Origin of the sequence: Acidovorax sp., assembly GCF_046314175.1 — a bacterium.
Lineage (GTDB): Bacteria > Pseudomonadota > Gammaproteobacteria > Burkholderiales > Burkholderiaceae_C > Acidovorax.
On record NZ_JBKBXG010000004.1, the window covers coordinates 1 to 57,671 of the forward strand.

A 57,671-nucleotide genomic window follows, 5' to 3' on the forward strand; every position below is an offset into this window, starting at 1 on the left:
CAGACAATCGCGAGCCCTTATCGCTGGCCGCTGCGCTCCTCGGCGCATCCTGAAGGGAACCCGGGGATCGGACATCCACACGGGCCATTGCTTCGCTGCGCTGCGCTCGGCCCCGAACGCGCAGGCGCTTAGCGCCGCGACTGCCAAGCCGAGCGAAGCAAAGGCCCGTGTGGCTGTTCGGCTGCTCGGCTGTCCCACCCCCTGCTGGCTGCGCCTGCGGCGGGGCGGTTGCGGGGTGAGCGGATGTGCCGAAGGACACGTCAGCATCGTGGTCTAGCTCGCCGCAGTTGTTTGAACGAAGCGCTAAAGGCGCGAAGTGAGTTCTGCGGCGCACCCCGCAACCGCCCCGACGCAGGTTGCCCCGTAGCGCAGCGAAGGGGTCGCAGACTGGGGGTCGCCTTTCTTTTGGGTACTTTTCTTTGGCGAAGCAAAGAACAAGTACCTCGCCCGCCGGGGCGAGTCCCGGCCTCCGCCCTAAAAAAAGTCCCCACCCAAACCAGCGCACCGCTCAGCAAAAAAGACCGACCCACCTCAAACCACAGCCCGCCCCGACCTCACCCGCACAGGCCCGCTACGCTCCTCCATCGCCTTCTGTACCTCTTTGCGCAACCCCACCACGAACCCTAGTTCTGCCACCACAAACAGCGGCCCCACGATGAGCCCCATCAAGTCATCCACAAACGCCGGTTTGCGCCCTTCGTAGTAGTGCCCCACAAACTGGATCACCCAGCCCACCACAAACAACCCTACGCCCGACGCCAGCCACAGCGCGGTGGTCTGCACCGCCAGCCACTGGCCGCCCACCAGCATGGCCGACAGCAGCGCGGCCATCGTCACACCGTAGCGAAAGTCGAGCCGGAAGTAGAAGAAACAACTCGCCAGGGCCGCCAGCAGCGCAGGGCTCATGGGCAGGTCGCCCATCTGCCACGTGGGGCGCGACAGCAGCACCACCACGGCAAACATGATCATGGGCACGCCCACAAAATGGGTGTGGATGTTGCGCGGGTCGCGGTGGTAGGCGGCGTACTGGGCCAGGTGGTCGATCAGGGTTTTCATGGGTGTCTCCTGGTATTGTTTTGAGCAGCATCAATACTCGCTCTGCCGCGGCGCCAACGTCTGTCGTGCACACGACAAAACACCACGCCCCGCTCACTCAGCACACACCTACAACCGCCCCCTGCATGACCGACGCCTCCGCCTATCTGCCTGTTCTCCAGTCCGGCCGCTGGTTTGCCCACCTGCCACCCGACTTTGCCCAGCCCCTGTTGGCGATGGCGCAGGTGCGGCATCTGCAGACGGGAGAGGTGCTTTTTCTGCGCGGCGATGCGCCTTGCGGGCTGTATGCAGTGGTGCGTGGCGCAGTCAGCATCTCGGGCACCGGGGGGCGGGCTGACGAGGCGCGAGCGGCGCTGCTCATCCGGCTGGAGCCGCCGCACTGGTTTGGCGAGATCTCGGTGTTCGACAACTCCGCGCGCACACACGACGCCCACGCCACCGAGCCCACCACGCTGCTGCAGGTGCCGCACGAGCGGCTGCAGGCATGGCTGCAGGCCCACCCCGAGCACTGGCACGCGCTGGCGCTGCTGCTGACGGACAAGCTGCGATCAGCCTTTGTGGCGATGGAAGAGCTGGCCCTGCTGCCCGCGCCGCAGCGCCTGGCACGCCGCCTGGTGATGATGGCCGAGGGCTACGGCCAGTGGACGGCCGAGGGCCAGTCGCGCCGTGTCCTGTCCATCTCACAGGAGCAGCTTTCGCTGATGCTGGCCATCTCGCGCCAGACAACCAATCAGATCCTGAAGGACCTGGAGTCTCGCCACCTGGTGCGTGTGCAGCGCGGCGAGGTGGAGATTCTGGACCTGGCCGCGCTGCGGGCCACCTGCCATTGAATCACTATCAAATGTGTAGCTACTAGCGCTCTATCCATAAGCGCTAGCGGCACTTTTATCTTAAATACTAAGAACACATTCCATTTCCGGGCAAAATGACGACCATGCAACTGAACTACATCGCCAACGCCTCGATGCCATCGTCATCGGGCCGCACGATCCCTGTGATCGACCCGTCCGACGGCCAGACCTTCGACGAGATCCAGCGCAGCAACGCCGACGACATCGATGCGGCGGTGCACGCGGCTCGTCAGTGCTACAACGCCGTGTGGCAAAAGCTGGCTCCGGTGGAGCGTGGCCGGTTGCTGCAAAAGCTGTCGGCCAAGATCCTGGAGCATGCCGACGAGCTGACCGCGCTGGAACAGCGCGACTGCGGCAAGCCCACCAAACAGGCGAGGGCCGATGCAATTGCGCTGGCGCGCTACTTCGAGTTCTACGCCGGTGCGTGCGACAAGTTCCACGGCGAGACCATTCCCTACCCCGACGGCTACAGCGTGCTGACCTGGCGCGAGCCCCACGGCGTCACGGGCCATGTGATCCCCTGGAACTACCCCATGCAGATCTTTGGCCGCAGCGTGGGCGGCGCCCTGGCGGCGGGCAACGTCTGCGTGGTCAAGCCGGCCGAAGACGCCTGCCTGTCGCTGATCCGCGTGGCACAACTGGCGGCCGAGGTGGGCTTCCCATCGGGCGCTTTGAACATCGTCACCGGCTATGGCCACGAGGTGGGCGACGCGCTGGCGCGCCACCCCGGCATCGACCACATCAGCTTCACCGGCAGCCCCAAGATCGGCACGCTGATCCAGCAGGTGGCCGCAGAGCGCCATTGCCCCGTGACGCTGGAGCTGGGTGGCAAGAGCCCGCAGATCATCTTTGCCGATGCGGACCTCGATGCCGCCATCCCCGTGGTCATCAACGCCATCGTGCAGAACGCCGGGCAGACCTGCTCGGCGGGCTCGCGCGTGCTGATTGATTCGTTGATTTATGAACCGCTGCTCGAACGCCTGGGCAAGGCCTTTGACAAGTTGCGCGTCGGCCCCGCCGCCATGGACCTGGACGTGGGCCCGCTGATCCGCCAGACGCAGCAGCAGCGCGTGTGGGACTTTTTGTCGGACGCGCAGGTTGCTGGCATCCCTATGGTGGGCCAGGGCGTGGTGGTGGATGAAGCGCCCGAGACCGGCTACTACCAGGCGCCCACCTTGCTGCGCGATGTGCCGGTGAACCACCGCCTGGCACAGGAAGAAGTCTTTGGCCCCGTGCTGTGCGCCATGGCGTTTCAGGACGAGGACCACGCGGTGGAGCTGGCCAACGCCACGCAGTTCGGCCTGGTGGCTGGCATCTGGACGCGCGACGGCGCCCGCCAGTTCCGCATGGCCAAACGCGTGCACAGCGGCCAGGTGTTCATCAACAACTACGGTGCGGCGGGCGGTGTGGAGCTGCCGTTTGGCGGCGTCAAGTCGAGCGGCTACGGGCGCGAAAAGGGCTTTGAAGCGCTGTACGGCTTTACCACCTTGAAAACCGTCGCCATCAAGTACGGCTGATTGCGCCCCGGTGGTCCCGGTGGTGTCACGCCCGCGCGCGACGGCACGGCCTTGCACCGCTAACCTCTGGTCCTTCTGTACGACGCCTGTAATTTTCTCCATGCCCCTGAGCCCCCCCGCCCCCCGCACCCTGAAACATGTCCGCCGGGTGAACTACCAGGGCTTTGAACGCGACGATGGCCTGTGGGACATCGAAGGCGAGCTGCACGACAGCAAGGCCTACGACGCCACATCCTTCCGCGACGCCAACAAACAGCGACTGGCGGGCGAACCCATCCACCACATGTGGCTGCGCGTCACGGTCAACCGCCAGCTGGTCGTGCAGGCCATTGATGTGGCCATGGATTCGCACCCGCTCAAAGGCTGCACCGAGGCCCAGGCCGCGCTGCAACAGATGGTGGGCTGCAGCATGGCGCGCGGCTGGCGCCAGGCGATCCAGAAGCACCTGGGCGGCGTCGCCAGCTGCACGCATCTGCGTGAGCTGCTGTTCAACCTGGCCACGGCCGCGTTTCAGTCGGTGCCCGCCGTTTTTTCGTCGAGCAACCCCGACGAGCCGCCCCGCCACCTGGGCCAGTGCACCGGCTGGGACTTCAATGGCAATGGCGTGAAGGAATTCTTTCCGCAGTTTTATGGCCGGGTGCCGCAAGCGCCTGCAGTCGGCACCGGCGCCTCGGGCAGTGCCCCGCAGCCGCCCACCCCAGAAATTTCAGTCAAATTGGCCTCTAGCGCTTGATACATAAGCGCTAGCAGCTATCAAATTTGATTTCCCCAATACATCCATCGGAGACCCTATGCGCGCACAGAACAAATCCATCATCGTCACCGGCGCCGGCAACGGCATTGGCGAGGGCATCGCCAAGCGCCTGGCGGCCGAGGGCGGCAAGGTCATCGTCAACGACATCAATGAAGCCGGTGGCCAGCGCGTGGTGGCCGAGATCACGGCAGCCGGTGGCACCGCAGCCTTCTTCAAGGCCGACGTGACGAAGTCCGCCGAAGTCAAGGCCATGGTCGATGAAGCCGTGCGCCGGTATGGCCAGCTGGACGTGGTGGTGAACAACGCAGGCTGGACGCACCGCAACCGCCCCATGCTGGAGGTGAGCGAGGACGAGTTCGACAAGGTATATGCCATCAACATGAAGAGCATCTACCTGTCGGCCATCCACGCTGTGCCCGCGCTGCGCCAGTCCGGGGGCGGCAGCATCATCAACATCGCGTCCACCGCCGGGCTGCGCCCACGCCCGGGCCTGACCTGGTACAACGGCTCCAAGGGCGCCGTCATCATCACCAGCAAGTCCATGGCGGCCGAGCTGGGGCCCGACAACATCCGCGTGAACTGCATCAACCCCGTGTTCAACCCCGACACCGGCCTGGCCGCCGAGTTTGCAGGGGGCCCGGTGGACGATGCCCGCCGCGCCAAGTTTCTGGCGACCATACCGCTGGGGCGCTTTTCCACCGCGCTGGATGTGGCCAACGCCGCCTTGTACTTGGCAAGCGACGAAGCCGCTTTCATCAACGGCGTGTGCATTGAAGTGGACGGCGGGCGCTGCGTATAACAAAACTCTGGGCCGGCGCGCCGAGGCCCATCCAAAGGGGTCATTGGCGCCCGCGCCCGCTCTGTCCTGCCAAACCTGACACACTGCGCAGCTCAGGAGGCAAAACATGTTGATACAACTGACTTACGCCAGCCGCGCATCCCGCGTGCTGGGCCCTGCAGACGTCAAAGACATTCTGGCCGCATCGCAGCGCAATAACGCCCGCGCAGGCGTCACCGGCGCGCTGTGCCTCAACCATGGCATCTTCCTGCAGCAGCTGGAGGGCGACCGTGCTGCCGTCAACGCGCTGTACCACCGCCTGCTCAAGGATTCTCGCCACAAAGACACGGCCGTGCTGGACTTTGCTGAGATCCCGCACCGCCGCTTTTCCAGCTGGTCGATGGGACTGCTGGGGTCGGTGGAGGCCAACCGGCAGCTGTTCCTCAAATACTCCAGCAGCGCAGAATTCGACCCGTTCAGCATGAGCACCTTGACGCTGCGCAGCTTCTTCGACGAAGTCCTGCAGAACGTGCGCTGGCTTGAGTGAGAAAATGCGGCGCATGCGCCCCTTCCCTGCCACCGCCCCGCTGACTGAGACCGCCCATGTCTGAACGCGTGATCCCGCTGGTCGATGAACGCCTGGCCTCGCTGGTGGCTCGGGTACCCCAGCACGCGGTGGCGCCCACCGGCCTGCTCACCGACACGCGCGGCCGCCCGTTGCGCGACCTGCGCATCAGCGTCACAGACCGCTGCAACTTCCGCTGCAACTACTGCATGCCCAAGGAAGTGTTCGACAAGGACTACCCCTACCTGCCGCACAGCGCGCTGCTGAGCTTTGAAGAGATCACGCGGCTGGCGCGCCTATTCCTCGCGCATGGCGTGCGCAAGATCCGCCTGACCGGTGGCGAGCCCCTGCTGCGCAAGAACCTGGAAGCGCTGGTGGCGCAACTGGCTGAACTGCGCACGGTGGACAACCTGGCGCCCGACCTCACGCTGACCACCAACGGATCGCTGCTGGCGCGGAAGGCCAAAGCGCTGAAAGACGCGGGTCTGAACCGCGTGACCGTGAGCCTCGATGGCCTGGACGACGCCGTGTTTCGCCGCATGAACGATGTGGACTTTCCGGTGGCCGACGTGCTGGCGGGCATTGAGGCCGCGCACGCGGCAGGCCTGTCGCACATCAAGGTCAACATGGTGGTCAAGCGCGGCACCAACGACCACGAAATCCTGCCCATGGCACGCCACTTTCGCGGCACAGGCACCACGCTGCGCTTCATCGAATACATGGACGTGGGCGCCACCAACGGCTGGCGCATGGACGAAGTGCTGCCCTCGGCCGAGCTGATCAAACGCCTGCGCGCCGAGCTGCCACTGGTGCAGTTAGACCCCAGCAGCCCCGGCGAAACCGCCGAGCGCTGGGGTTATGCCAATGCACAAGGTCAACACGACCCCGCGCTGGGCGAAGTCGGCGTGATCAGCAGCGTGACCCAGGCCTTTTGCCACGACTGCAACCGCGCGCGGCTGTCCACCGAGGGCAAACTCTACCTGTGCCTGTTTGCCAGCCAATGCTACGACCTGCGCACGCTGCTGCGCGGAGGTGCCAGCGACGAAGCCATTGCCTCGGCCATCGCCCCCATCTGGCAGCAGCGCGCCGACCGCTATTCAGAGCTGCGCAGCAGCCTGCCTGCGGACACCACGCAGGGCGGTGGCCGAAGGGTGGAGATGAGCTACATCGGAGGGTAGCCAACGCGCCTTGCCCCTGCCCTCGGGGCGGTGGCATGCGATACCTGCCTTTGTCGGCAATGCTGCCCAGAACTTCTGAGAACAACCCCAATGATCCAAACCCAAGACATCACAGGCCTCGTCCTCGCAGGTGGACGCGGCTCCCGCATGGGCGGCGTGGACAAAGGCCTGCAAAACTTTCGTGGCCTACCGTTGGCGCTGCACACGCTGATGCGGCTGCAGATGCAGACCGGTGCGAGCATGGTTAACGCCAACCGCAATCTGGCAGCCTATGAGGCGTTTGGCGCGCCCGTGTGGCCTGATGTGCTGAGTGACTATGCGGGCCCGCTCGCAGGCTTCCTGACCGGGCTGGAGCGTTGCGAAACGCCCTGGTTGCTGACGGTGCCATGCGACACGCCCCTGTTCCCACTGGACCTGGCCTCGCGCCTGATGGCCGCGGCCGAGCAGCAAAACGCCGACTTGGCCATGGCGGCTGCGCCCGAGGACGATGGTGCAGGCCACATCACCGTGCGGCCGCAGCCCGTGTTCTGTTTGTTGCGCGTGGACCTGCTCGAAAGCCTGGTGGCCTTCACCCAGGCTGGTGGCCGCAAGATCGACGCCTGGACCGGCCAGCACCACTGCGCCATCGTGCCGTTTGACCAGCCGGGCGACGACCCCAAGGCGTTTTTCAACGCCAACACCTTGGCCGAGCTGCACGCGCTGGAAAGCGCGAGCACGCCGCAGGCTTGATAGCACCCTCACTGCGATGACATCGCATACGCCTGCTACGGTCGCCGGTGCGGTGCAAATCCGTCCTTTGGTGGCCGCAGACGCCGTGGCATACAAAACCCTTCGCGACGAAGCGCTGCGCACTTCGCCCGATGCGTTCACATCCGACTACGAATCCTGTGTGGGCCGGGACGCCAGCGAAAATGTAGCGCGCTTTAGCACCTTGGAATCCGGCCAGTTCTTCCTGGGTGCGTTTGACGACGCAGGCCAACTGCTCGGCTGCCTGGGCTGCGAGCGCGAGCAGCGCATCAAACAACGCCACTGTGCCGTGGTGGTGGGCATGATGGTGGCGCCCCGTGCGCAGCGCCAGGGCATCGGTCAGCAACTGGTGACCGACTGCGTAGAGGCTGCCCGCCGCGTACCTGGGCTGACGCAGCTGGTGCTGACGGTGACGGCATCCAACACCCACGTCGTGCGGCTGTACGAGCAGGCTGGGTTCCGCGCCTGGGGCCTGCTGCCCAACGCCATCGTGGTGGACGGTGTGGGCTTCGACAAGCTGCACATGGTGCGCGTGCTGCACGACTGATTAAAAGCAACTGAACCCCATGAAAACCATTGCCCAGATTGCCGCCGAACTGCAAGGCTACGACCCCCAGGCCCTGAGCGCCGCCGATGTGAACACGTTTCTGGAACGGCTGGTCGATCCTGTCACTGCTACCGAAGAGCTCCCCATATTCGACGCTCTGGGCCGCGTGCTGGCACAGGACGTGGTCTCGCCCATCAGCGTGCCGCCGCACGACAACTCGGCCATGGATGGCTATGCGTTTGCAGGCGCTCAACTGGTGGCAGGCCAGCCCGTCACGCTGCGCGTAGTGGGCACAGCGCTGGCGGGCAAGGCCTGGGCGGGCACTGTGGCGGCGGGAGAGTGCGTAAAGATCATGACCGGCGCCATCATGCCGACGGGGCTGGACACTGTGGTGCCCCAGGAGTTCACCACGGCCGCTGCGGCCGAGGGCCACATCACCATCGCGGCCGATGTGCTCAAGACGGGCGACAACCGCCGCTTCAAGGGTGAAGACATCATGGAAGGCCACGTGGCACTGGCCCGTGGCGAGTTGCTGACGCCCGCCGCTCTGGGCCTGGTCGCCAGCCTGGGGTTGCCCACGGTGACGGTGTTCCGCCGCCTGCGCGTGGCGTATTTCTCCACGGGTGACGAGATCCTGAGCCTGGGCGAGCCCCCACGCGAAGGCGCCGTGTACGACAGCAACCGCTACACCGTGTTCGGCTTGCTCACGCGCCTGGGCGTGGAGGTGATCGACATGGGCGTGGTGCGCGACGAGCCACCATTGCTAGAGGCCGCGTTCCGCAACGCGGCGCAGCGCGCGGACGCCATCATCACCAGCGGCGGCGTGAGCGTGGGCGAGGCTGACCACACCCGCACCATGATGAAAAAACTGGGCGACGTGGCCTTCTGGCGCATCGCCATGCGGCCCGGCCGCCCCATGGCCGTGGGGCGCATTGCCGCCCCAGAAAATCAAGCCAAATTGACCTCTAGCGCTTATCCATCAAGCGCTAGCAGCTATCAAAATGATATCAACTCATCCAACAACGGCGCGGTGTTGTTCGGCCTGCCCGGCAACCCCGTGGCCGTGATGGTGACGTTTCTGGCCTTTGTGCGCCCCGCCCTGCTGCGCATGATGGGCAGCACCCAATCCTCCCCGCCGCTGCTGCGCGCCATCAGTACCGAGGCAATGCGCAAAAAGCCGGGCCGTACCGAATACCAGCGCGGCACCGTCACCACTGCGGCCGACGGCACGCTGCAGGTGCGCACCACCGGCAACCAGGGCTCGGGCGTTCTCAGCTCGATGGTGCAGGCCAACGGGCTCATCGTGCTGCACCACGGGCAAGGCAATGTGGCGGTGGGCGACGCGGTGGATGTGATGGTGTTTGACGGCGTGATCTGACACGGCAATGCGCAGCAGGCTGGTGCATGCCGTCTGCCGCAGGAGTAATCTGAAAAACAACCTTGCTCGCCCACAATCACAAGCGATTCACACAATGCCCTACGCTGCCCAACACCTTGCCCAGCCTCCCTCACGCGATGACGTGGACCGCCTGCCCGGCGCCACCGTCGTCGAATTCGGCACCCCTTGGTGCGGGCACTGCCAGCGCGCACAGCCCCTGATCGAGCAGGCGCTGCAGGACCGTAGCGAGGTGGCACACGTCAAGGTGGAAGACGGACCGGGACAGCGCCTGGGGCGAACCTTTGGCGTCAAGCTCTGGCCGACGCTGGTGTTCATGAAAGACGGCAAAGAGGTGGCGCGACTGGTGCGCCCCCAGGCGCAGCAGGAAGTGCTGGATGCCGTGCAGGCCATCACGGCACCCGCCTGAACCTCTTCACGCCAAACCCTGACAAAAAAAGAAGCCCCGATGGGGCTTCTTTTTTTGCAACCGGCCCGCGTGCTGACACGCGCAGAAGCTATTTGGCGACGTACTCGTGCCCCTGCGGGTGCAGCGGATGCTGAAGCTCTTCCACCGCCACGGTGGTGTTGGCACCGGGCACCACTTTGCGCGCAAACAGCGTGTACATGGTGGGCACCACAAAGATGGTGAGCAAGGTACCCAGCGACATGCCACCCACAATCACCCAGCCGATCTGCATGCGGGTTTCAGCCCCTGCGCCAGAGGCGAGTGCCAGCGGAATAGCGCCCAGCACCATGGCGCCAGTGGTCATCAAAATGGGGCGCAGGCGCTGGGTCGAGGCCTTGACGAGCGCGTCCACCATCTCCATGCCTTGCTCGCGCAGCTGGTTGGTGAACTCCACGATCAAGATGCCGTGTTTGGTGATCAGCCCCACCAGGGTGATGAGGCCGATCTGCGAATACACGTTGATGGAGCCGCCGCTCCATTTCAGCGCGAGCAGCGCGCCAATCATGGACAGCGGGACCGACACCATGATGACCAGCGGGTCGATGAAGCTCTCGAACTGTGCCGCCAGCACCAAAAAGATGAACACCAGCGCCAGCACAAACACGATGCCCAGGGCGCCCTGCGAGCTCTTGAACTCGCGCGAGATGCCGTTCAGGTCGGTGGTGTAGCCGGGCTTGAGCACCTTGGCCGCCGTGGTGTCCATGAAGGTCAGCGCCTCGCCCAGCGAATAGTCCGCCGACAGGTTGGCCGTGATGGTGGCCGAGCGGCGCTGGCCAAAGTGGTTCAGCTCGCGCGGGCTCACGCTCTCGCGCACGTTGACCAGGCTGGACAACGGAATCATCGCGTCGTTGCGGCCCCGCACATAGATGGCGTCGATGTTCTCGGGCGTGGTGCGGCCCCGCGCTGCGGTCTGCACGATCACGTCGTACTGCTCGGCGTCGCGCTTGTAGCGGGTCACGGTGCGGCCGCCCAGCATGGTTTCAATCGCCTTGGCGACCACATCCACACCTACGCCCAGGTCGGCAGCGCGTTCGCGGTTGACCTCGATGCGCAGCTCGGGCTTGTTCAGGCGCAGGTCCACGTCGGGGCCCACGATGCCGGGGTTTTTGGCGATCTCGGTCATGAACGCAGTGGCCACCTGGTTCAGGTTCTCATAGCTGTCCGAGGTCTGGATCACATAGGTCAGCGGCCGCGAGCGAAAGCCCTGCCCCAGCGATGGCGGCGTGATGAGGAAGGCGTTCACGCCAGGCAGGCTGGACACCTTGGGCTGCAGCTCGCGGGCCAGCTCCAGCGTGGTGCGGTCGCGCTTTTCCCAGTCCACGGTGCGGTAGATCACGCTGCCCTGCGCCACGGTGGGGTTGCCGATGTTGGCAAACACACGGTCGAACTCGGGGTAGTCGCGGCCGATTTTTTCCAGTTCCAGCGCATAGCGGTTGGTGTAGTCCAGCGTAGCTCCGTCGGGCGCAGTGACGCTGGCCAAAATGGTGCCCCGGTCTTCCAACGGCGACAGCTCTTGCCGCATGCTGGGGTACACCACCACCAGTGCTGCACCGCTGACGGCCATCACGGCCACCACGATCCAGCGGGCCTGAAATATGGCCCCGCGCACGCCGCCACGCTCGCTGCCTTTGCTTCCTTTGGCCGACCAGCGGGCCGTTACCAGCCAGCGCAGCAGCCGGCCGTAGGCGTTGGACAGCGCAGTCAACCAGCGCTCCATGGAGCGGTCAAACAAATTGGGTGTGGGGTTGTGCTTAAGCAGCAGCGAACACATCATGGGCGACAGCGTCAGCGCCACAAAGCCCGACACCACCACCGCCCCCGCCAGCGCCAGCGCAAACTCCATGAACAAGCGGCCGGTGCGCCCCGGGGTAAAGGCCAGCGGCGCATACACCGCCACCAGGGTCAACGTCATGGCCACGATGGCAAAGCCGATCTCCCGCGCGCCCTTGATTGCGGCAGAAAACGGGTCCAGGCCCTCTTCGATGTGGCGGTAGACGTTCTCCAGCATCACGATGGCATCGTCCACCACGAGGCCAATGGCCAGCACCAGCGCCAACAGCGTGAGCGTGTTGATCGAAAACCCCGCCAGCGACATCAGCGCAAAGCTGCCCACCAGACTGACCGGGATCGTGATGATGGGAATGATGGACGCGCGGAAGGTGCGCAGGAACACAAAAATCACCAGGGCCACCAGCACAACGGCTTCGGCGATGGTGGTGTAGACGCTCTTGATCGAGCGGTCGATAAACAGTGAGTTGTCGTTGGCAATGTCGATGCCGATGTCCTTCGGAAGGTCAGCCTGCAGCGTGGGCAACATCGCGCGCACACCCTGCGACAGCTCCAGCGGGTTGGCGGTGGCCTGGCGGATCACGCCGACCGAGATGGCATCGCGGCCGTTCAGGCGCACGCGGCTGCGGTCGCTGGCGGCCCCTTCTTCGACACGGGCCACGTCCTGGATGCGCACCGGGAAGCCGTTGACGGTGCGAATGACCACATTGGCAAACTGTGCGGGCGTGGACAGGTCGGTCTGCGAGGTCACGCTGAACTCGCGCTGCTGCGATTCGATGCGCCCTGCGGGCAACTCCAGGTTGTTGCGGCGGATGGCGTCTTCGACATCCTGGGTGGTCAGGCGGTAGGCCGCCAAACGCTCGGGATCCAGCCATACACGCATGGCATATTTGCGCTCGCCATAGATGGGCACATCGGCCACGCCGGTCACGGTTTGCAGGCGAGGCTTGACGATGCGGTTGACCAGGTCGTTGATCTCCAGAGGGCTGCGGGTTTCGCTGCTGAAGGCCAGCCACATCACGGGCGATGCGTCGGCCTCGACCTTGGCGATCACGGGTTCGTCCACAGCGTCGGGCAGCCGGTTGCGCACGCGGGCCGTGCGGTCGCGCACCTCGGCGGCGGCGTTGTCGGCGTCTTTCTCCAGGCGAAAGCGCACGCTGATTTGGCTTTGCTCCGCACGGCTGATGGAGGTGATCACGTCCACAGCATCAATGCCCGCAATGGAGTCTTCGAGCGGTTTGGTGACCTGCGACTCGATCACCTCGGCAGACGCGCCCGCGTAGCGCACACTGACGGTGACCACGGGTTCATCGATCTTGGGGTATTCGCGCACCGAAAGTTGCGTGAAACTCACCGCGCCAATCAGCAGCACCAGCAGCGACAGCACGGTGGCGAACACCGGGCGGCGGATCGAAATTTCAGCGAGTTGCATGGCAGTACAGGGGCGTCAGAGGAGAGAACAACGGACTGCAATAGTCATTCATGTGTCATGCCGGTGGCCGCGCAACAGATTGGGCGGCGGGGCGGGTGGCAGGTACCCCAGGAGTGGACCGGCTAGACGTGCCAGCAAGCTGGCAAGGATTGGGGCCGGGCAGCGGGGTGACCATGGCCGCCGCAGGCCGTGCTGGCGGGGCCGCAGATGGAGCTGCGGCAGCTTGAGTTGCTACCGCGCCGGCACCCACAGCTGCGCCACTCGCATCACCATTGGCAGGCGCCACACTATCCGCCACCGGCCCACCGCCCGCAGGGCCCGATGCTGCGCGGGCTGCGGGCCTTGGAGAGTTGCCGCCATTGCTACCGCTCGCGCTGTTGGCACCCAGCTCTACCACCCGCACCACCGTTCCGTCGCGTTGCACGCGTTGCTGGCCCGCAGAAACCACAAGATCGCCGGTGTTCAAACCCTCCACCACTTCGACCAAGCCCGGCAGGCGGGCACCCAGGGTGACGGGGGTGCGCAAGGTCACGCGAGTGCCTGGGTCCTTGCCATCCACAATCTTCAGCGCATAGGGGCTGGCGCCATCGGGCACAACGGCTTCTTCAGGAATCACGCGGGCGTCGGCGCGTTCGGCAAACACGGTGGTCACGCGGGCAAACATGCCAGGGCGCAATTGCATGCGGCGGTTGTCGATGCAACCGCGCACCTCCACCGCACGGCCGTCCGCATCGATCTGCGGGTTGATGGCCTGTATTACTGCGGGGTAGCGCATACCGGGCAGCGCATCAAAAGTCACCTGGGCAGTCTGGCCCGTGCGGACCTTGCTTTGCAGCCGTTCAGGCAGGCGAAAGTCAACGTACACGGCATCGATGTCTTCGACGTTGACAATGTCCGCGCCATCTTTCAGATAGTCACCCACATTCACGCCTCGAATGCCTGCAATGCCATCGAAGGGGGCGAGGATCTTCAGGCGCGACGCCGTGGCCTGCGCCAGCGCAAGTTTGGCCTGCGCCACCTGCATGTTGGCAGCGCTCTCATCCACCGAACGCTGGCTGATGAAGCCTTGGGCCACCAGTTCCTGGTTGCGCTTGTGGTTGGCCTGGGCAATGGACAGCTCTGCCTGGCTCTGCTGCACCTGTGCGAGGGGCAACTGGTCGTCAAACTGCACCAGCATCTGCCCACGTCGCACGCGCTCGCCATCGCGAAAGTTGAGCTGCGTGATGCGGCCGCTCACCTCAGGCCGCAACACCACGCTCTGGCGCGAGCGCAAACTGCCCACAGCCTCCGCATCGTCGCGAAGGGCCATCTGCTTGACGGCCACAGCCTCCACCGCCAGTGGGCGCCCAGCACCACCCCCTTGCTGCCCGCCACGAGCAGCGCCACCTGCAGGGGAGCTGCTGGCGGTAGCCGACGCTTCGGTGCGCGGGGCCTGGCTGGGCTTTTGCAGCCACCAGGCGGCCCCGGATGCGGCAGCGATGCCGATGACAGCGAAAACGATCGTTCTGTTTTTAGACGCCATGGATCAATGAAGTCGGGTGGGGTGGAAAGGCAGTCGACCAATGTATCAGCGTGTGTCGTGTGCCGCTGCAATGCTTGGTAAGACCCCAGGAGCTATGCCTCGGTTACACCTTGGCGCCTCAAAACGCCGGATGCACAAAAAAAGGGCCCCGACAGGGGACCGCCCTGCCGCACGGCCGGGCCGATTGGGTGCAAATTTGCCCTTGCGGTACGCAGCCAAGAGTCTGCGCGGCAGAAGGCATCGAAGCGAAACGCGCGAAAACCGAGGATCGCGTGGTGCTACCGACAAGCCCAGGGTGGGCACCTGGGCGCGGGAGGTAGTACCGCGCGAGACCGGTTTATCGCGCGTTGCAGCCGATGCTCCTTCTGCCGCGCAGACTCCTAGGCCCGACCCAAAGCCTTGTCGACGCCCTTGTTTGCCAACCCGTCGGCGCGCTCATTGCCAGGGTCGCCCGAATGTCCCTTGACCCACCGCCACTCGATACGATGCCCGCCGGTGCTGACCAAAGCATCCAGGCGCTTCCAAAGTTCGACATTCTTGACCGGCTGTTTGGACGCTGTCTGCCACCCGCGGGCTTTCCAGCCGTGAATCCATTCAGTGATGCCCTTGCGCACATATTCGCTGTCAAGGTACAGCGTGACGGCGCACGGCCGCTTGAGGGCCGCCAGCGCCTCGATGACTGCCAGCAGTTCCATGCGGTTGTTGGTGGTGCCCAACTCGCCGCCGAAAAGCTCTTTTTCGATGGGGCCTGACCGCAGCAACACGCCCCAGCCTCCAGGGCCAGGGTTGCCCTTGCAGGCGCCATCGGTGTATATCTCGACCTGATTCAATCTGTGTTCCTGTCAACGAGGTTTGTAAAGTGCTTGAGGACAGCGGCGGGTCTGACGGGGCATGGGCCGCAGCCGTCGCCCCGCCAATGGATCACTGGCCCCTGCGTTTTGTAGATACCGCACCCGCCGTGGGAGCGCGGTTGGCGATGGGCACGGTAGCGGCTGCGCGCTGGCGCTGCGTGCGCCAGCCCGGCTCCATCAGGCGCATGCCATGCACCCGCTTCACCGCCACCAGAAAATATGCGGCCCCGAAAATGGGCCACCATTTTTCTCCCAGCGGGTCCATCCAGCCAAAACGATCAAGCCACTGGGTGCTGCGTACCGCTGGACGATAACAGCCAAACTGGGCTGATTCGACCTCGAAGCTCAAGAGCCTGAGCCAATCGCGCAAGCGGCGGTAGCCAATGAACTCCCCCACGTCGGGCAAATACAGCGTGCCTTTGCCCAGCCGCTGATACACACGGGCGCGCCGCTGGCGCAGGCCCCACAGGCTAGTGGGGTTCAGGCCGCTGATGACCACACGCCCCTCTGGCACCAGCACGCGCTCCACCTCGCGCAGCGCGGCGTGGGGGTCTATGCTCAACTCCAGGGTGTGGGGGAGAACCAGCAGGTCCAGGCTCGCCTCAGGAAACGGCAAGGCCACCGGCTCGGTGAGCAGATCCACCGCCCTGCGTTGCAAGGGGCCGTCGCCGTTACCGGTCTCCAGAAACGCGATGGAGCCATCCACCGCCTCTTGCCCCAAGGCCAGCCACTGGTGGGGCATGCGGTTGGTGCGCAGGCCGTCGAGCAGCGGCATTCCCAGCTGCAGGCTGTGGTAACCAAAGATATCAGCCACCGCCTCGTCGAAGCGCGCCTGCTCCCACGCGAGCAGGTAGCGGCCCGGCGGGGAATCGAACCAGTGGTGCAAACCTATAATTTGATCGCTCATGAACTTGCTGCCACTGCCCGCCTTCTCCGACAACTACATCTGGATGCTGCACAACGGCAGCCAAGCCATTGTTGTAGACCCGGGGGATTCCGCGCCTGTGGTGCAAGCGTTGAAGCGCCTGGACCTCACGTTGCAAGCCATTCTAGTCACGCACCACCACGCAGATCATGTGGGTGGTGTGGACGCCCTGCGGCATGCCACCGGCGCAACGGTTTATGGCCCCGCGCGGGAGAACATCCCGGAGCCGCTGGTGCGCCTTGCCCAAGGTGACACGGTCGAGGTACTGGGCCTGCACTTTTCGGTTTTGGATGTGCCTGGGCACACTGCAGGCCATATCGCGTACTACTGCCCCGAGATGGACGGTGCGCCGCTTTTGTTTTGTGGCGACACGCTTTTTTCGGGTGGCTGTGGTCGGTTGTTTGAGGGCACGCCCGCTCAAATGCTCGACTCGCTGGATCAGCTGTCGGCCCTGCCCGGCGACACGCGGGTGTGCTGCACGCATGAATACACCCTGTCCAACCTGAAATTTGCGCGGGCCGTGGAACCCGGAAACGCCGCATTGCTCCACTACTCCAGCAGTTGCGAAGCGCTGCGTGCGCAGAACCTGCCCACGCTGCCTTCGCAGATGGCGCTGGAGCGTGACATCAACCCCTTCCTGCGTGTGCGCCAGACTGCGGTGGCCCAGGCCGCCCGCGGCTACGACGCGCAGGTGCATCAAGACGACGCAGTGGCGGTACTGGCCGCGCTGCGTCAATGGAAAAACGAGTTTCGATGAAAATTTTGCACATTGCCTGCCTGGCCAGCGCACTATGGCTCACAGGCTGCGCCACCACCGGTCCATCGCAGAGCGACACTGCAAGCACCACGCCTCCCGCGGGCCCCAGCGGCCCGCCGCCCCAAGCTCCCCACACCCCCGTGTATCCCAATGGCCCCCTGCAGCCCATTTCGCTGGCTCGGGCGTCCAGTGGAGAGGTTGCGGCGCTGTCCACCCCCGCCGATCTGTGGGATCGCATCCGTCGCGGCTTTGCGATGCCCGACCTGCAGCATGAACTGGTGGCGGACCGCGAGCAGTGGTACGCCACACGGCCCGATTACATGCAGCGCATGACCGAGCGCTCAAGCAAATACCTGTTCCACATTGTCGAAGAGCTGGAGCGCCGCGGCATGCCGACCGAGCTGGCCCTGCTGCCCTACATTGAAAGCGCGTTCAATCCTCAGGCGGTGTCCAGCGCCAAGGCAGCCGGCATGTGGCAGTTCATGCCCGCCACCGGCACCTACTTTGACCTCAAGCAAAACGCCTTCCGGGACGACCGCCGCGACGTGCTGGCATCCACCCGCGCCGCACTGGACTACCTGCAAAAGCTGCACGGCATGTTCGGCGACTGGCACTTGGCGCTTGCCGCCTACAACTGGGGCGAAGGCAGCGTGGGCCGAGCCATTGCACGCAACCAGAAACTGGGGCTGGGCACCGGCTACACCGAGCTGAACATGCCTGCAGAGACCCGCATGTACGTGCCCAAGCTGCAGGCGGTAAAAAATATCGTGGCCAACCCTGAAGCGTTCAAGACCGAACTGCCGCTGATTGAAAACCACCCGTACTTCCAGACGGTGGACATCACCCACGACATTGATGTGGCGCTTGTAGCCACGCTGGCCGATGTGCGCGAGGCGGATTTTCGTGCACTCAACCCGTCCTTCAACCGCCCTGTGATTTTTGCAGCAGGCACGCCGCAGATCCTGCTGCCGTGGGACAACGCCAAGGTGTTTCAGCGCAACCTGGAAGCGCGCAAAGAAGGGCAATACGCCAGCTGGACGGTCTGGTCCGTACCCTCCACCATGACGGTCGCTGATGCCGCCCAACGCGCGGGCATGAGCGAGACCGATCTGCGCAAGATCAATGACATTCCACCGCGCATGCTGATCAAGGCAGGCTCAGCACTAATGGTGCCGCGGTCCACCACCACACGGCAGGACGTGTCCTCCCATCTGGCTGACAACGGGCAACTGGCTTTTACACCCGAAGTGGTCACGCGCCGCACCACCGTGCGCGCTGGTAAAGGCGAGACGGTCGCCAGCATCGCACGCCGCTACAAGCTGGCAACCGCCAATGTGGCCGACTGGAACGACGTGCGGGCCAACGCAGCCTTCAAGGTGGGACAGCAAGTGGTTGTCTACCTGCCCGTGCGTCAGGCCAGTGCCAATACCCGTCGCGCGGTGTCCCGATCAACGGCTGGCAGCAAACGCCCCGCCGCGTCCGCACGCAAAGGGGGCACGCCCTCCAAGGTGAAGCGGCGCTAATGGGCTTTGCGGGCGCTGCCTTGGGGCTGGCTGCCTACAACCTGAGTGCGCTCATGCCAGCCAAGCCCAGCACGCCCATGATGATGAGATAGATCGCCACAATGAAATTGAGCAACCGCGGCATGATCAAGATGAGAATGCCTGCGATCAAGGAGACGAGCGGGCCGATGCTGAGGTTGAGAGACATAAAGGGATCCTTGTGGAATAGGTGTTTGGGGCGCCAAGGCTAAGGCATCTCGGACGTCAGTCGGCGTAAGCCGTCTTCCCGACACGAAAACAAAGCAAACTGTCCACCCAATGTGTGTACGGGGCTGCCCACCTCAGACGTTGTACTTCTGCCGTGCCTTGCGCACGAACTCATCCGTGAAGGTGCGCGGCAGATCGACCTTGGCATCGGCCATTTCGGGGTGCACACGCGACATCACACGCAATGCGGTGGCGGCACCTTCTTCCGGCATCTGCCCGTTGGTGGAATAGGTTTCGCGCACCCGGCCGAATGCGGCCAGGTAAAGCCCCCGGTCTCCCAGCAGAAAACCAGCGGGCACTGCCTTGACCAGGTCTGCGGGCGCTGCCGTCTGCAACCACTTGAGCGCGTGCACCACCCCGTTGGCCAACGCTTGTGCCTGGGAGGGCTGCTTTTGCACGAAGGCCTGGGGCGCATATAGACAGCTGGCCGGCATGGCGCCACCAAACATCTCCTGCGAGGCCTTGAGCGATCGAAGGTCTCCCACAATGCGCATGTCCGCTTTCTGCTCCAGCAGGGTCATCAGCGGGTCGGCATGGCACAGCGCGTGCACTTGCCCGGCGCGCAACGCGTTCATCGCGGCCGTGCCCGTGCCCACACCCACAAACGACACATCACGGGGACCGATGCCAGCGCGCGCCAGCAGCAGGCTGGCCGCCAGATGGGTGGAAGACCCGACCGATGACACACCCACGCGCCGCCCCACCAGATCACCCAGGTCCTTGTAAGCCGGCAACGCCCGCAACGACACGCCCAGCGCCAGTTGTGGTGCCCGCCCCTGAACCACCAGCGACCGGTACGACTGCCCGCGCACTTGCTGACGGATGGTGTGTTCAAACGCCCCCGAGCACACGTCGGCCACGCCCTCTTGCACGGCCTGAAGCGCCAACGCCCCGGCGGAAAAGTCGCGCACCGTCACATCCAGCCCCTCAGCGCGGAAATAACCCAGCTGATCTGCCAATGCCAAAGGCAGGTGATAGAGCACGCCCTGCCCTCCCACCGCCACCGTGACGCGGCCCAAAGGCGCGACCCCATCCGTCTGTGCCCGCAGTTCGGGCGCGCCAATCGTGACTGCCGTGGCTGCCGACAAGGCAGACACGGTGACAAAGGCACGGCGGCTGAGCAAACGAGAAGTCACGGAATCAAGGGGGAGGAAGATGGGCAACGAAAACGCAATGCTGCATTGCAACAATCGTGCCTCAAAGGCCGAAAACCTGCATCAGGGTGAGCCCCTGCGGGTTTCTACGTATGAGCGTTTTTACGCGCAGGCAACAGCCGACGCGGGTGCGCCGCAGGACTGGCCGAAACCCGCGCTACCGAAGGGCCAGACGTCAACGATAGCCAATAAACAGGATGGCAATGTTGACCAGAAAGGCCCCTGCCCACAGCGCGCTGCGTGCGGTGGGCATGTCTGACACGTACATCAGGATGTAGAAGATGCGCAACATGACATACAAAAATGCCAGGATGTCCAAAAGTGTCTGCCCTGCACCCAGCAGGTGCGCAATGATGACTGCGCCGATAAAAAACGGCAGGGCTTCAAAGCTGTTGGCCTGTGCCGCGTTGGCTCGCGCCTGCCAGTCGGTCTGCTGCGCCATCCAGGCCCGGGGGTTGCGGTTGTCAAAACCGCCCTCTCTGCGCGACTTGCCAATGCTGCCACTTTTGGCCAGCCATGCACAGCAGATGGGCAACAGGGCCGCAATCAGAACGCACCAGTAGGCCACCGTAAACCGAGCAACGTGCATGGTGGTATTCATATTTCAAGCCTTTTAGGGCTCTAGCGCTTGATACACAATCGCTAGCAGCTATTGATTTGAGAGTATTCTAGCCGCAGGCGGTGGACCAACTGCCGGTCTGCGAACGCTTTGCGTGCATCACGATAGCAATCTCACCGCCGATCGACCAGCGCATGGGCAATCGTGCCCAAATCCACGTACTCCAGCTCGCTGCCTACCGGCACGCCACGCGCCAGCCGAGTCACATGCAGCCCCCGGCTCTTGAGCGCCTCGCTGATCACATGGGCCGTCGCTTCGCCCTCGGCATTGAAGTTGGTCGCCAGGATCACCTCCTGCACCGTGCCATCGGTAGCGCGCTCCATCAGCTTGTGCAGACCGATCTCCTTGGGCCCCACCCCGTCCAGCGGACTGAGCCGCCCCATCAACACAAAATACAGCCCTTTGAATGCCCCGGTGCGCTCCAGAGCCGATTGATCGGCCGGTGTCTCGACCACGCACAGGCGCGTGGCGTCGCGATCAGGGTCCAGGCACGTGCTGCACACTTCCGCCTCGGTAAACGTATGGCAGCGCGTGCAGTGGTGCACCGTACCCACCGCCTCCCCCAGTGCCCGAGACAGCGCCAGAGCCCCCTCACGATCATGCTGCAACAGATGAAACGCCATGCGCTGCGCGGACTTCACCCCCACTCCGGGCAAGCGGCGCAGCGCCTGGATCAGAACGTCGAGGGAGTTGGTAGTGGACATGGACAGACTAGAGGCGATGCGCGTGACGTTGTAGGGAGCGGCGGAGCCAGGCTTCGACTAGCTCAGCCCGAACGGATGTAGGGAAGAACAACAGGTGCTCGCCCTCTGCATTCACACCCCACCCTCAAGGGCGTAGCGAGCGGGATGAGCTGCTAGGCGGACGGAGCACAGGAACCGGAACGTACTTCCTGTGCGTGAGGATTCCGAGCACCGCCCAACGACGCAGATCGCCCGCTCGGTAGCCAGCCTCAGAAAGGGAATTTCATGCCGCCGGGGAGGCCTGGCATGCCCTGCGTCAGCTTGCCCATCTTCTCCGCCGAAGTCTCCTCCGCCTTTCGCACAGCCGCGTTGAACGCCGCAGCCACCAGGTCTTCCAGCATGTCCTTGTCTTCAGCCAGCAGGCTGGGGTCGATGGTGATGCGCTTGACGTCGTGCTTGCAGGTCATGACCACCTTCACCAGGCCCGCGCCCGATTCACCTTCGACCTCGACAAAGGCCAGTTCGTCCTGCGCCTTCTTGAGGTTGTCCTGCATCGCCTGGGCTTGCTTCATGAGGCCGGCGAGTTGTCCCTTGTTGAACATTTTGTGGTTCCTTTTCAGTTCTGTTGGTTGGATGAATGGATGAGTCCGATGAATCGACAGATGGATCGATCGAAAACGGATGGGTTCATTGATTGAACCAGCGCGTCATGCAGGCTTGATGCTGCCCGGCACGATTCTCGCGCCGTAGTCGCGCATCAGCGATTGCACAAACGGGTCGTTGTTCACGATTTCTTCGGCGCGGCGCTGGCGCTCGGCAGCCGCAGCGGCATTGCGACGGGCGGGGCTGTCGATGACATGGCCCACCTCCACGCTGATTTGGGTGGCGTGGCCTGCAGCCTCCAGCGCGGAGCGCAGGCGCTCGCGCGCGGTGGGCTGGTTGAGCGACTCACGCTCCACACGCAGCAGCCAGTGGCCCCCATCGCGCGCCACCAGTTGCGATTGCAGGGCCAGCTCACGCACCAGCGCGGTGATCGATTCGGCCGCCACCATCTGCTGCACCGTTGTGTGCCACACATCGCCCTCTTCGGTGGGGGTGTAGCGTGCGGACACAGGTGTGGGCGCAGAGAGCGGCAGCGGCTGCAAACGCTCACCCGGCTCGGGCGACTCGCGCACCGGAATTGCTACATATTCAGGAGCTGCTTGCGCTTTTTGGACAAGCGCTGGACGCTGATTTGATTCATATTTTTCAGCGGTGTGCACCGGCAACGCCATAGCGACTGAGGGGGCAGACACCGCAGTGCCAGGCTCGTCCGAGCCCGGCCACGGGGGCGGTTCGGAACCATCGGAGAATTCAGAAGATTCGGCGGATACGGACGAAGAGTCGTTTTGCGCAGGCGACGGCGCGAGATTGTCCGCTGCCGCTGGCGAAATTGGCGACGGCGGTTGTACTGAGGCCACAGGGGCAGGCGTTGAGACCATCGCAGGACTCGCCACCGTCGCCGGTGCAGCAGCCGGTGCCACCGACATTACGGGCGCCGCAGAAACGACGTGCGTCGGGCCCGAAGACGCCGATTCAGCCCGCGTCAGAGTTTTTTTTTCAGCCGACTCGCCTGGAGGTTTGAAAGCCAGCAGGCGCAGCAGCACCATGGTCAGCGCCGCGTACTCGTCCGGCGCCAGGCCCAGTTCACCGCGCCCGTGCAGGCACAGGCTGTAGAGCAGCTGGGTTTCGTCGGCAGGCATCAGCGCGGCAAGGCGCGCCGTCTCGGCCGCCTCGGAGTCATCTGCATCCACAGCGCCCGCCATCTGGGGCACGGCCTGGAACACAGCCATGCGCTGCAACACGGCGCTCATTTCTTCGAGTGTGGAGGCGGCCGACAGGCCATTGAGGCGCAGCGTGTCCGAGGTTTCCACCACGGTCTTGCCATCGCCCTGGGCCAGCGCATCGATGAGGCGGAACACGTAGGAGCGATCGACCGCACCCAGCATCTGGCGCACGGCGGCTTCCTGCAACTGACCACTGCCAAAGGCAATGGCTTGGTCCGTCAACGACAGCGCATCGCGCATGGAGCCCCGCGCTGCGCGCGAGAGCAGGCGCAGAGAAGCGTCATCGCTCTTAACACCTTCGTAACCGAGAATAAAGTTCAAGTGGGCTAACACCGTCTCTGGCGCCATGGGCCGCAGGTTGAACTGCAGACAGCGGCTGAGCACCGTGACCGGCACCTTCTGCGGGTCGGTCGTGGCCAACACAAACTTGAGGTACTCGGGCGGCTCTTCCAGCGTCTTGAGCATGGCGTTGAACGCCGTGTTCGTGAGCATGTGCACTTCGTCGATCATGAAGACCTTGAAACGGCCCTGCACCGGCTTGTAGACCGCCTGTTCCAACAGGCTTTGCACTTCGTCCACACCCCGGTTCGATGCAGCGTCCAGCTCGGTGTAATCGGGGAATCGACCGCTATCGATGTCCGTGCACGCCGAGCACACGCCACAGGGCGTGGCGGTGATGCCGCCCTGCCCGTCCGGCCCCTGGCAGTTAAGCGATTTGGCCAGAATGCGCGACACCGTCGTCTTGCCCACACCGCGTGTGCCCGTGAACAGGTAGGCATGGTGCAGCCGCTGTGTGTTGAGCGCATTGGTGAGGGCCTGTACCACATGCTCCTGCCCCACCATTTCGGTGAAATTGCGGGGACGGTACTTGCGGGCGAGCACGAGGTAGGACATTCGGCAGATTCTACGGGCTGGGCCGGGTGCCCTTTCTGTGGCACGGTCAACAGCGCTGTTCAGAAAAGTGCGCCCCTATCCGGCGTACAATCGCCGCTGACGGGCCTCCCCGCATGGTGAAGCGGCCAACCGGGTCAGGTGGGGAACCAAGCAGCCCTAACTGTGGAGTCAGTGCCGGGGGTAAGGCTCGTCAACTTCTTCTTTTCTCTCCCTCTCTTTCATTTGCGTTTTTTGCAGATGAATGCCTTGAAGTCAGTTCTCCTGTTTTTTCTTACTTTGGCCGTGCGCCGACCAAGTTGGTGCGTGCGCGCAAGGGCGAGCCCATGCGGTACTACCGCGCCAGAGTCTGAGCCCCCTGAGCCGCTGCGCGGCCCCCCCCCCGAGTGGGAACGCACCCGGTGCACTCGCGTTGGCAGCGCGCCAGTTTTCTGAGTTCTGCAGCAAACACCGAGCCAGGCCGGGCGCGACGGGTCAACCGCCAGTTTGGCGAATCCAGTGCAGTGCACCCTGTCCGGCCACGCGGCCACTGGCCATGGCGGCGGTGAGCAGGTAGCCGCCCGTGGGGGCTTCCCAATCGAGCATTTCGCCTGCGCAGAACACGCCGGGCGCGCCGGAGGCCATGAGGTGGGCATCCAGCGCACCAAATTCCACGCCGCCTGCCGTGCTGATGGCCTCGTCCAGGGGCCGGGTTGCCACCACGGTGATGGGCAACGCCTTGATCGCATGGGCCAGAGCCACGGGGTCGTTCATGCCATTTTTGCCCAGGTGCTCGTACAAGATGCCCGCCTTGATACCGTCAAGCCCCAGGCGGCTTTTGAGGTGGCTGGACAGCGACCGGGACCCGCGTGGATGGCGCACTTCCACCAGCACGCGTTCAGGGCTGTGGTCAGGTAGCAGATCCAAATGGAACGTGGCGTGGCCGTGTGCTTCTACCTCGTCGCGCAACAGGTGCGAAGCGGCGTACACCAGACTGCCCTCCACGCCCGAGGCCGTCGCCACAAATTCGCCCCGGCGGCTGAACGCATGGCCCTGGCTGTCCGTAAAGCTCAGCGCCACCGTTTTGAACGGCTGGCCTGCAAAACGCTCTGCAAAGTGCGGCGTCCAGCCTACGGCGGGCGTCGGTGAGCGGCCGATCAGCTCTTGCAAAAACGCACGGCGGGTTTCGCCCACGGGCGCATCTGAGCGCAACACATCAAAGCCGCAATTGGCCGGGCGCAGCGGCGCCACGGCAACGCCGCGCTCTGCTAGCAACGGCACCCAGGCGCCATCGGACCCCAGGCGCGCCCAGCTGCCTCCACCCAGCGCCAGCACCACCGCCTTGGCCGTGACTTGCACCTCGCCGGCCGGGGCAGATAACCGCAGCGTGCCGTCGTCACCCCAGCCCAGCCAGCGGTGGCGCATATGAAACTGAACCCCTTGCGCGCGCAACCGCTGCAGCCAGGCGCGCAGCAGGGGCGCCGCCTTCAGGTCGGCAGGGAACACGCGGCCTGATGTGCCCACAAAGGTCTCCACCCCCAGTGCTTGGGCCCAGGCGCGGATTTCCGGCCCGCCAAACGCCTGAATCAAAGGCTCGACGTGCGCTTGGCGCCCGGCGTAGCGGCTGGCAAACGGCTCGTGCGCCTCTGAGTGCGTGAGGTTGAGCCCACCCTTGCCTGCCAACAGAAACTTGCGGCCAATGGATGGCATGGCGTCAAACAGATGTACCGACGCACCCCCTTGAGCCAGCACCTCGGCCGCCATCAGCCCGGCAGGGCCCCCGCCGACGATGGCGACATCGCAGTGCACAGGGGTGGCAGCGTCGGTGGCTGGCGAAAGGGGTGTTGTCATGGAAAACCTTTGAATCGATCGAGAACGCCCAGGCGTTCAGAACAGCGAGCACTGGACAGAGCCCGGAGAGGGGTCGCCGGGTGCGCCGTCAGTGGAGGGAGCAGCCGTTGGCGCCTGCGTGGATACGGGTGCGGAAACAAATGTGGCCGCAGTTGCAGCCGGAGCGGGGGCGAGAGTATGCCGCACGGCGCCCGCCGCCAAAGCTCCATCAACGGCGGCTGCGCCGTCAGGCACGTGCACCATGCGCCCATCGCCGGTTAAAAACGCCGCCCACACGCGTTCACCAGGCGCCTGCCCTTGCACTGCGTCGCGGTAGCGCTGTAGTTGGGCCATCAAAACGGGCTGGCGCTCGGGCTCGGCGGCGCTTTTGTAGTCGAGCACCCACCAACCCGCGCGCTCGGGCGGCTGGCGGCAATGCACCAGGCGGTCGATGCGCAGGCTCTGGCCCTGGTAACGCAGCGGGGCTTCGTTGATGGCGGTGTCCACCACGCTGGCATCCCAGGCCCAGGCGCCCTCGCCCGCCAGAATGCGCTGCGCGGTCTGGGCCGCAACCCGCGCGGCGCCCACGGTGCTGTCAAAGTCCTGCGCCAGCCGCGCGATGCGGGCCGCGGACCAGCCCTGGGCGCGCAGGTCAGCCAGCGGCGCTCCTGCCACACCGGCTTGCTCCAGCAACTGGTGCATGGCTTCGCCCAGGCGCGATGCAGGGGTGGACACAGAAGAAGGATCGGCCGCATCTGCGCCCTCGGCCACCTCGCGCGGTGGCGTACGCAGTTCGGCCGGGAGCATGGGCAGCTCGGCCAACGTGAAATGGTCGTGCGCACGGATTGGTGTATCTCCAACCACACTGCCCCCGCTCACAGCAGGTTCGACCGGACCTTCCGCATCCGCTAACAACGGCGCCATCCGGTTCCACCAGCTGCCCGGCGCCGACACACTGGGCAACACCGACGACAGCGCCAGGCAGTGTTTGGCGCGTGTCATGGCCACGTAGAGCATGTTGAGTTCTTCGCGCTGGCGGGCCTGCTGCTCGGCGGCCAGGGCGGCTTCAGCGCTGGGGGGCGGGCTGCTTTCGCTGGCCAAAAAGACAAAACCTGCGGGCTCGGTCCTTTCGCCGGGCCAGTCCACCAGCACGCCCATGGTCTCGGCCTTTTGCGGGCGGGTGTCGGTGTCGAGCAGCAGCACGCAGCGCGCCTCCAGCCCCTTGGCGCCGTGCACGGTGAGCAGGCGCACCGCCTGCGCGTCCACCCGGCCGGGCGCGCGCACGCCGCCCTTTTTCATGGCGCGCACAAAGGCATAGGGCGTAAGGTAGCGGCCACCGTCGTGCTGCAGCGCGGCGGACAGCAGCGCGCGCAGATTGGCCAGCACCGCCAACCGCTGGGTGGCGGGGGCTGCAGCTGCAAAGCGGGCCAACACGTCGCCGTGCTGGTAGATGGCGTGCAGCGCATCATGCGGCGGCAAGGTGTCCACCCACGCCTTATATTGAGCCAAATTGGCACCTAGCGCTTGTGTATCAAGCGCTAGCAGCTCACTTTTTTGAAGCAAATCAAACCAGCTGGTGCCCGCGTACTCTGGCCGACGGCGCAGCGCGGCCAGCGCCACCAACGCCTCATCGCCCAGGCCGAACAGCGGCGACTTGAGCGCGCGCGCCAGCGACAGGTCGTGCTCGGTGGACACCAGCGCGTCGAGTAGCGCCACCACGTCCTGCACCTCGGGTGCATCGAACAGGTCGGCCTTTTCGGGTTGAACACAGGGCAGGTGCAAGGCGCGCAGTGCGTCTTGCATGGCGGCGAGCCGGTCGCGCTTGCGGGCCAGCACCAGCACTTCGTTGGGCGGCGTGCCTTGCGCAATTTGCGTGGCCACCCAGGCGGCGGCCTGCGCGCACTCGCGCATGCGCTGGGTTTCTTCGGCCTCGTGGCGGGGCTCGGTCAGGCTGTCGCGCCAAGCAAACGGGTCGGTGCCGCCACCATTGCTATCACCGTCTGGCGGCAAGATTGCGGGCAGGCGCAGCAGCACGCCGGGGTCTTTCGATTCGGTGGTGTGGTCTCGAAATCCGCTCGTTTCGTGCTGCGCCTGCGCGGTGCCCATGACATGGTTCACGGCGGCGATCACCCCCGTGGCGTTGCGGCGCGTGTGGTCGCAGCTGAGCAGGTCGCCGCCGAGACCATTGCGCACAAAGGCCTGCGCGGCGATGAACACCTGCGGCTCGGCGCGGCGAAAGCGATAGATGCTCTGCTTGGGGTCGCCCACGATGAACACGCTGGGCGCGGCCGACCCACCGCCCGAGCCCGCATAGCCCGACAGCCAGGCATGCAGCGCCTGCCACTGCAGCGGGTTGGTGTCCTGGAACTCATCGACCAACAGGTGGCGGATGCGCGCATCCAGGCGCTCCTGCACCCAGCCCGACAGGACCGGGTCCGCCAGCATCACCAGCGCCGTGCGCTCCACGTCGTTCATGTCCACCCAGCCGTGCTGCTGCTTGACGGCGGCAAATTCTGCAATGAGGCAACGCGCCAGCCGGGCCATGCGCTGCTGATGCTGCCAGGCGTCGTGCTGGCGGCGGGCGGCGAGCAAACGCTGCAGTTCGGGCTCGGCCTCCTGCGCGGCGGCAAACTTTTCGAGGTTTTTCGAGAGCCGGTCTTCCTTGGCGACGAACATGGCTCTGCGCAGCGAGTCCAGGCGCTGGTTCAGGTCGCAGCAAGCCAGCGCATCGATGATGGCGTCGGCGGCCTTTTGCGGCGTCTTGTTGGCCTCAGACCCCAAGGCCTTGGCGCGGGCCAGCCACCGTTGGTTGCATGCGTCTCCCTGCAGCGCGTCGGCAGGTTCGTTGAAAGCGGCCAACTCCGGGTACTGCACCTGAAACGGCGGCACCGACGCATCGACCACGCCCGCTGCGTCGGCCAGGTCAAACTCGACCCGTTTAGCCAGCGCCGCCGTAAGCGCCTTGTGCGTCTGAAACCGCCCATGGCGCGCCACCACGGCCTCGTAGTCAGCCCGCAGGCTGGCGCTGGTGGCAACCGCCTGCAGAAAAGGCCCCCACACCTCGCGCACGGCCTCGGCATCGTCTTCGAGCAGCTCAAAATTGGCGGGCAAACCCTGCGCCTGCAGCAGCGCCAGCGGGGCGGTGCCCAGCAGCGCGGCAAACCAGCTGTGGAAGGTGCGGATTTGCACCGGGCGGCCGCTGACCAGCATCTGGCGATATAAATTTTGTAGCACCTCGCGCTTATCCAGAGCGCGCTGGGGGCTTATTCCCCTTGAAACCAGCTCGCGCGTCAAGTCGTCCAGCGGCGCATCGGCAAAGGCCTCCAGCCATTCCTGCAGACGCTGGCGCATTTCGCCTGCGGCCTTCTTGGTGAAGGTGATGGCCAGGATCTCGTGCGGCGCAGCGCCGTCCAGCAGCGCCCGCAGCATGCGCGAGACCAGCATCCAGGTCTTGCCTGCACCCGCGCAGGCCTCCACGGCCACGCTGCGTGCGGGGTCGCAGGCAATGGCGTAGAACGCCTCGCGCGAAACGGGGTGGCCGTTGTGTTCGTAGGCGGCTTGTTCAGTCATTGTCATGATCCACTGCGCCCTGTCCGCCAGCGATCTTTAAAACCGGCGCGCGTCCAAGCGAGAGCCGCCGCGCAAGGGCCGCCCCGCCGCGCTGGCGTCGTCCCCCCTCCCGGCGCAGCCGAGAGAGGGGGGAAGCCGCGAGGCGGCTCAGGGGGGTGTTCCTATTCATTTCCAGAAGTCTTTTCGGCACAGGCCGCGCGCGGCGCAGTAGTCGCACACCGCGCCCTCGCCCAGTGCGGGCAGCGGTGCACCTGCAGCGATGCGTTCGAAGTCGTGCTGGATGCCATCCACCAGCAAGTCGCGCAGATGCACCACCTCCTCCTGTTCGTGCATTTGCGTTTCGCCCCGCTCGCCAACGTTTACGTAGGCGGCCCGCAGCGTTTCGTGGCTCAACAAGGCGGCGTAAAACGCAAGCTGGGTGTCTTCGGCGCCGGCGCCAATGCGCTTGCGGGTGACAGTGTCGTTCTCGGTCTTGTAGTCGATGACCAGGGGTGTGGGCTCTCCGGAGGATGAGACGGCATCAATGCGGTCGATGGTGCCCACCAGTTGCAACGCACCCAGCGGCTGGCTGGTCTGCACCTCGGCCTGCCGGAAGTGGCCTCCGGCCTGCTCATGCTGCACAAGCCAGCGCAGATAGCCATCCCGCACCTGGGGCCAGCCTGCGGCGAACGGCAAGAAGTCGCCGTCGCCCAGGCCTTGCTCCAGGGTGACGGCCTGTGCGGCGGTGTCCATGCGCTCAATGCGCTGGGCTGCGTCGTCCGTGGGGTTGGTCAGCAAAGCCTCATGAAAATGCTGAAGCACCGCGTGCAGCCAGTTGCCGAAGTCGCGCTTGTCCACTTCAGCGGCCAGCTCGTCGGCCTCTTGCAGGCCGAGCTGGCGGAGCGCAAAAAATCGATACGGGCAGTGGCGCAGGTCCGAGTACGCGGTGGACGAAAGGCGCACCACCGGCAGCGCGCTGCCATCGGGCAAGGGCCGCGCGGTGGGCTTGGCGGCCACGGTGCGTGCGCTGCGGTCGTCTGCGCCCTGGCTGCCTGTTCCGTCAAGGTGCAGCGCCAGCACCAACGGGCTGGCCAGCAAGGGCTCGCCGCCCTCGTCGCCCGTGCGCCAAAGCACGTCCACGGCGGGTGTCTGCAGGGCGTGTTGCCAGGCGGCGCGCTGCGCCATCTCCAGCAATTCGCGCGTGGGCAGGCCCCAGGCCAGACGCTGCGCCTGGGTCCAGTCGCCCACGGGTTCGGGCGAAGGCTGCAGGCGCTTTTCATCGCAGCCAGGAAGCACCAACGCGGCAAACGGGCGGGCCAGCAACTGGGGCATGGGGAGAACGATGACCGGCGCATCGCCCAGCTGCGTAGGGACATAGCGTGCGGCTTCCAGCACTTCGTTGGCCCACCGGGTGAATTCGGCCAGTGACATGCGGCGGCCTGCGCTGTCCCAGGCTTCAATTTCTGCCTCGTGGCCCTCCTGCAGGCGCAATGCAGCAACCACGCGGGCACCAGCGGCGTCGGTTGCGAGCGCTGGCCATTGTCCGTTGGCCTCCAGCAAGCCGCGTAGGGCCTGGAGCCACTGCGGCAGCGGGCGCCGTGCACGCATGCCTTCGCGCCAGTCCTGTACCTGGACCACACAGGCGGCCAACGCGGGTTTGTCCGCCCAGTCGCGCTCGGCAGCGGTGGACCAGGTGGCGATAGACGTCCTACGCAAAACACGCTCCAGCGACTGGACCGTGGCAGTCTCCATGGCGGGCGTCTGTTTGATCCAGTCCAGCACCTCGTCGGCCGACGCATTCCACGCGCAGGCCTTGAGTGCGGTCATCAACTGCGCGGCCGCCCGGGTCGTCGACAAGGTCCAGCCGTTTTCATCGCGCACCGCGACACCGCAGCTTGCCAGGTGCGCACTGATGCGGCGCGTGAGGGCACGGTCGTTGGCCGCCAGCGCCACGGGAACGCGGCCCGCCATCACATGCGCCATGACGCAGGCGGCAGCGCGCTGGGCCTCGTCTTCCGCGTCCTGGGCGGCATGCAGCGCTATCTGGGCGGAAGCGTGGCCCAAGGTGGCTGCGGCTGAAAGCGACAGCACTGTGGCCTTGTCGCCCCAGTGGGCCTGAAGTGCCTGGGCCAGCGGGTCTTGCTGAAAACCCTGCAAAACCACCAGTGCGTCTACCGACTGGCACACCCCCGGCTCGAACAGCACGTCAGTGGCATGGCGCGAAGCCAGGGCCCATTCCAGCGCGATGCGTGACACCACCGCCTCAAAGCGCAGTGCAGAGCCGTCATCGGCTTCTGGCAGAAGGGACCGGGCTTGTGCGCCCCAGGCCGCGCGCGCGTTGGGCGCCACGGCGGCCACCACAGCCACCAGCTGCGTTGCGGCCTCCTGGAGCGACGCAGCCAGCAGGTCGCGCTCGGCCGTCAGGCCTGCGCGGTCAAGCAATGCGCGCGCTGTGAGGGTGTCACGCGCCACATCGCCCGCCAGGTCGTCACCTTGCGGCACAAAGACTGCCAATTGTCGGGCCCAGTTGCGGGTGGTTTCAAAACGGGGGGCAAACCCATCTGCATGGTGCAATGCCCAATACCGCTGAGCCCAAGGCATGAGCTGGGCATATGGTACGAGAACCACAGTACGGGCCGGGTGCGCGCGCTTGTCCCGCATGTGCCGGTCTGCTTGGGTCAGAACTTGCGTCCACAAAGCCGCGCACTCATCGCCTTTCGCTATGACTGTCATAGCGTCGCAAGGCCCGGCCACACCGGTGAACGTGGGATTGGTTTCTGTCACAATGCCCAGACTTTAAACGTACACCGGTCACAACCCGATCAAAATCAAGGAATCCGCCATGGCCAGCGAACTCATCAAACATGTCTCTGACGCCAGCTTTGAAGCCGACGTGCTCCAACCCGGCTCCGCCGTGCTGGTGGACTATTGGGCCGAATGGTGCGGCCCCTGCAAAATGATTGCCCCTATCCTGGACGAAGTGGCAGGCACCTACCAGGGCAAGCTGCAAATCGCCAAGATGAATGTGGACGAAAACCGCGAGATCCCCGCCAAGTTCGGCATCCGCGGCATCCCCACGCTGATGCTGTTCAAGGACGGTCAGCTGGCCGCCACCAAGGTCGGCGCTATGAGCAAGGCGCAACTGACCGCATTCATCGATCAGCAACTGGCCTGATTGATCCACACCGCCAACCCCGCGCCTGCCCATGCACGCGGGGTTGTTGATTTGCACGACAGTCATTTAAGCGCCAGACACAGACCGAATTCGGATTCCGTGAATCTCCCGCTTTTTTTCCTGTCATAATTCTTTTAGATCACCGGCCTGCATGCATTGGCAGCCGGACCGAGATCCCCGGCGAGCCAGACCTGCAAACAGCAGCCCATCTGGCAACAGCCCTCCTCCCCCAAGATTCATACCAGCTCCGCCAAGGAGTCATTCCATGCACTTAAACGAACTCAAGGCACTGCACGTGTCTGAAGTCCTGAAGCAAGCCGAAGAACTCGAAATCGAAAATACCGGCCGCATGCGCAAGCAGGAGCTGATGTTTGCGATCATCAAGAAGCGGGCCAAGACCGGGGAACAAATCATTGCCGATGGCGTGCTGGAAATTTTGCCCGACGGTTTCGGCTTCCTGCGCAGCCCGGACACGAGCTTTACCGCCAGCACGGACGACATCTACATCAGCCCGAGCCAGGTGCGCCGTTTCAATCTGCACACCGGCGACATGATCGAAGGTGAAGTCCGCACACCCAAAGATGGTGAGCGCTACTTCGCCCTGAACAAGCTCGACTCCGTCAACGGCGGCCCGCCGGAGCAGAACAAGCACAAGGTGATGTTCGAGAACCTGACGCCCCTGTTCCCCAAGGAACAGATGAAGCTGGAGCGCGACTTCAAGGGCGAAGAAAACATCACAGGCCGCATCATCGACATCATTGCGCCCATCGGCCGTGGCCAGCGCGCGCTGATCGTCGCCCCGCCCAAGAGCGGCAAGACGGTGATGATGCAGCACATCGCCCACGCCATCACGGCCAACAACCCCGACGTGCACCTGATGGTGCTGCTGGTGGACGAGCGCCCTGAAGAAGTGACCGAAATGCAGCGCACGGTGAAGGGCGAGATCATCGCCTCCACCTTCGACGAGCCCGCCGCCCGCCACGTGCACGTGGCCGAGATGGTGATCGAGCGCGCCAAGCGCCTGGTCGAGCTGAAGAAGGACGTGGTCATCCTGCTGGACTCCATCACCCGCCTGGCGCGCGCCTACAACAACGTCGTGCCCTCCAGCGGCAAGGTGCTTTCGGGCGGTGTGGACGCCGCCGCACTGCAGCGCCCCAAGCGCTTCTTCGGCGCCGCGCGCAAGGTCGAAGAAGGTGGCTCGCTCACCATCATCGCCACCGCGTTGGTCGACACCGGCAGCCGCATGGACGAAGTGATCTTTGAAGAGTTCAAGGGCACTGGCAACTGCGAAATCCACCTGAACCGCCGCCTGTACGAAAAGCGCGTGTTCCCCGCCATCGAGCTCAACAAGAGCGGCACGCGCCGCGAAGAGCTGCTGCTGGCGCCCGAGATCCTGCAAAAGACCCGCATCCTGCGCCAGTTCATGTACAACATGGACGAGATCGAGTCGATGGAGCTGATGATCAAGAACATGAAGGCCACCAAGACCAATGTGGACTTCTTTGACATGATGCGAAGAGGAGGGTGACAACCCCCTGAGGCGCTTTCGCGCCTTCCCCCTTCTCTCGAATTGCTACGCAATTCGGAAAGGGGGACACCGCCAGCGCGGCGGGGCGGCCCTTGCGCGGCGATTCTGGCCAAGGCCTTGCCGGTTTCAGCCGTTACGGGCCGTCGCGAAAATGCCATCAGACCGCCTGTGCAATAATAGAGGGCTTTTTCTGCGGAAAGTACGTTGGATGTTCCACGGCGCAAAGGTTGCTCCGGGTTCAGCGCGGCTCCCGCACTTGACAAGGATTGATCATGAAAGAAGGCATTCACCCCAACTACCGCGAAGTTCTGTTCTCGGACCTGTCCAACGGCTTCAAGTTTGTGACTCGTTCGTGCGTGAACACGAAGGAAATGGAAACGTTCGAAGGCAAGGAATATCCGCTGTTCAAGCTGGATACGTCTTCTGAATCGCACCCCTTCTACACCGGTACGCAAAAGTCGGTGGACAACATGGGTGGCCGCGTGGAACGCTTCCGCAACCGTTTCGGCAAGACCGCAGCGAAGTAATTCGCCCTTGCGCTCCCGCCAAAAAGGCAGCCCGGGCAACCGTGCTGCCTTTTTCTTTGTTTTTGCCCTTATTCTCGGTGGCTCTGCTTTTGCTGCTGCCACTGACGCGTGACTCCACCGACCCCTGCCATCGTTACCCAAAATGCCGTCAGCCCCCTTCCGCGCTGGGCGTTGCTGCTTTTGTGTATTGCGTACATCGTGCCGGGTTTCATAGGCCGCGACCCTTGGAAGAGCGCCGACATCACGGCGTTTGGCTACATGCTGGAACTGGCGCAAGGGCGCACGCCATGGCTGCATCCGCTGCTGGGCGGCATGGCGCCAGAAACCGAAGGCCTGTTGCCGTACTGGCTTGGTGCATGGGCTATTCAGATCGCTCCGCAATGGCTGTCCCCTGAGTTGGCGGTGCGCATTCCCTTTGCTGCGCTGCTGGCCGTCACCCTGGCTGCTACGTGGTACGGCGTCTACTACCTGGCGCGCAGCCCAGGCGCTCAACCCGTGGCTTTTGCCTTTGGCGGTGAAGCCAATGCCCCGGACTATGCCCGCGCCATTGCTGATGGCGGATTGCTGGCGTTGATTGCATGCCTAGGGCTCGCGCAGCTGTCGCACGAGGTGACCAGCTACCTGGTGCAGTTGAGTTGCACCGCGCTGACCTTCTTTGCCATCGCGGCCATGCCGCATCGCTCGGTGGCGCCCGCGGTGGCATTGGTTGCTGGCATGGTTGGGTTGACGTTGGCTGGCGCACCTGCTCTGGCTGCCTTGTTGGGTGTGGGCAGCATTGCCGTGGTGGTTTTTGCCCCAGGCAGTTACGCCGACCGGCGCCTGCCCTGGGTGCTTTTCCTGGTGGTCGTGGTTGCAGCGGCGGCGCTGATCGCCTGGAGCCTGGACCTGTGGCGCTGGCGGATCGTTGCGGGGGATGCTGGTGGCAAGGAATGGCAGAGCCTCGCCCGATTGCTGCTGTGGTTTGGCTGGCCCGCCTGGCCCTTGGCGCTGTGGACCTTATGGCGCTGGCGCAACCAGATCGTCAGCCGTCCTGGCCACCGGCATTTGCTACTGCCACTATGGTTCTCGGCAGTGTCCATTGCCGCAACCATCACCACGCTGCCCGCAGACCGGGCGCTGTTGCTGGGCTTGCCTGCGATGGCGGCTTTAGCGGCGTTTGCGCTTCCCACCCTGCGCCGCAGCGTGGGGGCGTTGATCGACTGGTTCACTCTGCTGTTTTTCACGGCGTCCGCCATTGCCATCTGGGTGATCTGGATTGCAATGCAGACCGGGTTTCCTGCCAAACCCGCCGCCAACGTGGTCAAGCTGGCCCCGGGTTTCATCCCACAATTTTCGGCTGTGGCTCTGGTCATCGCACTGGCGGCCACAGTGGGCTGGGGTGGCCTGGTGTGGTGGCGTGCGTCCCGCGACCGGGCTCCCATCTGGAAGAGCCTGGTACTACCTGCAGGGGGCGCTGCGCTGGGCTGGCTGTTGCTGATGACACTGTGGCTGCCGCTGCTGGACTTTGCCCGCAGCTACGGGCCGCAGGTGGGCAGCGTCATGGCCGTTATGGGCCCGTCACCGGGTTGCGTTCAAACGGTGGGCTTGAGCCGCCCACAGGTGGCAGCACTGCAGTACCACGGCGCGCTGACTCTGGAGCGGGCCGGCCTGCAGGACGAATGCGATTGGTTGATCGCCGACATTGCCTCATGGCCTGCTTCTGAGCGCATGGTCAACGCCGGTTTGTGGAAACTGAAGGCGACCCTTCCCCGCCCCACCGACAAGAACGACCACCTTCTGGTGTTCCGCCGCGCATCGGCACCTGAACGCTGATGACGAACGCAGCCAGCAATGGCCGGTATGCGTCACGGGGCGATGTAACGCTGATTGACCGCGCGACTTCACCCCCTCAACCCTTTGTGCTACGCGCGCATAGCGTTCAAGGCGCTCATCCGGCGCAAAAATTCAAGTGTTTTTGGCTGCTAGCGCTTATTGGATAAGCGCTAGCAGCTATCATTTTTGAAAAAATGGTGAAAAGACATTCGCTGCAGCCCGGCTACCGCAGCACCGCCTGCGCGGCTACAAGGCTTGCACCTGGCAGAACAAAGCCACGCAGCCGGTTCGCCGGGAAAGTGACTGAAAACACCGACCCCTTGCCCAGTGCGCTGGTGATGTCCAAAGTGGCCCCATGGCGTTGTAGCACATGTTTGACGATGGCCAGCCCCAGACCCGTGCCCCCCGTCTCGCGCGAGCGGCTGCGGTCCACGCGATAAAAACGCTCGGTTAACCGTGGAATATGTTCGGGGGCAATGCCAGGACCTGTGTCCTGCACCGAGAAAACGGCGCTGCCATCCTCCTTGCGCAGCCATTCCACCGCGATGGAGCCGCCGGCGGGCGTGTACCGCACGGCGTTGCTGATGAGGTTGGAGAGTGCGCTTTGCAGCTCAGTCGGCACACCCGCAATCTCTCCCTCTGTCCGCAGAAAGTCCTGCGGTGGGAACCGCAACACGTGCGAGTGCTGCTGGTTCTGTGTGAGAAGCGACGACAGCGCGCGGCCCTCTTCTTCGCAACGCACCAGCAGCGCTTGTACAGGGGTCCATTCGGCCATGCCGGGCGGCGGACTACCCTCCAGGCGAGACAGGGTCAGCAGGTCTTGTACAACGCTCTGCATGCGCAGGGCCTGCTGGGCCATCATGCCCAGGTAGCGCGCGCGTTCTTCGGCGGTCAGCGGCAGCGTCTGCAGCGTCTCGACAAACCCGGTCAGCACGGTCAGCGGCGTGCGGATTTCGTGCGACACATTGGCGACGAAATCACGGCGCATCGCATCGGCCTGCTCGAGTGCAGTCACGTCGCGCGAGAGCAGCAAAGTGCGGCCATCGCCATAAGGATGCAGGTGGACCGAGATTCGCACCGGCCGCGATGGTGTGCTGAAGCGCCCTTCCAGCACCACATCACGTCCAAAATCCTGACCCGAAAAATACGCGGTGAACTCCGGGTCGCGCACCAGGTTGCCAATCGACTGCATGACATCGCGCTGGGCATCAAAGCCAAACTGGTTGGCTGCCATCTGGTTGCACCACTCGATGCGGCCTTGTGCGTCCAGCAACACCACGCCGTTAGGCGTGGCTTGCAGCGCGGCCAGGATCTCCTGCAGCCGGTCCTGGTTGTCGCGGATCTGTACCTCCTGCCTGCGCAGAAGGCGCCGCGCGCGGTCCGCCGCCTCGCCCCAGATCCCGCGCATGGAAGGGACCTCGGACAGGTCGCCCGTGCGCAGCCAGCGCAGCACGCGCGCACCGCGCAGCAAATCCCATACAAACCAGGCCCACGCAGCCAAGGCGGCGCCCAAGGCTGCGCCCCAGGGCCCGCCCTGCCACAAGCCCACGCCCCCGCCCGCGATCTGCCACAGCAGAAAATACGTAATACGCCACAGCATGCAGTCAGCAAAGCCTTCTCAGAAAACCAGGGGGGAGATCGAAGCCCCCCATTAAAACCATCAGGCTTGCCGCCATCAGGCCTGCAACTGCACCTGGGGTTGGGCCGTCAGCCGGTAGCCCGCGCCCCGCACGGTTTCCACCATGACCGACGCAGCGCCCAGCGCTTCGCGCAGACGCTTGACATGAACATCCACCGTACGTTCTTCAATGAAGACGTGGTCTCCCCACACCTTGTCAAGCAACTGCGAGCGGCTGTGTACGCGTTCGGCGTGCTTCATCAAGAAATGCAGCAGCTTGAACTCGGTCGGACCCACCTTCAGCGGTTGTCCCTGGTAGGTCACCCGGTAGGTTGCTGCATCCAGCACAAGCTCTGCAATGGTGACGCTGTCGCTCACCTGCTCTGGCGCACGGCGCCGCAGTACCGCACGGATGCGGGCCAGCAGCTCTTGCGTGGAAAAAGGCTTGGTGATGTAGTCATCGGCGCCCGCATCCAGCCCTGCAATTTTGTCGGGCTCATCACCCCGGGCAGTGAGCATCAGGATAGGAATGGGCTTGGTACGGCTGTCGGCACGCCATTTGCGGGCCAGCGACAAACCGCTTTGCCCGGGCAGCATCCAGTCCAGCAGGATGACGTCGGGCAGTACGGCGTCCAGCTCACGCTGGGCCGAGTCACCGTCTTCCGCCCAGAAGGGCTGGAATCCGTTGTGTCGCAAATTGACAGCTATCAGCTCGGCAATTGCGGGTTCGTCCTCGACGATCAGGACGCGTGGGAGCTTTCTCATAGTGGTGCCAAAGCCCTTTCGCTTACAAGACCGCTGACTCGATCTCGTCCAGGGCAGTGTGGCGCACATCCTTGCCCTTGACCAGATAGATGATCAGCTCCGCCACATTCTTGGAATGGTCGCCGATGCGCTCAATCGCCTTGGCCAGGAACAGAAGATCCAGGCTGGGTGAAATGGTGCGCGGATCTTCCATCATGTACGTGACGAGCTTGCGCACGAACCCGTCAAATTCCTTGTCGATGAGGTCGTCCTCCTTGAGGATGTCCACCGCCATCTTGGTGTCGAGCCGCGCAAAAGCGTCCAGCGCTTTGCGCAGCAGCCCGGAAGCGAGCTCGGCAGCCACACGCAGGTCGCTGGATGGCAACGACCGCGGTGCTCCGCTTTCGATGATGGAACGCACCATGCGAGCCATCTTGTTGGCCTCGTCGCCCATGCGCTCCAGGTTGGCCGTAGCCTTGGAAAACGCCAGCAACAGGCGCAGGTCGCGCGCGGTGGGTTGCCTGCGGGCAATGATCGATGACAGCTCCTGGTCGATCTCGACCTCCATCGCATTCACGCGGGTCTCAATGGACGCCACGGTCTCGACAGCCTCCAGGCTGAACTGGGACAGCGCATACACGGCTTGCCGAATCTGCGACTCCACCAGACCACCCATCTCCATGACGCGAGCGGAGACGCTGTTGAGTTCGCTGTCGAACTGTGACGAAAGATGTTTATCGGGCATCTGCTGTCTCCTTAGCCGAAACGGCCGGTAATGTAGTCTTCAGTTTCCTTGCGCTCGGGCTTGAAGAAGATCTGTTCGGTGGCGCCGAACTCAATCATTTCGCCGAGGTACATGTAGGCGGTGTAGTCGCTGCAACGGGCTGCCTGCTGCATGTTGTGGGTCACGATGGCAATCGTGTAGTCGTGCTTCAACTCGTCGATCAGCTCTTCAATCTTGGCGGTGGACAGCGGGTCCAGCGCCGATGTAGGTTCGTCGAGCAACAGCACCGAAGGCTTCACCGCGACGCTGCGTGCAATGCACAGGCGTTGCTGCTGGCCGCCAGACAGCGACAGGCCGCTCTGGTTGAGCTTGTCTTTGACTTCATTCCACAACGCAGCCTTGGACAGCGCCCACTCCACGCGGTCATCCATCTCACTCTTGCTCAGGCTCTCGTAGAGCTTCACGCCAAACGCGATGTTGTCGTAGATGGACATGGGAAACGGCGTGGGCTTTTGAAACACCATACCAATGCGCGCGCGCAGGAGGTTGATGTCTTGCTTGGGGTCCAAAATGTTTTGGCCGTAGAAGTTGATGGAGCCTTCGGCGCGTTGCCCGGGGTACAGGCTGTACATGCGGTTCAGCGTGCGCAGCAAGGTCGATTTTCCGCAGCCCGAAGGGCCGATAAAGGCAGTGACCTTGTGCTCGGCGATGTCCAGGCTCACGTTGCGCAAGCCTTGGAACTTGCCGTAGAAAAAACTCAAGTTGCGCAGTTCCAGTGCATTCTTTGCGACGGAGGCTGGGGCGGTAGCAGTGGCGTTCATTGTCAAATCCTGAGAATGGAGGCGTTGTGTCTATGAAGAATGGTTCAGGCCCGCGTCAAACGCGGTTCTTTTCGCGCAGGAACACCCGAGCCACCACATTGAGAACCAGCACCGACAGCGTGATGAGCAGCGCACCGCCCCAGGCCAGGCGCACCCAGTTGTCATAGGGGCTCAAGGCAAACTGGAAGATCACCACAGGCAGGTTGGCCATCGGTGCACTCATGTTGGTGCTGAAGAATTGGTTGTTGAGTGCGGTAAACAGCAAGGGCGCAGTCTCACCGCTGATGCGGGCCACAGCCAGCAACAGGCCCGTCATCACGCCGCTGCGTGCAGCGCGCAGGGTGACCATGGTGGACACCTTCCAGCGCGGCGCACCCAGAGCGAACGCGGCCTCGCGCAGGCTACCTGGCACCAGTCGCAGCATGTTCTCTGTGGTGCGCACCACCACGGGCACGGCGATCAGAGACAGCGCCAGACTACCCGCCCACCCCGAAAAATTGCCCACAGTGGCCACGGCAATCGCGTAGACAAACAGACCGAGCACAATGGAGGGCGCCGACAGCATGATGTCCGTCACAAAACGGGTGAGCTCGGCAGTCTTGCTCTGGTCTCCGTACTCTGCCAGATACACTCCGGCGAGCACCCCTATCGGCGTGGATATCAGCACCGTGAAGCCCACCATCATCAGGCTACCCACAATGGCGTTGGCCAAGCCGCCGCCCTCAGAGCCTGGGGCCGGTGTGGACTGGGTGAACATGTTCCAGTCAAGCGCGGCAAAGCCGTTGGACAGCAGCACGCTCAGAATCCAGAGCAGCACGAAGAGACCCAGCACCATCGCACCAAGCGACAGCGTCAGGCCGACAGCGTTGGAGCGCTGCCGTTTTTTGTAGAGTTGTTGATTGAATTCCATGGGCTTCTCTCAAATGGGGTTCAAGGTCAGAGCGAGTGAATGAACACAGGTCAAAAACCCTTGGCCTTCTCAGCGCGCAGCATCAAAATCTTGGCGACAGAGAGCACCACAAACGTAATAACGAAGAGCAGGAAACCCAGCGCGAACAGCGTGGACAGGTGAAAGTCTGCCGCTTCGCCGAACTCGTTAGCCAGGGTGGACGCGATCGACGTACCCGGCGAGAACAACGACGTCGGCATGCGATTGGCGTTGCCGATCACAAAGGTCACCGCCATTGTTTCGCCCAGCGCTCGGCCCAGGCCCAGCATGACGCCGCCTATCACACCCTTCTGGGTGTAGGGCAACACCACGCGGCGGACCACTTCCCAGGTAGTGCAACCCAGACCGTAGGCCGATTCGCGCAGGATGGGAGGAACAATCTCGAACACGTCCCGCATCACGGCGGCCACAAAAGGGAGCACCATGAAGGCCAGCACGATACCGGCGGCCAGAATGCCGAAGCCGTTGGTGCTGCCGCCAAACAGGAAGCCGACCAGTGGCATGGAGCCCAGCAGCTTTTGCACCGGCATCTGGAAGTAGTCGGCAAACAAAGGGGCAAACACAAACAGCCCAAACATGCCGTAGATGATGGACGGCACCGCAGCGAGCAGTTCCACAGCAGTGCCCAACGGCCGACGCAGCCAGACAGGGCAGGTTTCGGTCAGAAACAGGGCAATTCCGAACGCCAGCGGCACTGCGATCAGCAATGCAATACCTGCGCTAGCCAGTGTGCCCACGATGGCAATCGCGGCACCGAATTCTTCATTGATGATGTCCCACTCCACGCGCCAGATGAACTGGACACCAAACTTGTGGAAAGTTGGCCATGCGTAGACGAACAGAGAGACGATGATGCCCAGCAGCGCTGCAAGCACCAACAGAGAAAGGCTCTGGGTCAGCCGATGGAAAAAAATGTCCTGAAGTCGCTGCCGCTTGGCAATCGACACCATGGACTTGGTGGGGACGTCCGTCGCATTGACGGACACGGGTTGCGAACTCATGGTGGTTCCCACGCTCATGTTGACTCCCATCTGGCTTCTGGATACCCCAAAAACCAGCACCCATCAGCCAGACCGGCCGACTGATGGGCGCTATTTTGGGGCAGACTGCTTACTTCTTGATTTGCGACCAAACTTTGGAGCGGATATCAGCGGTCAGGCTGTCTGGCAGGGGAACGTAGTCCAGTTCCGCGGCCATGCCCTTGCCGTTCTTGAATGCCCAGTCAAAGAACTTCAGCACTTCAGCCGATTGCGCTTTGTCTGCAGGATCCTTGTACATCAGGATGAACGAGGCGGTGCTGACGGGCCAGCTGTCTGCGCCCTTTGCGTTGACCATCGAGATACCCATGCCTGGCACGCTGAACCAGTCAGCACTCGCCGCGGCGGCAGCGAAAGTCTTGTCATCAGGGCTCACGTACTTGCCGTCAGCGTTTTGCAGCTGCAAGAAGTTCATGTTGTTCTTCTTGACGTAAGCGTATTCAACGTAACCCACGGCACCCTTAACACGCGTCACGTTGGCGGCAACACCTTCATTACCCTTGCCACCCACCGAAGACGGGGCAGGCCACTTGACAGCGGCACCCTTGCCCACCGTGTCAGCCCAGTCTTTGCTGACAGCAGACAGGTAGTCGGTCCAGTTGAACGTCGTGCCCGAACCATCGGCGCGATGCACTACCGTAATGTTTTGGTCAGGCAGCGCTTTGCCGGGGTTCAAGGCTGCCAGCTTGGGGTCATTCCACTTGCTGATCTTGCCCAGGAACATTTCGGCCAACACGGGGCCGGTCACACGCAACTCGCCGGGCTTGAAGCCGTCCACGTTGATCACAGGAACCGTACCGCCAATGATTGCGGGAAACTGCACCATGCCGTCTTTTTCGAGGTCCGCGCCCGACATCGGAGCGTCGGTGGCGCCGAAAGCCACGGTCTTGGCGCGGATCTGGCGGATACCGCCCGACGAGCCGATGGACTGGTAGTTAAGGCCTGTGCCGGTTTCCTTCTTGTAGGCTTCAGCCCACTTGGCGTAGATGGGGAAGGGGAAGGTAGCGCCTGCGCCAGTGATGTCTGCCGCAAAGGCACCACTGCCGACGGCCATCGTGGCCAGTGCTACTGCGACGGTTTTGAGAAATGTGCGTTTCATTCGATACCTTTCGGCTAGGGTTAACAAGAACAGGACGAACTCTAGGGGTGCAAGATGACAATTCAGTGACACAAAGGACTTCCCACGCAGAGCTGCCATGAAACATTTCAGCCCAACGACGTCGTCATTGTTTTGTCACACAACCAGCACAGACTTCGCGAGCCATCGCGCAAGCCTTGGCTATCCCTGCGCGGATTGACTACACGCTTGTTGGTACGCCCGCGGTACGATGCCGGACAAATCTCCACCAAGAACTACATGCAGAACGGCACACGCCTCGCCGCAGTCGACCTCGGCTCCAACAGTTTTCGCCTCGAAATCGGTCGGTATGAGTTCGGCCATATCCAGCGGGTCGAATACCTCAAGGAAACCGTTCGCCAGGGCAATGGCCTGGACGAAGACCGCAATCTGACCCTTGAGGCCATGGAGCGTGGCTGGGCATGCCTGGCACGCTTCGGCGAACGCCTGGCAGGGTTTCCCAATGCTCAAGTGCGGGCGGTTGCCACCCAAACCCTGCGGGAAGCACGCAACCGGGACGAATTTTTGTCACGCGGGCGAGAGGTCCTCGGGTACCCCATCGACGTGGTCTCTGGGCCCGAAGAAGCCCGACTGATCTACCAAGGCGTAGCACGGCTGCTGCCGCAGTCGGATGAGCGCCGGTTGGTGGTAGATATCGGGGGGCGGTCTACCGAGCTGATTCTGGGGCAGCAGTTCACCCCGAACGCCGTGGCTTCTTACCGCGTGGGCAGTGTCGCGTGGTCGCAACGGTACTTTGCCAAGGGCGAGTTCACTCTCCAGGCCTTTTTAGCGGCCGAAATCGCTGCCAAGGCCGTGCTGGATGAAGCACAGGGGACTTTCCGGCCCGAAGCTTGGGATGTTGCATACGGCTCGTCCGGCACCGCCGGGGCGGTGGGCGACATATTGGCGGCGGCGGGCGGCCCGGCAGGGCTGATTACGCGCGAAGGATTGAACTGGTTGCAGGACAAGGTGCTGCGCGCTCAATCGGCTGACCGGTTGCGCATGGACGGCCTCAAGGAAGAGCGGCGGGCCGTCATTGGCGGCGGTATCAGCGTCTTGCGCGCTGTGTTTGACCTGCTGGATATTGATCAGATGCAGGTCGCGCAAGGTGCGCTGCGCCAGGGCGCGCTCTACGACCTACTGGACCGCGAACAGCCCGGCACTGACCTGCGCACCACCACAGTCAACGGCTTGATGCACCGGTTTGGCGTGGACATGGAACACGCGGAGCGGGTCGCGCATACAGCATGCGCGTTGTTTGACCAGGCCGCGCCTGCGGGCAGCGAACGCGCATCGCGCAAGCTGGACTGGGCGGCTCGGTTGCATGAGATTGGCTGCATCGTCTCGCACAGCGACCACCACCGGCACGGCGCCTACATTCTCGACAACACCGACGCCGCTGGGTTCGCCCTTCCCGAGCTGCATCGCCTGGGCGTGCTGGTTCTGGGGCAGCGCGGCAAGGTTCGCAAGCTGGAGGTCGACCTGGAAGACCCCATCTTCGTACTGCAACTGCTCAGCCTGAGACTGGCCGTGGCGCTGTGCCACGCACGCCGCAACCCTGATTCCAAAGGGCTGACGCTGCGGCGCGGTGACCGGCGCTTTCACATCAGCGCCCGAACAGGCTGGAGCGCCGCTTACCCACAGTCCGCGCACCTGTTGAGGGAAGAAACACAGGCGTGGCAGAAAACGCCCTGGGAGCTGGTGGCAGAGCTGCCTTGAACGGCGGTATAAAACGGTATAAACTGTTTATACCGTTTACTTAAAATCTGCCATGACAACCACCTCTACCCCTGCTTCTGCACCTGTTTTAGCCGCACCCCCTGTGCCCGCACCAGCCAAATCGGTAAAGCCCGCAAATACGCCTACAGCGGCTTCTGTAACCGTCGCAAAGACTACAAAGACAGTGAAGGCTGCTGCAAAGCCAGTGGCCAAAAAAGCGCCGGCAGCCAAGAAAATGGCAGTGACAAAGCCTGCCAAGACAGCCGCGCCCGTTGCGGCCAAAGATGCAAAAGCGAAAAAACCCAAACTGGTGCGTGATAGTTTCACGATTCCCAAAGACGAATACGCCGTGATTGAAGCTCTCAAGCAGCGCGCGTCCGCATTGGCCCAGCCCGTTAAAAAGAGTGAACTATTGCGCGCCGGTTTGAAGGTGCTGGCGACCCTGTCCGACAGCGCACTGCGGACCGCTCTGCAAGCTGTGCCATCCATCAAAACGGGACGTCCAAAAACTGAAGCAGCCGAAGCCCCCAAAGCTTTGAGTACCAAGGCTCCCGCAAAATCTTCGCGCAAGTAAACAGCTCCCCGCGTCGGGCAGGTACTGCACCAAGACTGGTGCGTCACAGCCCCACACGAAGTTGTTTTACAGAAGTTCTGGCGACTGAACGGTGATCAGCACCGTCTGACTCAGGTCAAGCCGCTGCCGTTGCCGCAACCACCACACGGACCCTTTGCGCACCGCGCAGTCTGGGGCTTTAAGCTCCAGAAGTTGCGCGATGGTCTGACCCAGAACGGGCTGATGGCCTACGATCAGCACCGTGCCCTTGGAGCGCGGCCACTGGGCTAGCTCCAGCAGGTCGGCTGGAGCAGCGCCGGGCAGCAGCTCGGCTCGCATCTTGAACTTGCGGCCCAGCGCGCTGGCAGTCTGTTCGGTGCGCCGTGCAGGGCTTGCAAGCACGCGCAGGCCATCAGGCAACTGGCGATCCAGCCAAGCGGCCATTCGCGCGGCCTGCTTCTCCCCACGCGCGGTCAATGCGCGATTCAGGTCGTCGCTGCCGTCCTCAGGCTCCTCTGCCTCTGCGTGGCGCCACAGGATCAGATCCATCATGCCGTTCCTTGCTCCAAGCGAGGCACGGAAGCAGCGGCTCTGGGGCCATAGCGCACCATCAAAGCGTCCTGCGCACCCATGCCATCGCTTACACGAGGCGCTCGGTCGTAGGTGCCTTTGGCGTTGAGGGTCCATGCATCACGGTCGTCGTGGAGGTATGCCACCAGGCACTCATCCACGATCTGCTGGCGCAGACCAGGATCGGTGACCGGCCAGGCCAGCTCCACACGGCGCATCATGTTGCGGTTCATCCAGTCCGCGCTGGACAAATAGAGATCCTCCTCGGCACCGCTGCGGAAGTAAAAAACACGCGTGTGCTCCAGAAAGCGCCCGATCACCGAGCGCACCCGAATGTTGTCGGTTACGCCTTGCACTTGGGCCGCCAGCATGCAGGCGCCTCGCACGATCAGATCAATGCGCGCCCCGCGCTGGCCTGCCACGATGAGTGCACGTATCAGTGCCTCATCCGTCAAGGCATTCATTTTGGCGACGATGCGTGCGTCTTCGCCGCGGCCAGCGGCCAAGCCGACCTGCTCGATCTTCTCGATCATGCGGCGATGCAGATGAAACGGAGCCAGCATCAGCTTGCGCAGCTTGGGCGGACGGTTCTGGCTTGCCAGATGGTTGAAAACGCCGTCCATGTCAGCGGTTGTCTCTTCGTCGGCCGTCAGGTAGCTCAGGTCGGTATAAAGCCGGGCCGTGCGCACGTTGTAGTTGCCGGTCGACAGATGCCCATAGCGGCGCAACTGGCGCCCTTCCTTGCGCGTAACCAGCAGCATCTTGGCGTGTGTTTTCAGCCCCACAACACCGTACACAACCTGTGCACCAATCGACTCCAGCGCCTCTGCCCAGTTGATGTTGGCTTCTTCGTCAAAACGTGCTTTCAGCTCTACAACGGCCATCACCTCCTTGCCCCGACGCACCGCCTCGGTCAGCAGGTCCATCAACTCGGAGTCAGCGCCGGTGCGGTAGATCGTCTGCTTGATCACCAACACCTGAGGGTCGTTCACTGCCTCGCGCAAGAAGGCCAGCAGTCCGTCAAAGCTCTCAAAAGGCTGGTGAATCAGCACATCCCTTTGGCGCAACTGCTCCATGATGGAGACCTCGGGCTTAAGTTGCCGGGGCCACGCCGAGCTCCATGGAGCAAACAGCAATGCCGGGTCATTCACCAGATCCACCAATTGCGTCAGTCGGACCAGATTGACGGGGCCGTGCACACGGTACAACGCCGCGGACGGCAAGGCAAATTGCTCCAATAGGAAACTGGCCAAGAACGGAGAGCAGCCCGCCGACACCTCCAGCCGGACCGCCTGCCCATAGTGGCGATGCTGCAAGCCTTGCCGCAACGCTGTGCGCAGATTGCGCACGTCTTCTTCGTCCAAAGCAAGGTCGGAGTGGCGGGTGACCCGAAACTGAGAAAACTCCGTCACCTCACGGCCAGGGAACAGGTCTGTCAGATGCGCGCGGATGATGCTCGACAAGCTAACAAACAACAATTCATTCGGCGCCTCCTTGGTAGGCATGCGCGCCAGCCGTGGCAATGCGCGAGGCACTTTGACGATGGCAATTTCGTTCTCGCGGCCAAAGGCGTCGTGACCCTTGAGACGCACAATGAAATTCAGGGACTTGTTGGCCACCTGGGGGAACGGATGCGCAGGGTCCAGCCCCACCGGGATCAGCAAGGGGCGGACTTCACGCACAAAGTAGTCGTGCACCCACCGTTTCTGCGCGCCCGAGCGGTCGCCGTGTGAAACGATACGGATTTTTTGCTTGGCAAACGCGGGCACCAGAACGTCGTTGTACAAGGCGTACTGCCGCTCCACCAGGTCGTGAACTTTGGCTGCGAGCGCCTCGAAAGAGGAGGTCGTGTACAAGCCCTTGGTCTCACCCTTTTTGGCTGCAGTGATGTGCGCCTCGGCGCGCACTTCAAAGAACTCGTCAAGATTGGAAGACACGATGCACAGGTAACGCAACCGCTCCAGCAAAGGAACGTCCGTGCGCACAGCCCAATCGAACACCCGCTCGTTAAAGGCCAGGATGCTGTGGTCACGGTCCAGAAACATGTGAGGCTGCGGGCTCGGCACCACGGATGCGCCTGGCTCACTGCCGTTCTGCGTCAGCGCGAGGGGAGATGCAGCCCCCCCGCTGGAGGCTTCACGCTGCAATGGCACAACATCTTGGAGAGGCAAGGGCAACATGGATACGGGGGCATGGCGAGTGCAGGATGGCCCCAGTATTTAACGCTCAGATGACAATGATGTGACAGTCTCTGTGACAGACACAGATGTAACGTTTCCTCCACGCGCAGACACAAGATATTGTTGAAACAAGCGTGCCGCCTGCGCCCACGTGAAATCCATAGCCCGACTGCGTGCCTCTGACCGCGGGACGGCAAGAGCCTCCTGCGCGGCCAACAACAGGTTGTCATAAAGTACCCCGCCGCGGGGTGGCTGCCCCGTGTGTGCCCCCAGCACCTCCATGGGCCCCTCCACCGGGTACGCCGCTACCGGCGTGCCGCAGGCCATGGCTTCCAGCATCACCAGGCCAAAGGTCTCAGACCGGCTGGGGAACACGAATACATCGGCAGCCGCATAGACCTGCGCCAGGGCCGCTCGGTCCAGAATGCCAAGCCATCGCACCTGGGGGTACTTTGCCTTGAGCCGCGCCTCCAGCGGGCCCACACCGCACACGACTTTGGTACCGGGCATTTCCAGTTGCAAAAAGGCTTCGATGTTTTTCTCATAAGAAACGCGTCCCACATAAAGGGACACCGGATGGGCCAACGTACCGGTGAGCGGACTGGAGCAGACTTCGCCATGGAAGGGAAAGACCTGCGTATCCACGCCGTGCGTCCACTGCTTCAGGTTCTGAAAGCCCCGGTGCTCCAACATCTGCAATACACCTTGCGTAGGCACCATAACCCCCGACGACGGCCGGTGGAAATACCGGAACAGCGCATAGCCCCAAGACAGCGGAACCCGCAAAGCGGCGTACAGTATTTCAGGGAAACGGGTGTGGAACGCCGTGGTGAAAGCCAGCCGATTACGCAGGCAGTAACGGCGCCCTGCCCATCCCAGCGGGCCTTCAGTCGCAAGGTGGATCGCGTCGGGCTTCATGGCATCGAGCATCTCGGTGACCCGCTTGCCGGGCCGAACCGCCAGGTCGATACCTGCATAGCCTGGGCAGGGCCGGGTCGCAAACTGGCCAGGTTGCACCACATGCACGTCATGCCCGGCAGCTTTCAACTCACGCACCAGCTCCAGCAAGGTGGTCACCACCCCATTGACCTGCGGCAGCCATGCATCCGTAATCAAAGCGATTTTCATGCGGTGGCCTCCATCGTGGCACGTGGAGTATTTGCTGAATGGACGGCCGGCCACTGAAGCAACTCCAGCCTGCCGTCCAGGTGTTCGACCAGCGCCGTGTGGCTTTCCACCCAGTCACCATCGTTGCAATACAAGGTGCCGCCAATCTCGCGCATTTCAGCGCGGTGGATGTGGCCGCAGACAACACCGTCATGCCCACGTCGACGCGCTTCGGAAGCCACCGCCTCCTCAAAGTCAGTCACATAGTTGAGCGCTGTCTTTACCTTGCCTTTGAGGTAAGCAGACAACGACCAATACGGTAGCCCGATGCGCGCACGCAAGGTATTGAGATGGCGGTTGAGCTTGAGCGTGAACTCGTACAGGTTGTCGCCCAGATACGCAAGCCACTTTGCGCACTGGATCACGCCGTCAAAGTGGTCGCCATGCGTCACCCAAAGCGTGCGCCCATCGGCCGTGGTGTGCACCGCGTCGGCCATGACTTCGATGCCACCGAAAGAGTGCCCGATGAAGGCGCGTGCAAATTCGTCATGATTGCCGGGCACAAACACCACCCGGCAGCCCTTGCGGGCTCGGCGCAGCAGCTTTTGCACCACGTCGTTGTGCGCCTGGGGCCAGAACCACCTGCGGCGCAACTGCCAGCCGTCAACGATATCCCCCACCAAGTACAGATGGTCGCTGGGATGGTGTTTGAGAAAGTCCAGCAAAGCTTCGGCTTGGCACCCGGGTGTTCCAAGATGCAAGTCAGATATGAAGACCGCGCGAAGACGGCGCGAAGTCGCAAGAGTTGCATCAGCGTCGGCGGCAGTATCCTCCGGCCCCATGGGCTCGTTCATCCAGGGGCCCAGTGCGTCGAACGCGGCGCGCATTACGCCCCCAGAAAGTGCTTGCGATAGCGAGGGTGCAGGTCGCCCAGCCGCATGAGCATCGGCAGGTCGGCAGTGTTGAAGTCAGGGTCCCACGCGGGCGCACCGAGCACACGGGCGCCAAGGCGCAGGTAGCCTTTGATCAGCGCTGGCGGCTCCACCGTGATGGAACCATCAAGCTGCTCAACCGGCAGGGGCAAACGGGGCAGCACGTGGTATTCAATGGGTGCCAGATGCGTCTGCCGAACCTGTTGCCAGATGCTGGCCGCGGCGTCGCCGCTGACTACACCGTTGTAGAGCATCGGGATGCTGGCGCAACCGATCATGGTGTCGAGCTGGTTGCGCACCATGAAATCCGCAAGCGCACCCCACAAGGCCATGATCACGCCGCCATGTCGGTAGTCGGGGTGCACGCAGCTGCGGCCCAGCTCCACCATGCGGGGGCGCAGGGAGCGCAACCGAGTCAGGTCAAACTCGGTGTCGCTGTAGGTTCCGCCCACACGTTTGGCCTGTGCAGGCGTGAGCACGCGGTAAGTCCCAATGACTTGCTGGCTCTGGGCGTCGCGCACCAAAAGATGCTCGCAGTAGTCGTCAAACAGGTCTACGTCGTGGCCAGCAACGGGGGTCGTCAATCGAGCTCCCATTTCTGCCGCGAAGACCTCAAACCGCAGCCGCTGTGCCTGGCGCACTTCGTCCTGGTGCCGCGCCCATGACACCTGGATAGCGCCGCGCTCTGCTGCTGGCTTTGTGGCTCCGGGCACAACGCCCGGGCCAAGAAGGGCAGAACCAGAACCGGAGTCGGGCGACAAGGGCAGCGTCAGGTTGGGCAGGTCAGTCATGGTGCAACATCTCCTTGTGTGGGGACGGGTTCGGCTGAAAGGCCCAGCCGCCGACGGGATTTCGTTTTCCCTCGGCCGGAGTGTGGAATTGGTGCATGACGAGAACGTGTCCAAAGCATGTCAATGCGATGACGCGCCACATCCCACGCCACGGCATTGCCGCAGCAGATGGCCTGCATAATCGATTTACGAAACAGCCCAGGTGCCGTCATTCCTTCCCTCTCCTCCGTCCGCCCCTTTACCGCGTCACTGGCGGTGTTTGTGCTGGCGGCAGCGTGCATGGGGGCACTGGTGTGGACACTGGAACGCCAGGACCGCACCCAGAAACGCACCCAGGTGGCCGACATGGCTGGCGACCATGTGCAGGCCTTGCAGCGCGCCATTGGGCTCGCCCTGTCGGCTAATAACGCCTTGGTGGCGCTGGTACGCCAAGGCCAAGGCACTGTCTCCCAGTTTGAAGAAATCGGCACGCAGATGCTGCCGTTCTATCCGGGCATTGCGGCCATGGGGCTCTCTCCCGGCGGCGTGGTGCGCCAGGTGGTGCCCCGGCAAGGCAATGAGAGCTTGATCGGCTTCGACCAACTCAACGACCCGCGCCAGGGCGCTGAATCGGCCCGCGCGCGTGTATCAGGCCAGCTCACCCTGGCAGGCCCCATAGAACTGGTGCAAGGGGGCTTGGGGGTGGTTGGGCGCCAACCGGTGTATCTGGAAGACGCTCAGGGGCGGCGCACTTTTTGGGGCTTTACCTACGTCACCATCCGACTGCCTGAAGTGCTGGCGGCCGCCCGCCTTCAGCAGTTGACCGAGCGTGGCTACCGCTACCGGCTGTGGCGCGTTCGGCCTGACAACGGTGAACAGCAGACCATCGAGGCCTCGTCGCCAGCGCCGGGGGCCGACACGGCCAACCGCTCACTGACGTTGCCCAACGGAGAGTGGACGCTGAGCGTGGCCCCAGCCCACGGATGGGGCTCCCCCACCGTACTGGCTGCGCGCAGTGCGCTAGGCCTGCTGTTTGCACTGTTGATGGCCTACCTGGCGAGGCTGCACTTCGCGCTAAAGGCCCACGAGCAGGGGCTGGCCTCCCAGATAGCCCAGCGCACCTCTGAAATCCAGGCAACGCAACAGCAATTGCGCGCCACCATCGATGCGATTCCGGACCCCTTGTTCGAAATGGACCAGGAAGGCCGCTATTGCAGCGTGCACAGCCAGCGTACCGAACTGTTGCCCAGCCCGGCCAACACGCTGATCGGGCGCAACGTGACCGAGGTGCTTCCCGCACTGGCAGCCTTGTCGGTGATGGACATGTTGCACGAAGCACAAGCCCACGGCTGGTCTACCGGCAGACAGATCATGCTGACGCTGCCGGGACTGGGCGCCACCTGGTTTGAGCTGTCTGCGGCACGCAAGTCCACATCGCCCAGTGCCACGCCACGCTTCATCGTGCTGTCGCGCGACATCACCGAGCGAAAGCGGTCGCAAGAACAATTGCAGCTGACCGCCCAGGTGTTCGACCAGAGCAGCGAAGCGATCGTGATTTCCGATGCCACCCATACCATCGTGCGCATCAACCGCGCGTTCACACGCATTACCGGGTATGACGAAGCGCAGGCCGTGGGCCAGTCCATGCGCCTGCTCACCGTGGCCGAGTCGACCCGGGATTTCGATGCCGATCTGGTTTACAGCCGCCTTGCGCAAGACGGCCATTGGGAGGGCGAAGCCTGGGGGCGACGTAAAGATGGTTCAACCTACCCGCAGTGGTTGTCCGTCAGCCGCGTGCTGGACGGCAACGGCGCGACGACACACTCCATCACGCTCTTTCGGGACATCACCCAGCAGCGTGAAGCCCAGGACCGGATTCAGCGATTGGCGCATTTTGATCCGCTCACCGACCTGCCAAATCGCACATTGCTGGCAGAGCGCGCACAACGCAACATTGCGGATGAGCAAGCCCAGAACGGCACCCTGGCCATGCTGTTTGTTGATCTGGACCATTTCAAGAACGTGAATGACTCGCTGGGCCACCGCATCGGAGACATCCTGCTGGTAGCCGTGGCGCGGCGGCTCGAATCTTTGCTGCGCCCGCAAGACACGGTATCTCGCCTGGGGGGCGACGAGTTCTTGTTGCTGCTGCCAGCCACCACTGTGGCCCAGGCCGCCGATGTGGCCAACACAGTGCTGGCGGCAGTAGCGCAGCCGTTTCAGATCGACCCGTACGAGCTCACCACCACCTCATCGGTCGGCATTGCGATGTACCCTGCCGATGGAGACTCGTTTGACACGCTGTACCAGCGTTCGGACGCCGCCATGTACCGCGCAAAACGAGGCGGGCGTAACCGGTACGGCTTTTTTACCGCTGACCTGGAGGCCCGCACTGCCCGCGCGCTGCAGATCGAAAACGCGCTGCGGCGCGCACTAGAGCGCAACCAGTTCACTCTGCACTACCAGTCACAGGTGTCGCTGACCACGCGCCAGGTGGTGGGAGCGGAGGCACTCTTGCGCTGGCACCACCCCGAGCTGGGTATGGTGTCGCCTGCAGAATTCATCCCGGTGGCAGAAAGCAGTGGAATGATCGTGTCGATTGGTGAGTGGGTCATACACACCGCAGTGCACGACGCAAAACGCTGGCTGGACATGCAGTTACCGCTGCGTGCGGTGTCGGTCAACCTGTCCGCCGTGCAGTTTCGGCACCCGCAGTTGCCCGAGATGGTGACGCGCTGCCTGCAGCAGGCCGGCCTGCCCCCGCGTCGGCTGGAGCTGGAGCTGACCGAAGGCGCGGCAGTGGACGACCCCGCGGCAGCACTGGCCATGATGGACCAGCTGCACGACCGCGGCGTGCGCCTGTCAATGGACGACTTTGGCACGGGGTACTCGTCGTTGAGTTACCTCAAGCGGTTTCAGATCTACAAACTCAAGATCGACCAGTCGTTTGTGCGCGATCTCGACGAGGACGCCAATGACCGCGCCATCGTGAGCGCCATCATCCGCATGGCGCAGGCGCTGGGCATGCAGACCACGGCGGAGGGGGTGGAGACCGAGGGCCAGCTTGAATTCCTGCGCCAGCAGGGATGCGACGAGGGCCAGGGCTACCTTTTCAGCCGTCCCCTGCCCGCGCCAGAGTTCGAGGCTTATCTGCGCGAATGCCTTGGCGCCTGATACATCTATGAAGCCCTTAGCGCAAAGCCGGTGGAGGGGTCTGTAAGCTTCGACTGCTACACTTTGCTACAAATTAGCCAGGCCGTATGGCCCTCTCGTCCGTACCGGTCTCCATGTCCCCCCCGTATAGCACTCCGGATTTGCAACGTCCGGCAGCCGCTCCCGACACCCCCCTGCAACGCACCCTGCGTGAACAACAGACCCTGCTCGACAGTGCGGGCGTCGGTATCGTGTTTCTGCGCCAGCGCAGTGTGGTGCGCTGCAACCAGCGATATGCCGAGATATTTGGCTACCCCAGTGCCGAGCGCCTGGTAGGCCTGAACACCGACGCTTGCTACCCCAATCGTGACGCCTTTCGGGAACTGGGGCGCACCGCATACCCCGTTCTGGCACAGGGACAATCGTTCCGCGTGGAGCGCCAGTTGCGCCGCCGCGATGGCAGCCTGTTCTGGGGCAGCCTGACCGGTCGGCTGATCAACCCTTTGGATACCACCGAGGGTTCGATCTGGATTCTTGATGACATCGACGAGCAAAAGCGTGCCCAGGCCGCACTGAGCGCTGCGGTGCGCGAAAAGCAGTTGCTGTTCGACAGTGCGATGGTGGGCATTGTTTTCTTGCGAGACAGGCGCCTGACCCGCTGCAACGACCATTTCGAGCAGATGCTGGGCTATGAGCCTGGCGAATTGATGGCTTGCACCTCGCGCCGCTGGTACGCCAGCGATGCTGCATGGGAAGAGGTCGGCCGCCGGTGCTACCCAGCCCTGGCAGCGGGGAACTCCTATGAGGGCGAGGTGGAGCTGTGCCGCAAGGACGGAACCCCCGTCATCTGCGAGGTGCGCAGCAAGTCCATTGACCCGTCAGACCCGGCACAAGGCTCCATCTGGATCACGATGGACATCACCGAGCGCAAACAGGCGCAAGCCGCTCTGGCCCGAGCGCATGAAGACCTGGAGCGGCAGGTGCAGGACCGTACCCGTGAGCTGCGCGAAACAGTAGACAACCTGCACCAGGAAATCAGCGACCGCAAGGCCGATCAGGAACGCATCTACTGGCTGGCGCACTACGACGCATTGACCGGCCTGCCCAACCGCACACTTCTGTCCGAGCGCGCCCAAAAGGCCATCCGCGTGGCACAAGAGGGCAACACGCCGCTGGCCCTGATCTTCCTGGACCTGGACCACTTCAAGCATGTCAACGACTCGCTGGGCCACCGCGTGGGCGACGTGTTGCTGGTCGAGATCGCCAAGCGCCTGCGCGCTGTGGTGCGGGACAAGGACACCGTCTCGCGCCTGGGCGGCGACGAGTTCATCTTGCTGCTGCCCGGCGCCAACGCCCATGGTGCAGCCCGTGTGGCGGGCAAACTGCAGGAGGCATCGCGCCAGCACTACCAGATCGACCACCATGAGCTGACCATGGCCCCGTCCATGGGCATCGCGCTCTTCCCGCAAGACGGCGCTGACTTTGACACCTTGACCCAATCGGCCGATGTGGCGATGTACCGAGCCAAGCTGGACGGACGCAACACGTTTCGTTTCTTCACGCCCGAGATGCAGGCCCAGTCAGTGCGCGCGCTGCAGTTGGAAAACGCCCTGCGCCGCGCGCTGGAGCGCGACCAGTTGCACCTGCACTACCAGCCACAGATGAGCCTTGCCACCGGCTCGGTCCACAGCGTCGAGGCGCTCCTGCGCTGGCAGCACCCACAACTGGGCGGTGTGTCACCTGCGGAATTCATTCCCATTGCCGAGGACAGCGGACAGATCCTGCAGATCGGCGAATGGGTGTTGCGCACCGCGCTGGCGCAACTCAAGGCCTGGCGGACCAGCGGATTCCACGGGCTCACGATGGCGGTCAACCTGTCGGCCATCCAGTTCCGCCAGCCTCAGTTGCCCGAGCTGGTCAGCCGCATGCTGGCAGAGTTTGACCTGCCTGCCGACTCGCTGGAGCTGGAGCTGACCGAAGGCGTAGCGGTGGACGACCCGCACGCAGCCGTGGCGACCATGGACCAATTGCATGCGCGCGGCGTCCGCATGTCGATGGACGACTTTGGCACCGGTTATTCGTCGCTCAGCCAGCTCAAGCGGTTTCAGATCTTCAAGCTCAAGATCGACCAGTCTTTTGTGCGCGATCTGGGCGAAGACATCAACGACCGTGCCATCGTCAGCGCGATCATCCGTATGGCCCAGGCCTTGGGCATGCGCACGACGGCTGAGGGGGTAGAGACGGAAGGCCAGCTCGCCTACTTGCGCGAGCAGGGGTGCGACGAGGCGCAGGGTTATCACCTCAGCGCGCCGCTGCCGCCTGCCGAGCTGGAAGCATTCATGCACCAGCATTCACGCACCGGCCACGCAAGTCACTATAAAAAGTAGAGCTGCTAGCGCTTTTTACCACTGGTTTTCAAAGTCTTTTTTCCTGATTAGCGACTTACCTCAGATGAGCGTAGTACGGTCAATGGAAGCGGTCGTGTAGTAGCCACAGCTCGCAGCAGCCTGGGCAGCATGGCAGGCAGATCAAAGCGACGGTTAAATCGCCAGCAGAACTCGGCCAGATAGCGCTGGGCATACTTGGCATGGTCGAACGAGTGATAGGTTCCGGCCATGCTGGTTTTGAGGTTCCCCAGCAAGGTGTTGACCCAGTGCAACTGCGGCGTCTGCGCACCCTGGCGTCCACCGCCGGTCACATGGCGCTCATGCGTGGCCTGGGCCTGGCGCACCTGGGCAAAGGCACGCGTGCCATCGCTGACCACGTGGCAGCCCGCTGCCAGGTGGCGACTGGCCCATTGCCGCATGTGCTCGTTGGTGAAGTCCGCCACAGGCGTCAGGCGCATGTACAGGGGACGGCCATCGGCACTGGTCTGCACCGCAGCGACGAAGGCTGTCTTGTTGGCAGCCTTGCGCCCGCCGTTGATGTGGCCTGCACGCTCGCCGCCGAGGTAGGCATCGTCGATCTCCACACGCCCTTGCAGGCGGTAGCGCTCATCGCGCTGCGCCATGGTCTGCATCAGCTTGTGCTTCATGAGCCACGCCGTTTTGTAGGACACGCCCAGTTGGCGCTTGAGGGCCAGAGCGCTGATGGCGTTCTTGTTCTGTGTGAGCAGATACATAGCCAGGAACCACAGCCTCAGGGGCAGATGGGTGTGCTCCATCACGGTGCCCACGATGGATGAGCTTTGGTAGCCACAGATGAAGCACTCCCACAGCAATCG

The 57,671-nt window shown here is 63.4% G+C and carries 47 protein-coding genes and 1 other RNA gene (1 of these 48 running past the window's edge); 21 read left to right on the top strand and 27 right to left on the bottom strand.

Features of this window, described 5'->3' with window-relative positions; genetic code table 11:
* Nucleotides 1–531: 531 nt before the first annotated feature.
* A complete protein-coding gene (locus tag ACK4OE_RS01930; protein WP_409882647.1) occupies nt 532–1,056 on the bottom strand; it encodes a DUF962 domain-containing protein in 525 nt (174 codons plus the stop codon).
* Nucleotides 1,057–1,181: 125 nt separating this feature from the next.
* Here ACK4OE_RS01930 and ACK4OE_RS01935 point away from each other — a divergent pair, with 125 nt between their 5' ends.
* The 10 genes from ACK4OE_RS01935 to ACK4OE_RS01980 all read left to right on the top strand — a co-directional run bounded on the left by ACK4OE_RS01935 (nt 1,182) and on the right by ACK4OE_RS01980 (nt 9,798).
* On the top strand, nt 1,182–1,886 hold the full coding sequence (locus tag ACK4OE_RS01935; protein ID WP_409882648.1) for a Crp/Fnr family transcriptional regulator: 705 nt from the start codon (nt 1,182–1,184) through the stop codon (nt 1,884–1,886).
* Between the two features lie 104 nt (nt 1,887–1,990).
* Nucleotides 1,991–3,424, top strand: coding sequence for an aldehyde dehydrogenase family protein (locus ACK4OE_RS01940; protein WP_409882649.1), 1,434 nt, complete (start codon nt 1,991–1,993; stop codon nt 3,422–3,424).
* A 100-nt stretch (nt 3,425–3,524) separates the two neighbouring features.
* Nucleotides 3,525–4,157 carry a DUF2889 domain-containing protein gene (locus tag ACK4OE_RS01945; protein WP_409882650.1) on the top strand — a complete coding sequence of 211 codons (633 nt, stop codon included), beginning with the start codon at nt 3,525–3,527 and terminating at the stop codon, nt 4,155–4,157.
* 58 nt (nt 4,158–4,215) lie between these two features.
* The gene (locus ACK4OE_RS01950) at nt 4,216–4,977 is read left to right on the top strand and encodes an SDR family oxidoreductase (protein WP_409882651.1); all 762 of its coding nucleotides are present in this window, start codon (nt 4,216–4,218) and stop codon (nt 4,975–4,977) included.
* Nucleotides 4,978–5,083: 106 nt separating this feature from the next.
* Nucleotides 5,084–5,503 (top strand): BLUF domain-containing protein, encoded by a 420-nt coding sequence (locus tag ACK4OE_RS01955; protein ID WP_409882652.1) that lies wholly within the window; start codon nt 5,084–5,086, stop codon nt 5,501–5,503.
* Between the two features lie 56 nt (nt 5,504–5,559).
* Entirely contained in the window at nt 5,560–6,699 is a 1,140-nt protein-coding gene (moaA, locus tag ACK4OE_RS01960; RefSeq protein WP_409882653.1) for a GTP 3',8-cyclase MoaA, read from the top strand.
* 90 nt (nt 6,700–6,789) lie between these two features.
* Entirely contained in the window at nt 6,790–7,428 is a 639-nt protein-coding gene (gene mobA / locus ACK4OE_RS01965; protein ID WP_409882654.1) for a molybdenum cofactor guanylyltransferase MobA, read from the top strand.
* Nucleotides 7,429–7,444: 16 nt separating this feature from the next.
* Nucleotides 7,445–7,993 carry an N-acetyltransferase family protein gene (locus ACK4OE_RS01970; RefSeq protein ID WP_409882655.1) on the top strand — a complete coding sequence of 183 codons (549 nt, stop codon included), beginning with the start codon at nt 7,445–7,447 and terminating at the stop codon, nt 7,991–7,993.
* 19 nt (nt 7,994–8,012) lie between these two features.
* A complete protein-coding gene (gene glp, locus ACK4OE_RS01975; RefSeq protein ID WP_409882656.1) occupies nt 8,013–9,371 on the top strand; it encodes a gephyrin-like molybdotransferase Glp in 1,359 nt (452 codons plus the stop codon).
* A 94-nt stretch (nt 9,372–9,465) separates the two neighbouring features.
* Entirely contained in the window at nt 9,466–9,798 is a 333-nt protein-coding gene (locus ACK4OE_RS01980) for a thioredoxin family protein (RefSeq protein WP_409882657.1), read from the top strand.
* Nucleotides 9,799–9,886: 88 nt separating this feature from the next.
* Here ACK4OE_RS01980 and ACK4OE_RS01985 read toward each other — a convergent pair whose 3' ends face one another.
* From ACK4OE_RS01985 to ACK4OE_RS02000, 4 genes are all read right to left on the bottom strand, one after another.
* Complete coding sequence (locus tag ACK4OE_RS01985; RefSeq protein ID WP_409882658.1) at nt 9,887–13,057, bottom strand: efflux RND transporter permease subunit; 3,171 nt, start codon at nt 13,055–13,057, stop codon at nt 9,887–9,889.
* 55 nt (nt 13,058–13,112) lie between these two features.
* Nucleotides 13,113–14,579 carry an efflux RND transporter periplasmic adaptor subunit gene (locus ACK4OE_RS01990; RefSeq protein ID WP_409882659.1) on the bottom strand — a complete coding sequence of 489 codons (1,467 nt, stop codon included), beginning with the start codon at nt 14,577–14,579 and terminating at the stop codon, nt 13,113–13,115.
* Between the two features lie 380 nt (nt 14,580–14,959).
* Nucleotides 14,960–15,409, bottom strand: a complete 450-nt coding sequence (gene rnhA / locus ACK4OE_RS01995; RefSeq protein ID WP_409882660.1) for a ribonuclease HI — start codon at nt 15,407–15,409, stop codon at nt 14,960–14,962.
* Nucleotides 15,410–15,500: 91 nt separating this feature from the next.
* The gene (locus ACK4OE_RS02000) at nt 15,501–16,337 is read right to left on the bottom strand and encodes a class I SAM-dependent methyltransferase (RefSeq protein ID WP_409882661.1); all 837 of its coding nucleotides are present in this window, start codon (nt 16,335–16,337) and stop codon (nt 15,501–15,503) included.
* On the opposite strand from ACK4OE_RS02000, the gene gloB reads away from it, so the two are divergent.
* Both gloB and ACK4OE_RS02010 read left to right on the top strand, forming a co-directional pair.
* A complete protein-coding gene (gene gloB, locus ACK4OE_RS02005) occupies nt 16,336–17,112 on the top strand; it encodes a hydroxyacylglutathione hydrolase (RefSeq protein ID WP_409882662.1) in 777 nt (258 codons plus the stop codon). The two genes, ACK4OE_RS02000 and gloB, sit on opposite strands and share 2 nt — an antisense overlap.
* Nucleotides 17,109–18,635 (top strand): transglycosylase SLT domain-containing protein, encoded by a 1,527-nt coding sequence (locus ACK4OE_RS02010; protein ID WP_409882663.1) that lies wholly within the window; start codon nt 17,109–17,111, stop codon nt 18,633–18,635. Before gloB ends, ACK4OE_RS02010 begins: the two co-directional genes overlap by 4 nt.
* A gap of 34 nt (nt 18,636–18,669) precedes the next feature.
* On the opposite strand, the gene ACK4OE_RS02015 is transcribed toward ACK4OE_RS02010, so the two are convergent.
* From ACK4OE_RS02015 to dnaX, 6 genes are all read right to left on the bottom strand, one after another.
* Nucleotides 18,670–18,822, bottom strand: a complete 153-nt coding sequence (locus ACK4OE_RS02015) for a DUF3096 domain-containing protein (protein WP_409882664.1) — start codon at nt 18,820–18,822, stop codon at nt 18,670–18,672.
* A 133-nt stretch (nt 18,823–18,955) separates the two neighbouring features.
* Complete coding sequence (locus ACK4OE_RS02020; RefSeq protein ID WP_409882665.1) at nt 18,956–20,017, bottom strand: ABC transporter substrate-binding protein; 1,062 nt, start codon at nt 20,015–20,017, stop codon at nt 18,956–18,958.
* A 193-nt stretch (nt 20,018–20,210) separates the two neighbouring features.
* The gene (locus ACK4OE_RS02025) at nt 20,211–20,636 is read right to left on the bottom strand and encodes an MAPEG family protein (RefSeq protein ID WP_409882666.1); all 426 of its coding nucleotides are present in this window, start codon (nt 20,634–20,636) and stop codon (nt 20,211–20,213) included.
* Between the two features lie 131 nt (nt 20,637–20,767).
* Nucleotides 20,768–21,358, bottom strand: a complete 591-nt coding sequence (gene recR / locus ACK4OE_RS02030) for a recombination mediator RecR (protein WP_409882667.1) — start codon at nt 21,356–21,358, stop codon at nt 20,768–20,770.
* A 248-nt stretch (nt 21,359–21,606) separates the two neighbouring features.
* Entirely contained in the window at nt 21,607–21,939 is a 333-nt protein-coding gene (locus ACK4OE_RS02035; RefSeq protein WP_409778419.1) for a YbaB/EbfC family nucleoid-associated protein, read from the bottom strand.
* 105 nt (nt 21,940–22,044) lie between these two features.
* Nucleotides 22,045–24,057, bottom strand: coding sequence for a DNA polymerase III subunit gamma/tau (dnaX, locus tag ACK4OE_RS02040; protein WP_409882668.1), 2,013 nt, complete (start codon nt 24,055–24,057; stop codon nt 22,045–22,047).
* Between the two features lie 98 nt (nt 24,058–24,155).
* Between dnaX and ffs the strand changes: the two genes are divergently transcribed.
* Nucleotides 24,156–24,252: signal recognition particle sRNA small type (gene ffs, locus ACK4OE_RS02045), an RNA gene on the top strand.
* A gap of 276 nt (nt 24,253–24,528) precedes the next feature.
* Here ffs and ACK4OE_RS02050 read toward each other — a convergent pair.
* The 3 genes from ACK4OE_RS02050 to ACK4OE_RS02060 all read right to left on the bottom strand — a co-directional run bounded on the left by ACK4OE_RS02050 (nt 24,529) and on the right by ACK4OE_RS02060 (nt 32,145).
* Nucleotides 24,529–25,884: a TIGR03862 family flavoprotein gene (locus tag ACK4OE_RS02050; protein WP_409882669.1), complete on the bottom strand. Its 1,356-nt coding sequence runs from the start codon at nt 25,882–25,884 to the stop codon at nt 24,529–24,531.
* Between the two features lie 36 nt (nt 25,885–25,920).
* Nucleotides 25,921–29,439 carry a UvrD-helicase domain-containing protein gene (locus tag ACK4OE_RS02055; protein WP_409882670.1) on the bottom strand — a complete coding sequence of 1,173 codons (3,519 nt, stop codon included), beginning with the start codon at nt 29,437–29,439 and terminating at the stop codon, nt 25,921–25,923.
* A gap of 159 nt (nt 29,440–29,598) precedes the next feature.
* On the bottom strand, nt 29,599–32,145 hold the full coding sequence (locus ACK4OE_RS02060; RefSeq protein WP_409882671.1) for a PD-(D/E)XK nuclease family protein: 2,547 nt from the start codon (nt 32,143–32,145) through the stop codon (nt 29,599–29,601).
* Nucleotides 32,146–32,254: 109 nt separating this feature from the next.
* Between ACK4OE_RS02060 and trxA the strand changes: the two genes are divergently transcribed.
* The 4 genes from trxA to ACK4OE_RS02080 all read left to right on the top strand — a co-directional run bounded on the left by trxA (nt 32,255) and on the right by ACK4OE_RS02080 (nt 36,454).
* Nucleotides 32,255–32,587: a thioredoxin TrxA gene (trxA, locus tag ACK4OE_RS02065; RefSeq protein WP_008906761.1), complete on the top strand. Its 333-nt coding sequence runs from the start codon at nt 32,255–32,257 to the stop codon at nt 32,585–32,587.
* 265 nt (nt 32,588–32,852) lie between these two features.
* Nucleotides 32,853–34,115, top strand: a complete 1,263-nt coding sequence (gene rho / locus ACK4OE_RS02070) for a transcription termination factor Rho (RefSeq protein ID WP_055398205.1) — start codon at nt 32,853–32,855, stop codon at nt 34,113–34,115.
* Nucleotides 34,116–34,387: 272 nt separating this feature from the next.
* A complete protein-coding gene (locus ACK4OE_RS02075) occupies nt 34,388–34,642 on the top strand; it encodes a type B 50S ribosomal protein L31 (RefSeq protein WP_008906759.1) in 255 nt (84 codons plus the stop codon).
* A 108-nt stretch (nt 34,643–34,750) separates the two neighbouring features.
* Nucleotides 34,751–36,454 carry a hypothetical protein gene (locus tag ACK4OE_RS02080; protein ID WP_409882672.1) on the top strand — a complete coding sequence of 568 codons (1,704 nt, stop codon included), beginning with the start codon at nt 34,751–34,753 and terminating at the stop codon, nt 36,452–36,454.
* A 223-nt stretch (nt 36,455–36,677) separates the two neighbouring features.
* Here ACK4OE_RS02080 and phoR read toward each other — a convergent pair whose 3' ends face one another.
* From phoR to pstS, 7 genes are all read right to left on the bottom strand, one after another.
* Nucleotides 36,678–38,054: a phosphate regulon sensor histidine kinase PhoR gene (gene phoR, locus ACK4OE_RS02085; RefSeq protein ID WP_409882673.1), complete on the bottom strand. Its 1,377-nt coding sequence runs from the start codon at nt 38,052–38,054 to the stop codon at nt 36,678–36,680.
* A gap of 75 nt (nt 38,055–38,129) precedes the next feature.
* On the bottom strand, nt 38,130–38,837 hold the full coding sequence (gene phoB, locus ACK4OE_RS02090; RefSeq protein ID WP_409882674.1) for a phosphate regulon transcriptional regulator PhoB: 708 nt from the start codon (nt 38,835–38,837) through the stop codon (nt 38,130–38,132).
* Between the two features lie 22 nt (nt 38,838–38,859).
* Nucleotides 38,860–39,561, bottom strand: a complete 702-nt coding sequence (gene phoU, locus ACK4OE_RS02095; RefSeq protein WP_409882675.1) for a phosphate signaling complex protein PhoU — start codon at nt 39,559–39,561, stop codon at nt 38,860–38,862.
* 11 nt (nt 39,562–39,572) lie between these two features.
* Nucleotides 39,573–40,361, bottom strand: a complete 789-nt coding sequence (pstB, locus tag ACK4OE_RS02100) for a phosphate ABC transporter ATP-binding protein PstB (RefSeq protein ID WP_409882676.1) — start codon at nt 40,359–40,361, stop codon at nt 39,573–39,575.
* A 55-nt stretch (nt 40,362–40,416) separates the two neighbouring features.
* On the bottom strand, nt 40,417–41,271 hold the full coding sequence (gene pstA, locus ACK4OE_RS02105) for a phosphate ABC transporter permease PstA (RefSeq protein WP_409882677.1): 855 nt from the start codon (nt 41,269–41,271) through the stop codon (nt 40,417–40,419).
* A gap of 50 nt (nt 41,272–41,321) precedes the next feature.
* Nucleotides 41,322–42,311: a phosphate ABC transporter permease subunit PstC gene (gene pstC / locus ACK4OE_RS02110; protein WP_409882678.1), complete on the bottom strand. Its 990-nt coding sequence runs from the start codon at nt 42,309–42,311 to the stop codon at nt 41,322–41,324.
* A 109-nt stretch (nt 42,312–42,420) separates the two neighbouring features.
* Nucleotides 42,421–43,446, bottom strand: a complete 1,026-nt coding sequence (pstS, locus tag ACK4OE_RS02115; protein ID WP_409882679.1) for a phosphate ABC transporter substrate-binding protein PstS — start codon at nt 43,444–43,446, stop codon at nt 42,421–42,423.
* Nucleotides 43,447–43,704: 258 nt separating this feature from the next.
* On the opposite strand from pstS, the gene ACK4OE_RS02120 reads away from it, so the two are divergent.
* Nucleotides 43,705–45,183, top strand: a complete 1,479-nt coding sequence (locus tag ACK4OE_RS02120; RefSeq protein WP_409882731.1) for an exopolyphosphatase — start codon at nt 43,705–43,707, stop codon at nt 45,181–45,183.
* A 52-nt stretch (nt 45,184–45,235) separates the two neighbouring features.
* On the top strand, nt 45,236–45,757 hold the full coding sequence (locus tag ACK4OE_RS02125; RefSeq protein WP_409882680.1) for a hypothetical protein: 522 nt from the start codon (nt 45,236–45,238) through the stop codon (nt 45,755–45,757).
* Nucleotides 45,758–45,823: 66 nt separating this feature from the next.
* On the opposite strand, the gene ACK4OE_RS02130 is transcribed toward ACK4OE_RS02125, so the two are convergent.
* The 5 genes from ACK4OE_RS02130 to ACK4OE_RS02150 form a co-directional block, all read right to left on the bottom strand.
* A complete protein-coding gene (locus ACK4OE_RS02130) occupies nt 45,824–46,288 on the bottom strand; it encodes a SixA phosphatase family protein (RefSeq protein ID WP_409882683.1) in 465 nt (154 codons plus the stop codon).
* Nucleotides 46,285–48,351: a polyphosphate kinase 1 gene (gene ppk1 / locus ACK4OE_RS02135; protein ID WP_409882685.1), complete on the bottom strand. Its 2,067-nt coding sequence runs from the start codon at nt 48,349–48,351 to the stop codon at nt 46,285–46,287. The genes ACK4OE_RS02130 and ppk1 overlap by 4 nt, the downstream gene beginning before the upstream one ends.
* Nucleotides 48,352–48,525: 174 nt before the next feature.
* Nucleotides 48,526–49,614, bottom strand: coding sequence for a glycosyltransferase family 4 protein (locus tag ACK4OE_RS02140; RefSeq protein ID WP_409882686.1), 1,089 nt, complete (start codon nt 49,612–49,614; stop codon nt 48,526–48,528).
* Entirely contained in the window at nt 49,611–50,480 is an 870-nt protein-coding gene (locus ACK4OE_RS02145) for a UDP-2,3-diacylglucosamine diphosphatase (RefSeq protein WP_409882687.1), read from the bottom strand. Before ACK4OE_RS02145 ends, ACK4OE_RS02140 begins: the two co-directional genes overlap by 4 nt.
* On the bottom strand, nt 50,480–51,316 hold the full coding sequence (locus ACK4OE_RS02150) for a GNAT family N-acetyltransferase (RefSeq protein WP_409882688.1): 837 nt from the start codon (nt 51,314–51,316) through the stop codon (nt 50,480–50,482). The genes ACK4OE_RS02145 and ACK4OE_RS02150 overlap by 1 nt, the downstream gene beginning before the upstream one ends.
* 168 nt (nt 51,317–51,484) lie before the next feature.
* On the opposite strand from ACK4OE_RS02150, the gene ACK4OE_RS02155 reads away from it, so the two are divergent.
* Both ACK4OE_RS02155 and ACK4OE_RS02160 read left to right on the top strand, forming a co-directional pair.
* Nucleotides 51,485–54,469: an EAL domain-containing protein gene (locus tag ACK4OE_RS02155; RefSeq protein ID WP_409882689.1), complete on the top strand. Its 2,985-nt coding sequence runs from the start codon at nt 51,485–51,487 to the stop codon at nt 54,467–54,469.
* A 113-nt stretch (nt 54,470–54,582) separates the two neighbouring features.
* Nucleotides 54,583–56,835 (top strand): EAL domain-containing protein, encoded by a 2,253-nt coding sequence (locus ACK4OE_RS02160; protein ID WP_409882690.1) that lies wholly within the window; start codon nt 54,583–54,585, stop codon nt 56,833–56,835.
* 47 nt (nt 56,836–56,882) lie between these two features.
* On the opposite strand, the gene ACK4OE_RS02165 is transcribed toward ACK4OE_RS02160, so the two are convergent.
* Nucleotides 56,883–57,671: the 3' portion of an IS1595 family transposase gene (locus ACK4OE_RS02165; RefSeq protein WP_409882691.1), read on the bottom strand. Its footprint extends 174 nt past the window's final position; 789 of the gene's 963 nt are visible here — the last part of the coding sequence; its start codon lies off the right edge, out of view — the gene reads right to left on this strand; its stop codon occupies nt 56,883–56,885.

Bases quoted from the DNA above. Each gene is read 5' to 3' on its own strand.
- ACK4OE_RS02120 (WP_409882731.1), top strand. From the start codon at position 43,705: ATGCAGAACGGCACACGCCTCGCCGCAGTCGACCTCGGCTCCAACAGT.
- dnaX (WP_409882668.1), bottom strand. From the start codon at position 24,057: ATGTCCTACCTCGTGCTCGCCCGCAAGTACCGTCCCCGCAATTTCACC.
- ACK4OE_RS02075 (WP_008906759.1), top strand. From the start codon at position 34,388: ATGAAAGAAGGCATTCACCCCAACTACCGCGAAGTTCTGTTCTCGGAC.
- pstB (WP_409882676.1), bottom strand. From the start codon at position 40,361: ATGAACGCCACTGCTACCGCCCCAGCCTCCGTCGCAAAGAATGCACTG.
- ACK4OE_RS02160 (WP_409882690.1), top strand. From the start codon at position 54,583: ATGTCCCCCCCGTATAGCACTCCGGATTTGCAACGTCCGGCAGCCGCT.
- ppk1 (WP_409882685.1), bottom strand. From the start codon at position 48,351: ATGTTTCTGGACCGTGACCACAGCATCCTGGCCTTTAACGAGCGGGTG.
- ACK4OE_RS01980 (WP_409882657.1), top strand. From the start codon at position 9,466: ATGCCCTACGCTGCCCAACACCTTGCCCAGCCTCCCTCACGCGATGAC.
- ACK4OE_RS02010 (WP_409882663.1), top strand. From the start codon at position 17,109: ATGAAAATTTTGCACATTGCCTGCCTGGCCAGCGCACTATGGCTCACA.
- moaA (WP_409882653.1), top strand. From the start codon at position 5,560: ATGTCTGAACGCGTGATCCCGCTGGTCGATGAACGCCTGGCCTCGCTG.
- ACK4OE_RS02150 (WP_409882688.1), bottom strand. From the start codon at position 51,316: ATGACTGACCTGCCCAACCTGACGCTGCCCTTGTCGCCCGACTCCGGT.
- ACK4OE_RS01950 (WP_409882651.1), top strand. From the start codon at position 4,216: ATGCGCGCACAGAACAAATCCATCATCGTCACCGGCGCCGGCAACGGC.
- ACK4OE_RS02015 (WP_409882664.1), bottom strand. From the start codon at position 18,822: ATGTCTCTCAACCTCAGCATCGGCCCGCTCGTCTCCTTGATCGCAGGC.
- mobA (WP_409882654.1), top strand. From the start codon at position 6,790: ATGATCCAAACCCAAGACATCACAGGCCTCGTCCTCGCAGGTGGACGC.
- rho (WP_055398205.1), top strand. From the start codon at position 32,853: ATGCACTTAAACGAACTCAAGGCACTGCACGTGTCTGAAGTCCTGAAG.
- ACK4OE_RS01970 (WP_409882655.1), top strand. From the start codon at position 7,445: ATGACATCGCATACGCCTGCTACGGTCGCCGGTGCGGTGCAAATCCGT.
- ACK4OE_RS01955 (WP_409882652.1), top strand. From the start codon at position 5,084: ATGTTGATACAACTGACTTACGCCAGCCGCGCATCCCGCGTGCTGGGC.
- ACK4OE_RS02130 (WP_409882683.1), bottom strand. From the start codon at position 46,288: ATGATGGATCTGATCCTGTGGCGCCACGCAGAGGCAGAGGAGCCTGAG.
- ACK4OE_RS02000 (WP_409882661.1), bottom strand. From the start codon at position 16,337: ATGAGCGATCAAATTATAGGTTTGCACCACTGGTTCGATTCCCCGCCG.
- ACK4OE_RS01940 (WP_409882649.1), top strand. From the start codon at position 1,991: ATGCAACTGAACTACATCGCCAACGCCTCGATGCCATCGTCATCGGGC.
- ACK4OE_RS02125 (WP_409882680.1), top strand. From the start codon at position 45,236: ATGACAACCACCTCTACCCCTGCTTCTGCACCTGTTTTAGCCGCACCC.
- ACK4OE_RS01990 (WP_409882659.1), bottom strand. From the start codon at position 14,579: ATGGCGTCTAAAAACAGAACGATCGTTTTCGCTGTCATCGGCATCGCT.
- pstS (WP_409882679.1), bottom strand. From the start codon at position 43,446: ATGAAACGCACATTTCTCAAAACCGTCGCAGTAGCACTGGCCACGATG.
- trxA (WP_008906761.1), top strand. From the start codon at position 32,255: ATGGCCAGCGAACTCATCAAACATGTCTCTGACGCCAGCTTTGAAGCC.
- ACK4OE_RS01985 (WP_409882658.1), bottom strand. From the start codon at position 13,057: ATGCAACTCGCTGAAATTTCGATCCGCCGCCCGGTGTTCGCCACCGTG.
- phoR (WP_409882673.1), bottom strand. From the start codon at position 38,054: ATGCTGTGGCGTATTACGTATTTTCTGCTGTGGCAGATCGCGGGCGGG.
- ACK4OE_RS02050 (WP_409882669.1), bottom strand. From the start codon at position 25,884: ATGACAACACCCCTTTCGCCAGCCACCGACGCTGCCACCCCTGTGCAC.
- ACK4OE_RS01930 (WP_409882647.1), bottom strand. From the start codon at position 1,056: ATGAAAACCCTGATCGACCACCTGGCCCAGTACGCCGCCTACCACCGC.
- ACK4OE_RS02140 (WP_409882686.1), bottom strand. From the start codon at position 49,614: ATGAAAATCGCTTTGATTACGGATGCATGGCTGCCGCAGGTCAATGGG.
- ACK4OE_RS02035 (WP_409778419.1), bottom strand. From the start codon at position 21,939: ATGTTCAACAAGGGACAACTCGCCGGCCTCATGAAGCAAGCCCAGGCG.
- phoB (WP_409882674.1), bottom strand. From the start codon at position 38,837: ATGAGAAAGCTCCCACGCGTCCTGATCGTCGAGGACGAACCCGCAATT.
- pstC (WP_409882678.1), bottom strand. From the start codon at position 42,311: ATGAGTTCGCAACCCGTGTCCGTCAATGCGACGGACGTCCCCACCAAG.
- ACK4OE_RS02025 (WP_409882666.1), bottom strand. From the start codon at position 20,636: ATGAATACCACCATGCACGTTGCTCGGTTTACGGTGGCCTACTGGTGC.
- recR (WP_409882667.1), bottom strand. From the start codon at position 21,358: ATGTCCACTACCAACTCCCTCGACGTTCTGATCCAGGCGCTGCGCCGC.
- ACK4OE_RS01945 (WP_409882650.1), top strand. From the start codon at position 3,525: ATGCCCCTGAGCCCCCCCGCCCCCCGCACCCTGAAACATGTCCGCCGG.
- ACK4OE_RS02145 (WP_409882687.1), bottom strand. From the start codon at position 50,480: ATGCGCGCCGCGTTCGACGCACTGGGCCCCTGGATGAACGAGCCCATG.
- ACK4OE_RS01935 (WP_409882648.1), top strand. From the start codon at position 1,182: ATGACCGACGCCTCCGCCTATCTGCCTGTTCTCCAGTCCGGCCGCTGG.
- pstA (WP_409882677.1), bottom strand. From the start codon at position 41,271: ATGGAATTCAATCAACAACTCTACAAAAAACGGCAGCGCTCCAACGCT.
- gloB (WP_409882662.1), top strand. From the start codon at position 16,336: ATGAACTTGCTGCCACTGCCCGCCTTCTCCGACAACTACATCTGGATG.
- ACK4OE_RS02055 (WP_409882670.1), bottom strand. From the start codon at position 29,439: ATGACAATGACTGAACAAGCCGCCTACGAACACAACGGCCACCCCGTT.
- ACK4OE_RS02155 (WP_409882689.1), top strand. From the start codon at position 51,485: ATGGCCTGCATAATCGATTTACGAAACAGCCCAGGTGCCGTCATTCCT.
- glp (WP_409882656.1), top strand. From the start codon at position 8,013: ATGAAAACCATTGCCCAGATTGCCGCCGAACTGCAAGGCTACGACCCC.
- ACK4OE_RS02060 (WP_409882671.1), bottom strand. From the start codon at position 32,145: ATGACAGTCATAGCGAAAGGCGATGAGTGCGCGGCTTTGTGGACGCAA.
- phoU (WP_409882675.1), bottom strand. From the start codon at position 39,561: ATGCCCGATAAACATCTTTCGTCACAGTTCGACAGCGAACTCAACAGC.